Source organism: Streptomyces sp. NPDC043176 (assembly GCF_056436715.1).
This window is the reverse complement of record NZ_JBWKCA010000005.1, coordinates 281,402-337,916: the sequence shown is the minus strand read 5'-3', so window position 1 is coordinate 337,916 and position 56,515 is coordinate 281,402. Positions and strand designations below refer to the sequence as shown.

General features: G+C 67.6%; 56 protein-coding genes and 2 pseudogenes (2 of these 58 cut by a window edge). 45 read left to right on the top strand and 13 right to left on the bottom strand.

The window, feature by feature from the left end; translation table 11 throughout:
• The 3 genes from AC067A_RS10845 to AC067A_RS10835 all read left to right on the top strand — a co-directional run.
• Positions 1-396, top strand: the 3' portion of a protein-coding gene (locus AC067A_RS10845; RefSeq protein ID WP_478617508.1) for a ParB/RepB/Spo0J family partition protein. It extends 264 nt beyond the left edge of the window; the window shows 396 of its 660 coding nt (coding positions 265-660); its start codon lies off the left edge, out of view; its stop codon occupies positions 394-396.
• On the top strand, positions 393-1,838 hold the full coding sequence (locus AC067A_RS10840) for a methyltransferase domain-containing protein (protein ID WP_478617506.1): 1,446 nt from the start codon (positions 393-395) through the stop codon (positions 1,836-1,838). The genes AC067A_RS10845 and AC067A_RS10840 overlap by 4 nt, the downstream gene beginning before the upstream one ends.
• A 93-nt stretch (positions 1,839-1,931) precedes the next feature.
• Positions 1,932-2,369, top strand: a complete 438-nt coding sequence (locus AC067A_RS10835; RefSeq protein WP_478617504.1) for a hypothetical protein — start codon at positions 1,932-1,934, stop codon at positions 2,367-2,369.
• 309 nt (positions 2,370-2,678) lie between these two features.
• On the opposite strand, the gene AC067A_RS10830 is transcribed toward AC067A_RS10835, so the two are convergent.
• Positions 2,679-4,136 (bottom strand): hypothetical protein, encoded by a 1,458-nt coding sequence (locus tag AC067A_RS10830; RefSeq protein ID WP_478617502.1) that lies wholly within the window; start codon positions 4,134-4,136, stop codon positions 2,679-2,681.
• Positions 4,137-4,332: 196 nt separating this feature from the next.
• On the opposite strand from AC067A_RS10830, the gene AC067A_RS10825 reads away from it, so the two are divergent.
• Positions 4,333-4,677: a hypothetical protein gene (locus AC067A_RS10825; protein WP_478617500.1), complete on the top strand. Its 345-nt coding sequence runs from the start codon at positions 4,333-4,335 to the stop codon at positions 4,675-4,677.
• Positions 4,678-4,739: 62 nt separating this feature from the next.
• Here the strand turns inward: AC067A_RS10825 and AC067A_RS10820 are convergent, their stop codons facing one another.
• The gene (locus AC067A_RS10820; RefSeq protein WP_478617497.1) at positions 4,740-4,904 is read right to left on the bottom strand and encodes a hypothetical protein; all 165 of its coding nucleotides are present in this window, start codon (positions 4,902-4,904) and stop codon (positions 4,740-4,742) included.
• A gap of 832 nt (positions 4,905-5,736) precedes the next feature.
• On the opposite strand from AC067A_RS10820, the gene AC067A_RS10815 reads away from it, so the two are divergent.
• Positions 5,737-6,273, top strand: coding sequence for a hypothetical protein (locus AC067A_RS10815; protein ID WP_478617495.1), 537 nt, complete (start codon positions 5,737-5,739; stop codon positions 6,271-6,273).
• A complete protein-coding gene (locus AC067A_RS10810; RefSeq protein ID WP_478617493.1) occupies positions 6,270-7,808 on the top strand; it encodes a terminase large subunit domain-containing protein in 1,539 nt (512 codons plus the stop codon). Before AC067A_RS10815 ends, AC067A_RS10810 begins: the two co-directional genes overlap by 4 nt.
• Before the next feature lie 315 nt (positions 7,809-8,123).
• Here AC067A_RS10810 and AC067A_RS10805 read toward each other — a convergent pair whose 3' ends face one another.
• Complete coding sequence (locus AC067A_RS10805) at positions 8,124-8,807, bottom strand: HNH endonuclease family protein (protein WP_478617490.1); 684 nt, start codon at positions 8,805-8,807, stop codon at positions 8,124-8,126.
• Positions 8,808-9,211: 404 nt separating this feature from the next.
• On the opposite strand from AC067A_RS10805, the gene AC067A_RS10800 reads away from it, so the two are divergent.
• The 5 genes and pseudogenes from AC067A_RS10800 to AC067A_RS10780 all read left to right on the top strand — a co-directional run bounded on the left by AC067A_RS10800 (position 9,212) and on the right by AC067A_RS10780 (position 14,656).
• Positions 9,212-10,099, top strand: coding sequence for an SUKH-4 family immunity protein (locus tag AC067A_RS10800; RefSeq protein WP_478617488.1), 888 nt, complete (start codon positions 9,212-9,214; stop codon positions 10,097-10,099).
• 215 nt (positions 10,100-10,314) lie between these two features.
• A complete protein-coding gene (locus tag AC067A_RS10795; RefSeq protein WP_478617485.1) occupies positions 10,315-11,748 on the top strand; it encodes a WD40 repeat domain-containing protein in 1,434 nt (477 codons plus the stop codon).
• A gap of 139 nt (positions 11,749-11,887) precedes the next feature.
• Positions 11,888-13,429, top strand: a complete 1,542-nt coding sequence (locus AC067A_RS10790; protein ID WP_478617482.1) for a WXG100-like domain-containing protein — start codon at positions 11,888-11,890, stop codon at positions 13,427-13,429.
• A 13-nt stretch (positions 13,430-13,442) separates the two neighbouring features.
• The gene (locus AC067A_RS10785) at positions 13,443-14,012 is read left to right on the top strand and encodes an SUKH-4 family immunity protein (protein ID WP_478617479.1); all 570 of its coding nucleotides are present in this window, start codon (positions 13,443-13,445) and stop codon (positions 14,010-14,012) included.
• A 91-nt stretch (positions 14,013-14,103) separates the two neighbouring features.
• Positions 14,104-14,656 (top strand): annotated as a pseudogene (locus tag AC067A_RS10780) (SUKH-4 family immunity protein).
• Positions 14,657-15,139: 483 nt separating this feature from the next.
• On the opposite strand, the gene AC067A_RS10775 reads toward AC067A_RS10780, so the two are convergent.
• Positions 15,140-15,541 carry a DUF4279 domain-containing protein gene (locus tag AC067A_RS10775; RefSeq protein ID WP_478617476.1) on the bottom strand — a complete coding sequence of 134 codons (402 nt, stop codon included), beginning with the start codon at positions 15,539-15,541 and terminating at the stop codon, positions 15,140-15,142.
• 181 nt (positions 15,542-15,722) lie between these two features.
• Here AC067A_RS10775 and AC067A_RS10770 point away from each other — a divergent pair, with 181 nt between their 5' ends.
• Together AC067A_RS10770 and AC067A_RS10765 are read left to right on the top strand one after the other, a co-directional pair.
• Complete coding sequence (locus AC067A_RS10770) at positions 15,723-16,058, top strand: helix-turn-helix domain-containing protein (RefSeq protein ID WP_478617473.1); 336 nt, start codon at positions 15,723-15,725, stop codon at positions 16,056-16,058.
• Between the two features lie 114 nt (positions 16,059-16,172).
• Positions 16,173-17,033, top strand: a complete 861-nt coding sequence (locus AC067A_RS10765; protein WP_478617470.1) for an IS630 family transposase — start codon at positions 16,173-16,175, stop codon at positions 17,031-17,033.
• Between the two features lie 210 nt (positions 17,034-17,243).
• Here the strand turns inward: AC067A_RS10765 and AC067A_RS10760 are convergent, their stop codons facing one another.
• Entirely contained in the window at positions 17,244-21,143 is a 3,900-nt protein-coding gene (locus AC067A_RS10760) for a polymorphic toxin-type HINT domain-containing protein (RefSeq protein ID WP_478617467.1), read from the bottom strand.
• A 561-nt stretch (positions 21,144-21,704) separates the two neighbouring features.
• Between AC067A_RS10760 and AC067A_RS10755 the strand changes: the two genes are divergently transcribed.
• Positions 21,705-23,630, top strand: a complete 1,926-nt coding sequence (locus AC067A_RS10755) for an FG-GAP-like repeat-containing protein (protein ID WP_478617464.1) — start codon at positions 21,705-21,707, stop codon at positions 23,628-23,630.
• 137 nt (positions 23,631-23,767) lie between these two features.
• Here AC067A_RS10755 and AC067A_RS10750 read toward each other — a convergent pair.
• The 4 genes and pseudogenes from AC067A_RS10750 to AC067A_RS10735 all read right to left on the bottom strand — a co-directional run bounded on the left by AC067A_RS10750 (position 23,768) and on the right by AC067A_RS10735 (position 29,035).
• Positions 23,768-25,051, bottom strand: a pseudogene (locus AC067A_RS10750) (IS3 family transposase).
• Between the two features lie 87 nt (positions 25,052-25,138).
• Positions 25,139-27,907 carry a CRISPR-associated helicase Cas3' gene (gene cas3 / locus AC067A_RS10745; protein ID WP_478617461.1) on the bottom strand — a complete coding sequence of 923 codons (2,769 nt, stop codon included), beginning with the start codon at positions 27,905-27,907 and terminating at the stop codon, positions 25,139-25,141.
• Positions 27,908-28,021: 114 nt separating this feature from the next.
• Entirely contained in the window at positions 28,022-28,180 is a 159-nt protein-coding gene (locus tag AC067A_RS10740) for a hypothetical protein (protein ID WP_478617458.1), read from the bottom strand.
• A gap of 582 nt (positions 28,181-28,762) precedes the next feature.
• Entirely contained in the window at positions 28,763-29,035 is a 273-nt protein-coding gene (locus tag AC067A_RS10735) for a hypothetical protein (protein WP_478617455.1), read from the bottom strand.
• Positions 29,036-29,388: 353 nt separating this feature from the next.
• Between AC067A_RS10735 and AC067A_RS10730 the strand changes: the two genes are divergently transcribed.
• From AC067A_RS10730 to AC067A_RS10720, 3 genes are all read left to right on the top strand, one after another.
• Complete coding sequence (locus AC067A_RS10730) at positions 29,389-29,586, top strand: hypothetical protein (protein ID WP_478617454.1); 198 nt, start codon at positions 29,389-29,391, stop codon at positions 29,584-29,586.
• A 620-nt stretch (positions 29,587-30,206) separates the two neighbouring features.
• Entirely contained in the window at positions 30,207-30,683 is a 477-nt protein-coding gene (locus tag AC067A_RS10725; RefSeq protein ID WP_478617452.1) for a hypothetical protein, read from the top strand.
• A gap of 41 nt (positions 30,684-30,724) precedes the next feature.
• Positions 30,725-32,563 (top strand): hypothetical protein, encoded by a 1,839-nt coding sequence (locus tag AC067A_RS10720; protein ID WP_478617449.1) that lies wholly within the window; start codon positions 30,725-30,727, stop codon positions 32,561-32,563.
• A 15-nt stretch (positions 32,564-32,578) separates the two neighbouring features.
• Here the strand turns inward: AC067A_RS10720 and AC067A_RS10715 are convergent, their stop codons facing one another.
• Positions 32,579-32,758, bottom strand: coding sequence for a hypothetical protein (locus AC067A_RS10715; RefSeq protein WP_478617447.1), 180 nt, complete (start codon positions 32,756-32,758; stop codon positions 32,579-32,581).
• 353 nt (positions 32,759-33,111) lie between these two features.
• On the opposite strand from AC067A_RS10715, the gene AC067A_RS10710 reads away from it, so the two are divergent.
• The 8 genes from AC067A_RS10710 (at position 33,112) to cutA (ending at position 38,323) form a co-directional block, all read left to right on the top strand.
• Positions 33,112-33,792 (top strand): hypothetical protein, encoded by a 681-nt coding sequence (locus tag AC067A_RS10710; protein ID WP_478617444.1) that lies wholly within the window; start codon positions 33,112-33,114, stop codon positions 33,790-33,792.
• A gap of 126 nt (positions 33,793-33,918) precedes the next feature.
• Complete coding sequence (locus tag AC067A_RS10705; RefSeq protein ID WP_478617441.1) at positions 33,919-34,329, top strand: head decoration protein; 411 nt, start codon at positions 33,919-33,921, stop codon at positions 34,327-34,329.
• Between the two features lie 14 nt (positions 34,330-34,343).
• Positions 34,344-35,399, top strand: coding sequence for a major capsid protein (locus AC067A_RS10700; RefSeq protein ID WP_478617439.1), 1,056 nt, complete (start codon positions 34,344-34,346; stop codon positions 35,397-35,399).
• On the top strand, positions 35,399-35,704 hold the full coding sequence (locus AC067A_RS10695) for a hypothetical protein (RefSeq protein WP_478617436.1): 306 nt from the start codon (positions 35,399-35,401) through the stop codon (positions 35,702-35,704). The genes AC067A_RS10700 and AC067A_RS10695 overlap by 1 nt, the downstream gene beginning before the upstream one ends.
• A gap of 72 nt (positions 35,705-35,776) precedes the next feature.
• Positions 35,777-36,103, top strand: a complete 327-nt coding sequence (locus AC067A_RS10690; protein WP_478617434.1) for a hypothetical protein — start codon at positions 35,777-35,779, stop codon at positions 36,101-36,103.
• Between the two features lie 4 nt (positions 36,104-36,107).
• Entirely contained in the window at positions 36,108-36,926 is an 819-nt protein-coding gene (locus AC067A_RS10685) for a phage minor capsid protein (protein ID WP_478617431.1), read from the top strand.
• Positions 36,927-37,048: 122 nt separating this feature from the next.
• Positions 37,049-37,780 (top strand): hypothetical protein, encoded by a 732-nt coding sequence (locus AC067A_RS10680; RefSeq protein WP_478617428.1) that lies wholly within the window; start codon positions 37,049-37,051, stop codon positions 37,778-37,780.
• Between the two features lie 216 nt (positions 37,781-37,996).
• Positions 37,997-38,323, top strand: coding sequence for a divalent-cation tolerance protein CutA (gene cutA, locus AC067A_RS10675; protein ID WP_478617426.1), 327 nt, complete (start codon positions 37,997-37,999; stop codon positions 38,321-38,323).
• Between the two features lie 50 nt (positions 38,324-38,373).
• Here the strand turns inward: cutA and AC067A_RS10670 are convergent, their stop codons facing one another.
• Positions 38,374-39,654 (bottom strand): helix-turn-helix transcriptional regulator, encoded by a 1,281-nt coding sequence (locus AC067A_RS10670; RefSeq protein WP_478617424.1) that lies wholly within the window; start codon positions 39,652-39,654, stop codon positions 38,374-38,376.
• 273 nt (positions 39,655-39,927) lie between these two features.
• Here AC067A_RS10670 and AC067A_RS10665 point away from each other — a divergent pair, with 273 nt between their 5' ends.
• The 11 genes from AC067A_RS10665 (at position 39,928) to AC067A_RS10615 (ending at position 48,734) form a co-directional block, all read left to right on the top strand.
• Complete coding sequence (locus AC067A_RS10665; protein WP_478617421.1) at positions 39,928-40,122, top strand: hypothetical protein; 195 nt, start codon at positions 39,928-39,930, stop codon at positions 40,120-40,122.
• A 2-nt stretch (positions 40,123-40,124) separates the two neighbouring features.
• A complete protein-coding gene (locus AC067A_RS10660; RefSeq protein ID WP_478617823.1) occupies positions 40,125-40,709 on the top strand; it encodes a class I SAM-dependent methyltransferase in 585 nt (194 codons plus the stop codon).
• A 41-nt stretch (positions 40,710-40,750) separates the two neighbouring features.
• The gene (locus tag AC067A_RS10655) at positions 40,751-40,948 is read left to right on the top strand and encodes a DUF5999 family protein (RefSeq protein WP_478617419.1); all 198 of its coding nucleotides are present in this window, start codon (positions 40,751-40,753) and stop codon (positions 40,946-40,948) included.
• A 627-nt stretch (positions 40,949-41,575) separates the two neighbouring features.
• Complete coding sequence (locus AC067A_RS10650) at positions 41,576-42,334, top strand: XRE family transcriptional regulator (protein ID WP_478617417.1); 759 nt, start codon at positions 41,576-41,578, stop codon at positions 42,332-42,334.
• Between the two features lie 20 nt (positions 42,335-42,354).
• Positions 42,355-43,551: a M20 family metallopeptidase gene (locus AC067A_RS10645; RefSeq protein ID WP_478617414.1), complete on the top strand. Its 1,197-nt coding sequence runs from the start codon at positions 42,355-42,357 to the stop codon at positions 43,549-43,551.
• Between the two features lie 116 nt (positions 43,552-43,667).
• Entirely contained in the window at positions 43,668-43,796 is a 129-nt protein-coding gene (locus AC067A_RS10640) for a hypothetical protein (protein ID WP_478617411.1), read from the top strand.
• Between the two features lie 200 nt (positions 43,797-43,996).
• On the top strand, positions 43,997-44,134 hold the full coding sequence (locus tag AC067A_RS10635) for a hypothetical protein (protein ID WP_478617409.1): 138 nt from the start codon (positions 43,997-43,999) through the stop codon (positions 44,132-44,134).
• An 88-nt stretch (positions 44,135-44,222) separates the two neighbouring features.
• The gene (locus AC067A_RS10630; RefSeq protein ID WP_478617407.1) at positions 44,223-45,962 is read left to right on the top strand and encodes an asparagine synthase-related protein; all 1,740 of its coding nucleotides are present in this window, start codon (positions 44,223-44,225) and stop codon (positions 45,960-45,962) included.
• Positions 45,956-46,246, top strand: a complete 291-nt coding sequence (locus tag AC067A_RS10625; RefSeq protein WP_478617404.1) for a PqqD family protein — start codon at positions 45,956-45,958, stop codon at positions 46,244-46,246. The genes AC067A_RS10630 and AC067A_RS10625 overlap by 7 nt, the downstream gene beginning before the upstream one ends.
• 5 nt (positions 46,247-46,251) lie before the next feature.
• On the top strand, positions 46,252-46,659 hold the full coding sequence (locus tag AC067A_RS10620; RefSeq protein ID WP_478617820.1) for a lasso peptide biosynthesis B2 protein: 408 nt from the start codon (positions 46,252-46,254) through the stop codon (positions 46,657-46,659).
• A 182-nt stretch (positions 46,660-46,841) separates the two neighbouring features.
• The gene (locus tag AC067A_RS10615; protein ID WP_478617401.1) at positions 46,842-48,734 is read left to right on the top strand and encodes an ATP-binding cassette domain-containing protein; all 1,893 of its coding nucleotides are present in this window, start codon (positions 46,842-46,844) and stop codon (positions 48,732-48,734) included.
• A 126-nt stretch (positions 48,735-48,860) separates the two neighbouring features.
• Here AC067A_RS10615 and AC067A_RS10610 read toward each other — a convergent pair whose 3' ends face one another.
• Positions 48,861-49,043: a hypothetical protein gene (locus AC067A_RS10610; RefSeq protein WP_478617399.1), complete on the bottom strand. Its 183-nt coding sequence runs from the start codon at positions 49,041-49,043 to the stop codon at positions 48,861-48,863.
• The gene (locus AC067A_RS10605) at positions 49,040-50,005 is read right to left on the bottom strand and encodes a hypothetical protein (protein WP_478617397.1); all 966 of its coding nucleotides are present in this window, start codon (positions 50,003-50,005) and stop codon (positions 49,040-49,042) included. The genes AC067A_RS10610 and AC067A_RS10605 overlap by 4 nt, the downstream gene beginning before the upstream one ends.
• A 212-nt stretch (positions 50,006-50,217) precedes the next feature.
• Between AC067A_RS10605 and AC067A_RS10600 the strand changes: the two genes are divergently transcribed.
• The 9 genes from AC067A_RS10600 to AC067A_RS10560 all read left to right on the top strand — a co-directional run.
• Positions 50,218-50,649 carry a DUF6093 family protein gene (locus AC067A_RS10600; protein WP_478617394.1) on the top strand — a complete coding sequence of 144 codons (432 nt, stop codon included), beginning with the start codon at positions 50,218-50,220 and terminating at the stop codon, positions 50,647-50,649.
• 1 nt (position 50,650) lies between these two features.
• Positions 50,651-51,076 (top strand): DUF6093 family protein, encoded by a 426-nt coding sequence (locus tag AC067A_RS10595; protein WP_478617391.1) that lies wholly within the window; start codon positions 50,651-50,653, stop codon positions 51,074-51,076.
• Between the two features lie 39 nt (positions 51,077-51,115).
• The gene (locus AC067A_RS10590) at positions 51,116-51,526 is read left to right on the top strand and encodes a hypothetical protein (protein WP_478617389.1); all 411 of its coding nucleotides are present in this window, start codon (positions 51,116-51,118) and stop codon (positions 51,524-51,526) included.
• The gene (locus tag AC067A_RS10585) at positions 51,510-51,923 is read left to right on the top strand and encodes a hypothetical protein (protein WP_478617386.1); all 414 of its coding nucleotides are present in this window, start codon (positions 51,510-51,512) and stop codon (positions 51,921-51,923) included. The genes AC067A_RS10590 and AC067A_RS10585 overlap by 17 nt, the downstream gene beginning before the upstream one ends.
• Positions 51,923-52,354 carry a hypothetical protein gene (locus AC067A_RS10580; RefSeq protein WP_423625391.1) on the top strand — a complete coding sequence of 144 codons (432 nt, stop codon included), beginning with the start codon at positions 51,923-51,925 and terminating at the stop codon, positions 52,352-52,354. The genes AC067A_RS10585 and AC067A_RS10580 overlap by 1 nt, the downstream gene beginning before the upstream one ends.
• A gap of 128 nt (positions 52,355-52,482) precedes the next feature.
• Positions 52,483-52,977: a phage tail tube protein gene (locus AC067A_RS10575; protein ID WP_478617384.1), complete on the top strand. Its 495-nt coding sequence runs from the start codon at positions 52,483-52,485 to the stop codon at positions 52,975-52,977.
• 13 nt (positions 52,978-52,990) lie between these two features.
• Positions 52,991-53,602 carry a hypothetical protein gene (locus tag AC067A_RS10570; RefSeq protein ID WP_478617381.1) on the top strand — a complete coding sequence of 204 codons (612 nt, stop codon included), beginning with the start codon at positions 52,991-52,993 and terminating at the stop codon, positions 53,600-53,602.
• A gap of 26 nt (positions 53,603-53,628) precedes the next feature.
• Positions 53,629-53,931 (top strand): hypothetical protein, encoded by a 303-nt coding sequence (locus AC067A_RS10565; protein ID WP_478617379.1) that lies wholly within the window; start codon positions 53,629-53,631, stop codon positions 53,929-53,931.
• Between the two features lie 3 nt (positions 53,932-53,934).
• Positions 53,935-56,515, top strand: the 5' portion of a protein-coding gene (locus AC067A_RS10560; protein ID WP_478617376.1) for a phage tail tape measure protein. The gene runs 1,709 nt beyond the window's last position; only the first 2,581 of its 4,290 coding nucleotides appear in the window; its start codon is at positions 53,935-53,937; its stop codon lies off the right edge, out of view.

Genomic DNA, 56,515 nt, shown 5'->3' with positions numbered 1-56,515 from the left:
GACGACGAGGCCGCCGCGCGCATCGTCGTGGTCGACAACCGGACCAACGACCTCGCCGGCTACGACACCGCCCTGCTCGCCGAAGTCCTCTCCGAGATCCCCGACCTCGGGGGAACCGGCTACGACCGCGAGAGCGTCGACCGCCTCCTCGACGACACCTCCCTGCCCGAGACTCTGGAGCTCACCTCCGACGGCGCGGGCACTGGCGCGGTTGCCACCGTCGACTACCTCCAGTGGGGCTACCTCCAGTGGGAGTCCAAGCGCGTCCGGATCACCTCCGAAGAGGTCGAAGCCCTGAACGCCATCTACACGAAGTTCGTGGACGACACCAACAGCGACATGGGCTTCGGGTGGCACGTCCTCCAGCAGGCCCACCAGGAGGACGAGACCGCATGAGTAAGGCGCCCACCACCACGTTCCACGAGGCGTACCCGCTCGACCAGCTCCGCCCCGCCGACTACAACCCGCGCCGCCTCAGCGAGAGCGCCTTCATCCGGCTCCAGGCATCCCTGCGCCGGCACGGCGTCGTCAAGCCGGTCATCCTCAACGCCGACGGCACCCTGGTCGCCGGTCACCAGAGAACCAAGGGACTCAAGGCGATCGGCCTCACCCACACGCCCGCGGTCATGCTCGGCACCAAGGTCCGCCTTCAGGACGAGATCCAGTTCAACCTCCTCCACAACCGCGTCGAGACCGAAGCCAGCGTCGTCTACGCCGACCCCGGCGAGCTCGGCACCTGGTCGTGGATCCCGTGGCAATCCATCCGCGTTGCCGAACGCAAGAACCTCTCCTTCGTCAACGCCATCGGACACATGACCGCCGGCCACGGCCCCTGGGGCAGCGTCGTCATCGACGACCAGGGCCGCATCGTCCTCAACGCGGAGTACGCCGTCGTCGCCGCTATCAACCGCTTCGACCTCCTCGCCTGGACCGTCCCCTCGTCCGAGGCCGCGCAGCTCCACGCCGACCTAACCGGCGAGTACGGCGTCTACGACTGGACCGCCATTGAGGGCAAGGCACCTGTGTGGAACCAGCACATCGTCCAGCCCAAGCGGCTCCGGCAGTTCTCTTCCAAGGCCAAGGCCGGGAAGCTCGCCTATGGCTCGGAGACCTGGGACCAGCTCGTCACCCCCTGGCTCAAGCCCAGCCACCGCGTAGTCGACTTCGGCGCTGGGTACGGCGACTACGCCAAGCACCTGCGGGCCAAGGGCTTCAACATCCACGACTACGAGCCCTACCGCTGCAAGGACGGCTCGTACGCCGTCGACATCCGGGCCGTCGTTGGCATGCTCCGCGACATCGGCCAGGACATACAGGCCAACGGCCTGTACGACGTCGTCGTCCTCGACTCCGTCATCAACGCGACCACCAGCCTTGACTACCAGCACTGGGTGCTGGCCACCGTCAACGCCCTGTGCGCGGCCGACGGTGTCGTCTGCCTCGGCACCCGCAGCCTTGGCCGGGAACTCCGCGACGAGCAGGCCAAGCGAGTCACCTCGCAGACGGCCACCACGAAGATGAGCTTCCTTGACGAGAACAACGTCGAGATGAACTTCGTCAAGGGTAAGTGGCAGAAGCTCCGCTTCCACACCCCCGAAAGCCTCGAACCCCTGCTCCGGCGCTACTTCGAGGACGTCAAGGTCACCGACCTCAGCGGGTCCAACCTCAAGGCCACCTGCCGTCGCCCTATCCCCCTCCCGAAAGAGGAGTACGAAAGGGCCTTTGAGGAGGAATTCAACATGCCTTACCCGAATGGCTTCCGGCATGATAGGCATCTGGAATTGGTGGGAAATTTGATAAAATTGGTTATAGAGAGGAATAATTCTCTCGGGAATTGAGAATCCAGTGGGGAATTCATGTCGGAACGGATAAGGGTGGGAATCGAGTCGCGCTCTCTGTACCACATCATGTGGCTCGCCGGAGTGCGACACGTGGCCCTCGACCAGCACTGCCTGCGGGCCTTTGGGCAGCCGGACCGCCCGCGGGTCGACCCGAAGCGCCGGCATCAGCTCGTCGAGCTGCCGGCGGCTAACCAGCCGCTCGCCTGGTACCTGTGCGCGCTGCCCAACTCCTGGAGGTGGAGCGACAACGCCCATCTCGCCTTCGAGGCCGCGCCGGGGGAGGACTGGGAAGGGTCTGCCCTCGTCCCCGGCCTCCACGTCCGGCTGGAGAACGCTCGCCCCATCACCGGATGGGGCGAGCGTGACATCCCCGTTACCGAGCCCCGGCGCAACTCCGCTCGCTTCCGGACCTGCCGTAACTACCAGTTCGCCTGGTGGCTGAGGCAGAACCGCGCCGCGCCAGAAGTGCAAGCTGCATCCATGGCGAAACGGCGGGGTGAGGGGCAGCAGCAAATCCCGCTAATGTGAGCGACAGGGCTTGCAACTCGTTCTGTTGCAGGCCCTACGTCGGTGGGCAGCGTCACATGGTGACTTCCGGCCCCACGGTCGCAGAGTCTGCGGGGTTGGCCGTTGAGGCTGGCGCCTCGCTCCACAACGGGCTCTCGTGGCCAGTGCTTAGAAGCTTTATTGCCAGCGCCCTGCCCTGGTCGCTGAGGCCATCATCCGGCCAAGCCTGTCGTCCGTCCAAGGTTTGCACCCACATGAACCTGTCTTCGCCTTGGCCGTCGATACGTTGAGGCACGATAGGCCTCCTCTCTACTGACCACACTCCCACGTTCACTCGTCCTGCGAAAGACCAGGAGGTGCTTGTCCCGCCGCCCGAGCCGCGACTACCTTCCGTTTAGCCCTGGAGACACCCCGTAGTAGTGGCGGAATCGAGACGATGGCCAGAATGCTGCACTGGGCCCAAAGTAGCCCGACGAACCACGATTCCATTCCGCTTATAGTCTCTGCGCAGAAGAGTACTAGCACCGATGCGAGGCACACAATCGGAATGCACCACGATATCGCGCGCAGTCCACTGAGCATTTTGTCTTCCAGGGCGTGCGGTTTGGATGATGACTTCGCGAGGACCGTTATCGCCGCTGCCCCCACCGCGAGGAATATCGTGGTCAGAACTACGATCAGGTTCAGAGGCTGAGCGAGTGGTCCTGGGGTTGGTGGAGATTTGGCTGCTATGAGGTCTCCGACTTGACGCTGTGCGATCAAAATCAGGGAAAGCACTGCCAAGCCGATTGCAAGGGTTGCGGACACCCATCCAGTAAGCTTTGACCTGAGTCGTAGTTCAAGGTGATAGTCGCGTCCCAGAGGGAAGTTGTGGGCGGCCATGTGGAATCCGTGGCCGCCCAAGTAGCCGATGTGCGGCTTGGTTGGCGCAGGCCGTAGCCCCGGGGAGGAGGGGTCGATTAGCACGCCCGTCGGTGACCAAAATTCGAAGTGGTAACTGCTGGGGTCTCCTGCTGGGACGGGGACCTCAAATCGCCATGGCTCCCATCCGATTAGCCGCATCCCACCTCGCCAGGGCTTGCCCCGTGCCGTCTCCCATTTATGGCCGACGTCGCAATCCAGTTTGATGATGGCTTCAGTGCCAGGCGGTCCAGGGGTAAGGACGCACAGTAGGTGACTTTCAGCTAGAACTTTCACGCAGAGCCTAAATACCTCGGTGGCTGCGGAGTTCGGGTCACCGAACAGCTGCATCAGCTGATTTTGGTTGAGGCCCCAGCCAGTTTCACGCATTTCTTCATAAATGGAGCTTCCGTCGCGCGGTAGTGAAGTAGTAATGCGCCGGAAAGCCGACGTCAATCCATCTGGTAGGCCGTTGCCAAGCCAAGGCGTCTTCGGTATGGGGCTGTCCAGGAGTTTCTCGGTGAGGAGGGTTAGAAAATTGAACTCGAGAACACCGCATTCCTTGCTCGTTAGGCGCGGCACCGGTCGACCTTCCGAGTCGTATAGGTGGAACCGGTAAGAAAGCCCAGCCTTATCCAGTACCATCAGGGGTATCAAGCAACGCTGTTCCCCGTTTACCTCGGTGAGTGCCGGCGCATACTCGGGAACCGTTAGGTGGAACCCTATATTCTGCCGTATGGTGTCGGTGTCGACGAATTCAAAGGTGTCGACTCTCCTGTGGATCCACGCGGGTCGCGTAAGCCAGAGGAGCCCCACTCGGCGCCCGACGTCTGGGTTGTAGAAATCGGACCTACTGGACATCGTCATTCCCATAGGGATGCTGTTCATGGGATTCCTCTAAATCCCCCAAATGTTGCAATGTGTGAATCATGAAACGCCACTAGGTGACGATGCATGAAAAACGGCCCACTTCCAGACTGGCCACGCCAGATCGCGAGCGCAACCCGAATGCTTGACTCATCTCACGGATGACATCATGAAGCCCAGGGCGCGGGGGCGCACCCGAGCTATGGAGGACCCCGACGTGGGACGCCCCCACAAGGTTCAGCGTGCGGCGATCGCGCGCCGCCGCTTGGACGCCGTCGACCTCCGCCTCGCCGGCGTGGACTGGCTGACGATCGCCCGCAAGCTCGCCGCCGACCCCGCCGTCAACAGCGACGGCATCGCCTACCCGCAGGGGTACGGCATCAAGCGGTACACGAAGAACCGAAACCCGCCGAGCGATGAGGCCCTGATTCAGGCGGGCCGCCGGGACGTTCGTCAGGACGTCGCTGGTCGTGCCAAGCTGGACGACGACGTCGATGAGCTCCGCGCGAACCACGGCGCCGATGCGCCGCCGGGTCCCGCCCAGAAGACCCGGCGAGGGTGAGCAAATGGCACTGATGCGACACGAGAGCCCGCGCCTCAGAATCCTGAGGCGCGGGCGCGCCGTCAGTCGTGGTTGCGGAACCGACGAATAGCCTCACGAATCCGCTCGGCGACCTCGACCAAGGTCACGACCAGCTGCTCAAACTCGGTGGCAAGCTTGGTGACGGCCCAGAACGTGAGGCTGAGGGCCCCCGCGAGTGCGAGTGCCCAGATGATGTACGCGTCCACTGACGCACCTTTCGAGACGGGATGCTGCCCCGCCTCGAACCTCAGGCAGGGCAGGGAGTTGGAGTGGGCGAAGGCACGAAGCCCACTCCAGGTGCGCGTGGCACGGTTGATGCGGCAAGGCGTGCCACGCCGCACGGGGCGTTAGCCCGGTGAACCGGCTCGCGTCCGGCCGGGATCGGCTGGACGCCGAGAAGAGAGGCGAGGTACAGCAGAGCCAGTGCAGCGACCGCACGCCAGGCCGCTTCAAGGGAGGCCAACTGCTCCGAGCAGTAGTCCCTGTCGTCGTACCGCGCGAACTCGTACCCACCTGAGATCAAACCGGACCTGATAGATGGCGTAGCTTCACGACCGGAGTGATCGAGCGGCGGCACTTTGGGCTCGGCGGACAACCACGCTGGCTCACCCATAGACCAGCGGAGTCGCACAGGAGCGACGACGATCTCCTGGAAAGCCCGATGGACTTTTCGGGCATCCCAATGGTCAGCGAACCGCGCGGCCACCATGGCCACTTCGAGAGCCTGGAGGACTGCGGTCTTCCCGGAGGAGTTCGTTGCGACTTGGAGAGCCTGGAGGAGCGCGGTCTTCCCGGAGGAGTTCGTTCCGACCAGGACTCCCTGCGGTTCAATCGGCTTGCGGTCGAGGATCCGCGCATTGATGAACTCGGGCACCACCCCCATGGGGGTGTACCTGTACGGCGCTTGGGGACCGTCCGCTGAGTCAATGCGCACGAGGAAAGGCTAGCGGTAGCCCCGAGGCGTCGTGGCCGGTTCGGCAGGATGAGGGATCATGAGTTTGGGCGCGGGGGCGCACCCGAGCTGTGAAGGACCCCGACGTGGGACGCCCCGACAAGGCCGCGCGTGCGGCCATCGCGCGCCGCCGCTCGGACGCCATCGACCTCCGCCTCGCCGGCGTGGACTGGCTGACGATCGCCCGCAAGCTCGCCGCCGACCCCGCCGTCAACAGCGACGGCATCGCCTACCCGCAGGGGTACGGCATCGACCGGTACCGAAAGAAGCAGGACCCGCCGAGCGACGAGGCCCTGATCCACGCCGCGTGCCGCGACGTCCGCCAGGCCCTCGCCGACCGGCGCGCCGAGCTCGCCGACGACGTCGACGAACTTCGGGCCCTGGAAGCCGACCGGCTCGACCGGCTGTTCTTCGTCGCCTACAAGAAGGCCGTCCGCGACCAGGACCTCGCGGCCGTCGACCGCACCCTGCGGATCATGGAGCGCCGTGCCCGGCTTCTCGGGCTCGACATGCCCGTCCGCACCGAGCTGTCCGGCCCGGACGGCGGACCGGTCCAGGTCGAGACCGCGACCGTGGACGAGCTGGAGAAGCTGATCGCGCTGACCGACCCGGACACCGAATGAGGGCCCGGGACACCGCGAGCGTCGTCGCCCGCTACAAGACGCTGCCACCGGCGCAGCGCCGCTCCATAGCCCGGTCCGCCTCCCCGGAGCTCCGGGCCGAGCTCGTTCGCGCCGAACGGCAGCTCGCGATGGACCGCTCCCCGGGGGCGCTCGCCGCCGTGCTCACCGGCGGCCGCGAGACGCAGGCCCCTCATCTCGACCTGATCGACCAGGCGTTCATCGACATGGCCGAGGGCCGGTGCGATCGCGTCATGCTCACCATGCCCCCGCGGCATGGCAAGAGCCGACGCGCCTCGCGCTGGGCGCCGCTGTGGTATCTGCGGCGCAACCCCGGCCACCGCCTGATGATCGCGAGCTACTCCGCCGACCTCGCCGACGACCACGGCCGGTGGATCCGAGACGCCATCCTCACCTGGGGCGACGACCTCGGCCTCCAGCTCAAGCCCGGCAGCCAGGCCGCCAACCGCTTCGACATCGTCGGCGGCGAAGGCGGACTCCTCGCGGCGGGCCTCGTCGGCGGCCTGACCGGACGCGGCGCGCACATCGCCATCGTCGACGACCCGGTCAAGGACATGGCGGACGCCGACTCCCCGACCATGCGAAGGCGGGCCTGGGACTGGTGGACCTCCGTCATCCAGACCCGACTCGAACCCACCGGCGCCATCTGCCTGATCCAGACCCGCTGGCATGAAGACGACCTCGCCGGACGCATCCTCGCCACCGAACGCGACGCCTGGCGGGTCATCGACCTCCCCGCCATCGCCGACAGCCCGAACGACCCCCTAGGCCGCGCACCCGGGGAGGCCCTGTGGCCCGAACGCTTCGACACCGCCCACCACGCCAAGACTCGCAAGCGCGTCGGCGAACGCGTGTGGGGCGCCTTATATATGCAGAAGCCCCGCCCGCCCGAGGGTGGCGTGTGGCAGCGCGACTGGATCGACAACGCCCGCATCAACGCCGTCCAGTTCTCCGGCCTCGACATGGCGCGCATCATCGTCGCCGTCGACCCCGCCGGCGGAGAAAGCACCGTCGGCGACGAGACCGGCATCGTCGGCGTCGCCCGCGACTTCGACCGGCAGCTCTACGTCCTCGCCGACCGGTCCGGATCGATGGGCGCCAACGACTGGGGCCTGACCGCCTGCCGCCTGGCCCTGGAGCTCAAGGCCGACGCCATCGTGGTGGAGAAGAACTACGGCGGAGACATGGCGAAACAGGTGGTCACCCAGGCATGGGAGCAGCTGCGCAGGGACAGCGTCACCAAGGGCCTGCTCATGCCGATGATCCTGGAGGTCACGGCGAAGGTCGGCAAACGACTGCGCGCCGCACCGGTGGCCCAGCTATACGAGCAGCAGCTTGTACACCACGTCGGCGAGTACACCGATTTGGAGGACCAGATGGTCACCTGGGTCGAAGGCATGGACAGCCCTGACCGCATGGACGCTGCCGTGCACGGCCTCACCGAACTCGCCGACCCCGACCAGCTTGACACCCTCCCGCCAGGCTCCGACGACGACCGCTTCGACGGACGAAGATGATGGTGGCGAACAGCTCTAGGTCCGTCATGTCCTCCTCGGTGATCGGGATGTCATCTTCCACGCGACGGCCCTCGGCAGCATTCTTATCGTCATCTATGCCGAGGCGGGTTGAGTGCGCCTTGTCACCCGCACCAGGGCCGGGTCACTCGTCCGCGTGGTGAAATGCCTCCGCCGGGGGACGAGACACCAACGATGCCCCGCCCGGCCGCTACGGTGAACCGTGGGAGGTCGGGCCGACTGGTCGTTGATCCGCCTCCCACGTGCCGCCCGTACCGGTGACCCCGGTCACGGGCGGCACAATGCGTTCCCGGAGTCCTACGGAGCCGGGGTGTAGTGGACGACGGTCGTCTCGCACGGGCCGCCGGCGTAGACATTGATGGCGTCGATCTCGCTCCGGTCGGCGGCAAGGCCCCAGCGGAGTTTGGTCGCGGTCCACTCGGCGAGGTAGCGGCAGGTGGCGTTCGGGGCCGGCGGCATCCAGGTGGCCGGGTCCTGGTCGGCCTTCTGGCGGTTGGTGCGCGCGGTCACGGCGACGAGGCTGGTGGCCGCGTCCTGGTCGTTGGCGTAGGCCTCGCGCCGCTTGGCGTCCCAGGCGGAGGCGCCTGAGTCCCAGGCCTCGGCGAGGGGGACCATGTGGTCGATGTCGAGCTTCGCCGGGTCGGTGACTTCCTGCTCGTCGTAGTACGACAGCCACTCGCCCTCGCCGATCTTGCAGCCGGCCGCGACCGACGGCGCCTCGGTCGCCTCGGCCAGGAGGACCTCGGCGCGGGTGTTGCAGCCGTCGGCGGGGTCGAGTCCGGTGTTCCAGTGGCGGAATTTGGTCCGGCTGTAGCCGGCCCGGCTCTCCTCGGCGACCGGGATCTGGCCGATCGCATAGGAGAGCGGGAAGGTCTGCGCGGAAGCCGAGGCGGCCGGGGCGGCATGGGCCGAGGCCGGGACGGCGAGCGGGGTCAGGGCAAGGGAGAGCGCGGCGAAGCCGCGGACAATGTTCTTGATCACGAACGCAGACATACAGGCCCCGGCCTGGCGTCGGGTGGGTGTGTCGCGTGCAGATCAGCCGGGTGGGCGAAGCGGTTCACCGCAGAAACGTGCCAGCGTCCGCGGTCAGGAGCACTCGGATCTCGGCTTATCGTCGAGCTGCCTGAGAAGCGAGCGCCCCTGTGTGCGGGCGTCTCCCGGGAGCGACATCACCGGGGCCTGGATGAAGGGCTCGCCTTCTATCGCCCGACCGTTGCCAAAGGCCGGGGTGCCGGTGACTGAAACCGGGTCGCACGCGGAAACGACCGGATGGGGAGCCGAGCCAACGACCGCCCGTGGAGCTCGGTAAGGGCTGCGAGTGGTCCGTCGACCGGGGCTATGGTCGTGTGTGACGATTCTTTGCCTGTTTATACTGCGAGGTTCCCATGTCGCCTTCCGTTCCGGAGCGCCACGACGAGTTGGCCCAGCACTTCGGCCGTGAGGGTCTTCGTCGTTTCGAGCGGGCGAGCGTGCTCGGAGCGCGACTGCCTGACACGGCTCAGGCCTTCCTGCAGGAAACCGGCGTGCCTCGGGGTGTGGCCCGCTACTTCAGGGCTTCGGGCGACCAGGACCCGGTGACACTTGGAGTTGTGGCTGTGCGCTCCTCGTTGCCGAGGCCGCATGAGGCGATGGAGGACTGGCCGCGTATCGGCGGTGACGGTCTGGCGCACTTGTGTGTGCGTCCTGACGGTGCTGTTCAGGCGGTGTTCCTGCAGGATGTCGCGGAAGACATGTTCGTCAACACGGATGTGCCTAGGCTGAGTGCGGCTCTGCTGGCACTGGATCGTGCGCTGCCGTTGATGGCGGTGGCTTCAGGGCTGGCAGAAGCTGCGGGGGCCCTGCGTGATCTGAATGCGGAGCTGCGTCGGATCGATCCTGTCGCGTTCGAGGAGCGGGAGTCGTGGTGGCCGCGGGTTTTGGACGATCTGCGGCACACACTGAACTTTCCGTTCTCCGCTGCGTTCGAGTACGTCGATGCCGCGGGTGCGAAGCAGGTGGTCACGGATGTCACCGGGCCCGGCCGGGCACACCCGGAGGAGATCATCTGGCGTGACTTGTCCGCTCAGGGTGTGAAGCCGGAGCAGGTGGTTCGCATTCATTGCGAGCTGGAGCCGTGTCTCATGCCCGGTCACTACTGTGCTGTCTGGATGCAGGAGACGTTTCCTCGGGCGCGGTTCACTCACAGCTTCGACTACGGAAGTTCCGCTGAATCCCGCGAAGAGGGCATCAAGGAACTGATCGTCCACGCTGCCGGACAGGCGGGGCGCGGTTGATGCGCTGGGACCGGCCTGCCGCGGGGAGGGAGCCGGCGGCAGCGGCGCTGTTGGGCTGGCTGGCCGACCCGCATGCTCCTCGTCTGTGTCTGGTGTCCGGATCACAAGGGTGTGGGAAGTCGGGGCTGCTGGCCTGGCTCGTGCATCACGGCACGCAGAGCGGTACGGCGCCGGAGCGCGCCGTACATGCTGTCGTTCCCTCGGAGGGAAGGAGCGTGCGGGGCACCGTGTGGTCGCTTGCCGACCAGCTCGGCGTGGTGGCCCGGTCACCGGCTGAGCTGGTGGCGGCCCTGGCCCGTGACCCGCGGCGCACGGTGATCGTGCTGCCTGATCTTCACGAAGCGGAGGTGGCCGAGCTGGTCCTGGACCTGGCCCGTGTGGAGCATGCTCGGCTGATCGTGGAGTCCCGGACGACCAGCGGCGCATATCAGCGTATAGCCGGGAGTAGCTGCGCGGAGCTGGATCTGGATCTGGAGCAGTGGCGGGACCAGGAGCGTTTCCAGCAGTGGCGGGCGTCGCTGTCCGAGGAAACGGAGGTCATCGCGTCCTCGGTTCAGGGGGAAGACGTGGAGCTGTCCGACCCGGTGGCTGTCTGCCAGGCCGATCCGTGGATGGTCACCGCCGCCTACGAGAAGGACCAGGCCGGTGAGCACGGCGGGCTGCGGGCAGCATGGCTGCGGGCGGGGCAGGCCTTGTGTAGGGAACCGTCTCCGGCGTCCCGAGCTTTGATCCTGCTCAGTGTTCTGGGGGATCGTGCGGATCCCCGGTATGCCCCCGCCTTGCAAGGGCTGGCTGATGGTGCTGCTTGGGATCTCGAGTGGAGTCGCGCCCGAGGGGATATGGCACCGCCCTGGCCAGGGCCTGTCACCGCGCTGGCGACGGGCAGGGGCCCCCTGGCCGGCTGCCTCCTGGTGGCCGGAGTCGACGGCACGGTGCGGACGGTGCAGAGCGCGGATGCGGCGGCGCACGGTCGTGTGACCCTGACAGAGGGTCGGCCTGGGGCACTGGCGGCCTTGGCGGACGGCACGGTGGTGCACCTCGATGAGCACGGTCGTCTCCAGCTGGAGTCGGCCTGGGCTGTGAGACCGGAGCGTTCAGGGATTGCAGGGCTCCTCGATGACAGTCCCGCCAGTGCCCAGCGCCTGGCAGACATGCTGCGGGGGCACAGAGGCACGAGCCTTGCCTATGCCGAGAGCGTCGGCCTGGGCACGGTAATTCTGGGGGACGGCACTGGTGCGGTGCGGGCCTTCGGTGACATCACCGATTCGGTGTTCTTGCATGAGGGGGCGGTGACCGCTCTGGCGGCTGTCACCCTCCCCGTGCAAGACGAGGTGACAACTGTGCCGCTCGTCTACAGCGGCGGGCAGGACGGCACTGTCCGGGCGTGGTCTCCTGGCAGCAGGCCCATGGCGGGGACGCTCATGCGGCGGTCGTGTCCGGTGGTGGCCATGGATGCCGCATGGACCACGAGCGGGCCGGCGGCTGTGGTGGCGTGGGCCGACGGGCTGGTGGAGTGGATCGACTGGGAAACCGGTGCGCAGCAAACGTTCAGGCCGGGTCCGCCGGTTCGCGCGGTGGCCTTCGAGGCAAGTGGCCGGGTCTTCGTCGGCATGGACGAGGCTCTGACCTGCCTCGCCCCGAGGCAATAAGCGTTGCGGCGGTCATTCCGCGTCATGCCGAAGCGGAGCTGACCGGTTTTGCCATGTCCTCACACCAGCAAAGTTGACGGAGGTTCAGTCGACGTGGAGGGTGGGGAGGTTGGCATGGGGACGGGGGTAACCGATGGGTATGACGCTGCCTGACGACCTGGTCGATGTTCTCGACCTGGTGGGCGTCGACTGGCCGCAGATCGATGAGGACGAAGTCAAGGCATCGGCCAAGGACTTCCAGAAACTGGCCGAGGGCATCCGCGACGCTGTCAAGGAGGGCAACGACGCCTGCTCTCACATCGTTGCAGGCAAGAGCAAGGGCGACACGGTCAAGGCCATCGACCGTCGCTGGGGCAAGCTCACTACGAGGGACCTGTCGACCTTCGCCAAGGGCTGCGACGACCTGGGCGGCGCGCTCGACGACTGCGCTGACCTCATCGTCACCTGCAAGGTCGCCATCATCGCCAAACTGTCCGCGACGGCAGCTACCGCCGCGGCGGGCGTCGTCGGCATGTTCTTCACCGCCGGACTCAGCGGACTGCTGTCCGCGGCAGCTATCGCCGCCGCCCGACTGATCATCCAGGAAGCCATCGACTACGCCATCGAGCAGATCACCTCGATCGTCACCGACAAGATCGAGGGCAAGATCCTCGCCGAGATCGAGAAGCTGTTCTCCGACCAGCTCGGCGGCGGTGGCACCTACGACGTGATGGCATCGGGCAGCGCGGACATGGCTCAGGACCTCGTCATCGAGTTCGCCGAGTTCGAGCTGGCGGCGGGCGGCTATCAGAAGACGGCCACCAACTTCGACAAGAAGAAGGGCGAGTTCAAGACCGGCGGCGCCGGCCGCAAGTCCTCGGTGAAGAAGGACAGCAGGTTCCACAAGCTCGCCACCGTCATGGACAAGGCCGAGGACGCGGTCGACAAGAAGGCCGACGAGATGGTCAAGACTCTCGAGGACCACGGCGGCAAGATCGACAAGAGCAAGGGCAGCCACAAGGACCACGACGACGACGTCAAGGACAAGTTCAAGAAGTGCGACGGCGATGACGACGACGTCCCGATGTACTTGCTGAACGCCGACGGGTCAGTGAAGGTCCTGCACTACGACGGCACCACCAGCAGCGTCTCCAAGGCCGACAGTTCCGGCATCTGGGACATCATGGAGAAGGACGGCACCGTCTGGCGGCCTGCTCCCCGCGAGAAGCACGATTTCAACCTGCCCGCCGGCCGTAAGGGCCCCAGGGTCACCTCGACGAAGATCGACCCGGGAAGCACGGACCTGTCCCGCGCCACAGAGATCGCACGCTATGCCAAGCAGGACTACACCGGCTCCAACTTCGCCGCCGGCCGGTACATCGACCCCGAGACCGGCAAAGAGATGATCCTCGTCGGTGACAGCGAAGGCCCCCACTCCGAACGCACCCTCGGCTACCCACTGCTCAAGCACGGCAAAGAGGCCAACCTCGCCGCCGTCTACACCGAACGCGAGCCATGCCAGCTCTCTCCCAAGTGCGACCAATGGCTAGACCTCCACTTCAAATCGAAGAACCCTGACCTGGAAGTTAGCCACGCCAACACTTATGACCAGTCGGAGAAGAACCTCTACAAGCGCGACAAGGAGCATCGCGACTACATGGCAGAATTGGAGAAACGCCACAAAGCCCAAGGTCACCCATAAGAAAGGCTGAACCGTGCTGATCGACATCCGGGCCGACCAGGTTCTGAGCACGTTCGGGCTCACCGGCGTCACCTATTTCCCCCGCCCCACCAGGAGCCACATGCACTCAGGTACGGCCAGGTTCCTGGCCACCGTGGGTCTGCCGTCGAGCAAGCTGTTCTCCACCAAACTCGACCTCGACTCCCCCGACCAGCTCGGGTACCGACCCTCCCTACAGGCCACCTTCGACACAGATGGCGCCGTCCTCCCCGCGGGGGCCGAGCAGTGGGAGGTCCTCGGGGAGTTCCAGTACGCCACCGTCACTCTCGACCCCCAGACCGGCCAGATCTACTCGTTCGCCGAAGGCGAGGAGTTCTACGTCCCCATGCACCAGGACGTCTCCTCGCTCGTCCACACCCTCACTGTGGTTGAGGCTGGTCTCGCCGAGTTCAAGAGGCTCGCCCGTGACGACGACCAGGGACGCGCGGAAGCCGTAGAGACTCTCCGCGAGAGCATCACCCGGGTCGACGAGACACCGTTTGCCAGCGAGGACGGCGAATGGAGCAGGTTCTTTGAAGAGGTTGCCCTCGGCATGTGGGGCTGACGCGCTCACTGCGGCAGACCGCCGTCTTCCGGTGTGAGCGGTTCCAAAAGCTGCACGGGGCACAAGTGATCGGATCAAGGGCGGCAGGGCAATGCACTTCACTGTGACTCCCCAGGGTGTGACCAGCCTCTACGGGCTGGACGGCGTCACCTACCTCCCGTGCAGCGGGATCGCCGGCTTCGACGCGCGCACCGCCAGCTTCCTGAGCACCGTCGGACTCCCGACCTCCGAGCTGTTCACCTCGCGCACGAACATCGAGGACCCCTACGGCCCGGACGTGGACGCCATCACGCTCGGCAGCCGGTTCGACCACTACGGCCTCCAGTGCCCCCTCGAAAGCCGCTCCTGGTGGAGCCTGGGATACCTGTTCACCTCACTGCTCGCACTCGACCCGAAGTCCGGCAAGATTTATGCCTTCCCCAAGGTGCGGTTGACTACATCGAGCTCCACCGCGACATTAGTCACTTGTCTTCGCTCTCATCGAACTCAGGAAGGTCGAGGACGACCACGAGAACGATGCCGACCCCGAGGAACTCGCCGCCCGGTTCCGCGAAGTCGTCGAAGCTTTCGACCCCACACCGTTTGAGGACGAGGAGTCTCATTGGAACCTGTCCCTTGAGGAACTGGAGCAAGGCATTTGGTAAAGATCGGATAGCTGAGAGGTGATTGCCTCAATAGTGGTGAGCCTTTTCTGACCTCACGCCTCGGCGTGAGGTCAGAAAAGGCTCACTGGGTGGGGGCACCGGTCGTACTGCGTCCCGCTGAAGTTTTCCACTTGCTCGGGGGCTACGGTGGGAACTGCTCACATCTCACCGCGGCCAGCCAGCTCTTGCTTTGGCCGCCGAAGAAGACGTAAATGCGGACCTGATACCCCGCGAAAAGGAGATCCTGCGGCCCGTTGCCTGCCACGTATAGCCAGGCGACGAAGGACGAATGCGGGGCCGAACAGAATGTTCCTGTCCGGCCCCGCTGGTATGCGATAATTCTTCGCATTCGACGGTCGTACGGTATGGCGTAGTGCCGAGATGGTCTAGGGTTAACCCCCGAGGGAGCTCTGAAAGCGGCCATCACGCTAAGCAGTTATGTTCTCGCCCTTAAGGGCTTTCCCATAGCTGTAACCCCGGCCATTATTCGGCGTACTGATCCACATCCAACAGTGCGCCGATTCTGGCCAAGAGCCGGAGCTCCTGGGGTCCGATACCGAAACCGGATTCGTGCGGATCTTCCTTGGATACCCATTGGACAAGTGCAAGGCGGATAAAGCTTCCCTGCTGCGAGAGTTCAGTCAATCCACTCTCCAGGCGAAGGATCCTGGGCCAGAGCCGCTCCAGAGCGAGCCCGATGTACTCATCCCGGGCGACGTCCTCTCGAATTTCCCGGGTGCTGACTTTGAGGGAGCGCCCGGGGTTCAATCCGATGTCGCCCTTTCGACGGAAACGATCCGGGCCCATTCCGACAATCTCTGAGATTTCGTCCACAGAGAGGTCATCAGATTCAACCGAGAGGATTGCCGACCGCTTTCGGCCCATTCTCAACAACTCCAATACACGCCACTCTTGTGCAGCAGGGTAGGAATGTAGGTTTTTTGATCCTGTGGCATGAGGAAGAGGTACCCAGTTCTCTTGTCCACGTAGATGTCGTAGTGCGAGATCACCCTGTCGCGGGCCTTATTGATCCGAAACGGTTTGGGTTCCGGGTCGTTGGGTGGGTATGAGCGATCTGGTGGGTGACGCACGGCATCTGTCGCCGTTGGCGCAGGAGGCCTTGCGGCTGCGGGCGGTGGCCGCGCTGGTAACGGGACGGAACCGTGAGGACGTGGCGGCGGTCTTCAAAGTGTCGCTGAAGGCGGTCGACATCTGGTGGGCGAAGTGGCAGGCCGACGGGCGGGAGGCGCTGGTGATGCGTCCGCGTGGCAAGCCGGTCGGGGTGCACCAGGCGCTCGGGGAGGCCGAGCAGGCAGCGGTGCGGCGGCGGTGCTCGATCACCGGCCCTGTGACGTGGGGCTTTCCGGCCAGTTGTGGACACGGCGGCTGGTGGGCGAGCTGATCGCGAAGCTGTACCGGGTGCGGCTCCGAGGTGGGGGTGGGCAAATACCTGAAGCGGTAGGGACTGTCCTTCCAACGCCCGGACAAACGGGCCGTCGAGCAGGATCCCGAGGCTGTGGCGCGCTGGCATCAGAAGACGTGGCCAGAGATCCGCGCGAAGATGAAGGCCGACGGCGGGGAGATCCTCTTCGCCGACCAGGTCGGCATCCGCTCCGACCAAGCCACCGGCCGTACCTGGGGCGAGAAGGGGAAGACACCCGTGGTGTGGCGGAGCGGGAACCGGTTCTCGGTGAACGCGATGTCGGCGATCAGCACCAAGGGCCGGATGCACTTCATGGTCTTCACCGAGAGCTTCACCGCCGAGGTGATGTGCCGATTCCTTCAGCGGATCGCCGGCCACTTCGGCCACAAGGTCCATCTCGTGGTCGACGGCCACTCCGCCCACCGCTCCAAGAAGGTCCGCGACTGGCTCGCCGCCCATCCCGATGACGTCGAGCTGCGCTTCCTGCCGCCGTATTCGCCCGAGCTGAACCCCGACGAGCTGCTGGTCAACGCGGATCTCAAGCACAGCCTGCCCAAGCAGCACCGAACTCGCGACCAGGCCGAACTCGCCGCCGAAACCCGCCGCTTCTTCCGCAGACGACAGCGACAGCCCGCATGTCCGCTACATCCTCGACGAGAACCCCATGTGTTTCTGATCAATAGATCAGTTCAGCGTCTCCCGCCGCGCGTCGTCCAGTTCGGCTGCCCGCATAGCCATCTCATGAAGGTGCGTGAAGTAGCGGTTCGCAGCCTCGTCGTCGTTTATCAGTGGAAGAATATCACCAAGCCTCGCGATGCGAGTACGCAAAATTTCACGACGCTCTCCATCAAGTGGGCCTTTAAGGGCTGCCGAGACACAGCCGGCGAGGGCGGAGTCCATGGACACCATGCACTCACCTGCGGGCTCTATATTATAGAAATCACCCGGAAATGAAAGGCGACTGAAATCTCCCCACAACTTCCACAGCTCTTCCAGGGATGCTTCACTCATGCTTGACCATCACTCCCACACTCAAACAAAAACACTTCCGTTAGTTCATGGCCCCACCGGGGTCCGACTGATTTTCCATCAGACCCCAGCGCAGCAATCACTCGAACGAAAGTATCACGGCGGCTAACTGAACTCCAGCTTAACGCCAGGGAATCAGCTATACCAGAAGGAGACCAACTTCCTATCTGGCCCTAGAATCCCACCCGGACCGCCGTTTGGGTCCGTATACTTAACCCCCCATTTCCCGCCTCCGAAATCCATTCGCGTCGCATTGTAACGCTTTCCGGGAATTGCCGCTTGCCATTCACGAGCATCCCTCATATACTCCTCAGGGGATTTACCGTGCGGCATTCCGTGCTTCCCGTAATGATACTTGAACGTATCAGCAGGCGTATCGAATGTTCCCGGATTCCAGAATTCATCAATTTCCTGCGAACATACATCATTGTGCACCAGAACCGGAACGCGACCCGCCAAGACGAAATATGTATGCAGGTCCGCAACCGTCAAGTTATACGCTGGTTGCAGCTGCTTCCAATGCGCGATCTTGGAGATCTCCACCGATCTGCCATCTACTCCTTGCAGAATGTCTCCGGCAGTCAGCTCTCCCGCGTCGGTCCAGTTCTGACCCGCCTTGTTCCAGAAAGGATGATGGTCGGTAACGGCCAGAACATCTCCCTTCACTGCGCTCCGAAGGGTGATCCCCGTGAAATCACGGTCGTCCGGCGTGTAGATCGTGGCTACGACGCGGCGTGATCCAGAATCCCCCGAGAGTGGGTCAGCGGAGTGCACCAGGTCACCGACACGCACCTGCTCGATGGGCCGCGAAGACCCATCTGCCATGAGCACCCGGGTTCCGGCAGGAAAGCTGTGCTTCGGGCTGCAGGGACTGCGCTTAAAGAGGTTACCGATCGTCTCGAAGATTTCGCCGACCGCCCCGCCGTACTTCCCCGACCACCGCGCGCCCTTGAACGGTGCGGCGAGCCAGCCTGCGATCGGAGCCATGGATGCACAGGAGAGAAGTGCGTCCTTCCATGCGTCCTCCGCGCCGAGCCCGTACTTGTTAAGGCCGGTCTCGACTCCGTAGGCGATGCAGTTGGCGGCATCGGCGGGCTCACCGATGCCGGGTACCAGGCCTAGCTCGTCAAGCCTTAGATGGATGAAGTCCTTCACGCTCATACCTGGCGGAATTTCGTTGCCAATGATCGCCTGCAGCAACGCGAGAGCCTCGGATGATCCACCGGCCTCCGCGTCAAACTTGAGCGTGGTCTCATGTTCGGCCAGCTTCTGGTCCAGCAGTGCCTGCTGCTCTGCACTGTAACGCTCGGTCTGGTACCGGATAACCGTCGAACGGTACTTGATGAAGGCGTCGGAGGCACTCTCGCCAGCGTTGAGGGAGGACTGGCGGGCCTGTTCCGCTGCCTGGAAGGCACTCGCTGCATATCCCTGGGCCGCGCTGTAGCTGGCCTCGGCGGATATCGCCGCGTTCCTGGCCTTGCGGGCGCTGCTGGCGGCGGCGGCTTCGGCTTTTTGAGCGGCGGTGGCGGAGGCGGCCGCGGCGCGGGCTGAGTCGCTGGCGCGGTTGGCGGCCGCCAGGGCCCTGGCTGCGTGGGCGGCCGCCTGTTCGGCGGAGTCTTCGGCTTTCTGTGCCTGGCCTGCGGCGAGATCCGCGTGGCCCTGGGCCGTTTCGGCGGCCGCAGCAGCTTCGTAGGCGGACTTGTAGGCCAGGGCGGCGTTGGCGCTGGCCGTGGCAATCAGGCCTTGGATCTGTTCCACGTGGGTGGTGTTGAGCTGGTCTCGCCGGGTGGCCTTGTGCCGGCCGGAGGTGATGAAGGTGATCAGATCGGTGTCGGGGCCGGCGAGTGCGGCTTCGGCCGCTGCTTTGACTTCTGGCGTTCCGCCTTCGGCGAGCCCGGCCGCCTCGACGCGGTAGTCCTCGATGCGTGCCTGATGCTGGCCCTGAGTCAGGAACGTGTCGAGGGCTTTGGGGTCAGGGTCATTGAGTGCGGTCTGGGCGGCTTCCTTGACTCCCACACCGCCGACCTCGGCAAGGCCGGCGACCTGAATCCGGTTGTCGGGGGCTGCGGCCTGGTACTGGCCGACCGTGAGGAAACTGTGGATTTGAGCCGGGGTTCCAGAGAGCGCCGTGGTCGCTGCGCCTCGGACGTCTTCGTAGGGAGACTGAGTGGCGAGGACGTTAATGGCTTCTCGCTCGTCCTCTTCCTCGGCCTGCTTCCAGCTAGTACGCGCGTAGGCGAGGACAGCGTTGTCGTCGCCGGCCAGGGCGGCCTCGGCGGCAGCGCGGCTCCAGGGACCGCGGATCTGCAGCGCGACCATCGCCATCTTGCGACCGTTGTCGGCGATCTGCCCGGGATCAGCGTCCGGCTGGGCGGCCTGGGTCGCGAGGGCCTCGAAGTCGGCCTGAAGCTTGAGGGCTTCCGCCTTGATTTTGCCGATCTCGGCCTTGGTCGCGTCAGCGGCCGCCTTGGCGTCGCGGGCCTCGTTGACCAGCAAGGCCTTACGGGTGGTGATCTCGTCGGCCTCGCCCTTGCGGGTGGTGGCCTGGATCTCTTCGGCCTTGGTGACCGCGGCGGTTGCCGCCTGGGCGGCCTTCAGCGCCTCAGCTGCGTTGATCTTCGCCTGGTCGGCTGCGGCCTGGGTATCGCCCGCGTGTTGGTTCGCGTTGCGTGCCGCCTCGGCGGCCTTGCGTGCATGGGCGGCCGAGGAGCGGGCGGCATCGCGGGCCTGGATCGCAGCCTCGATGGCGTCGTCCGCATGGGCCTGCGCCGCGAGGGAAGCCCGTCGTGCTTCCGCGGCGTGCCGCTGCGCAGCGGCAGCTGCCGCCTTGGCCTGGTCTGCGTGGGCGCCGGCCTGGGCCGCGTAGCCTGCGGCCTCGTTGGCGCTTGCCGCAGCCGCGTTCATGTCGTCGATGGACGCGAGAGACGCCGTCAGCGCGTCCCTCGCCGCCTTCGCCGTCTTCAGCATCGCGTCAAGGGTGTTGGCGATCTTCTCCGCGTCCGTGGCGGCGTTCAGCGCGTCAGTGGCTGCCTGCTCGTTGACCTTGCCGGATGCTGCGGCCGACCATGCGTTGCTGGCTGCCTGGGAGGCGCGCTGGGCGGCGGCGGAGGCATTGGCAGCGGCGGTGATCGCGGTCTGTGAGGCGGCGTTGGCGGCGCGAGCCGCGGAGATGGCTGCCTTCGCTGCCTCGGCGGCGCGCCGGGAGGACTCCGCAGCGCGGCGGGCGGCGTCCTCGGCCTTGTCCGCGTCATTCTTCGCCGCGAGGGTCTCGGCGGCCGCTGTCGCGGCCTCCTTCTTCGCCAGGCCAGCGGCAGTCTCGGCCTTCTTTGCCTGCGCCTCGGCGCTCACCTTGGCTTTGTCAGCGGCTGCGGCAGCGTCCGTGGTCTGCTTGGCCAGGTCGCTGATGCTGGCGTGTTCCTGGTCCTGGGCGCGGGTGATGTGCTGACCGTATGCGAGGAAGTCCCGTACCTCGTCGATGCCCGCGTTGAGTGCGGCGGCGGCGGCCCGCTTGGTGGCAGGGCCTCCCTCCGCTTCGATCTGCGCGACGCGGACCCGAGCGTCGTCGTCGCGGCGCTTGAACTGGCCTTCGTTCAGGAAGGCGCGGACGTCGTCGATGGTTCCGTTCATCGCGGCGTCGCCGGCCTCGCGGACACCCACTCCACCGGCTTCGGTGGCACGTGCCGCAGCCACGCGCTCGTCATCCTCAAGTGGCCGCTTCCAGCCGTCCTTCATGAAGGCGGCTAGCTCTAGCGGGGTTCCCTTGAGGGCGTTGGCCGCGGCCTCGCTCACCCCAGGGCCGGCCTCGGTGACAAGTGTGAGGGCTGCTTCCCTCAGATCTAGGTCCTCCGCTACCTTCTGGCCCTCGTCCAGGAACTGCCTGACTTGTTCATCAGTGCCCGTGAGAGCAGTCTCGGCTGAAGCCCTGACCGCCGGGCCCCCGGACTTCCACGACTGCAGCACCTGAGCACGGTCGGATACCGGCGGCACCATTGGGTCTTCGGCGCCGGCCGGTGTCGCCGAGATGAGGGTGGCCACAAGGGCCAGGGGCAGCAGCCCGCGAGCCGACCTTCCGGCCACCCACCGTCCGCTCCCCTGAAGCCGATGGCCTATGTGTTGACGCACTGTTCTAGTTCCTTCGATGGTCTGCAAACGCCGAGAAGCACGTGCGGGCTCCAGGCAGTGGTAGCTAGTTTGATTTGCGGCAGCGCATGCCAAACGGTCCTGCCGCCCTCTGTCGTTCGGCACCCCAGGCCGAAGGCGGCAGGACCGAACCAGGGTTCTCCAACCCATCGCGGTCCTATTGCGATCCGGACAGCAGACCTGTCTGCGACATAGAAGGTTGTACACCTGCAGCCAGTCGTGACCCTATCGTGACCTGCAACTTTTCAGCGTGACCCACTAAGTGGACCCGGATCCTCCGCTGTCGGATCCTGTGGCTATATTGCTCGGTGGCCCCCCAGGCGAACACGACCTGCCGCAGCTCTGTGGCACGTCCCCCTCTTCCGCTGACCCCCCGGCGTTCACAGGGGGGTTTCGTATTGGAAAGTGAAAACAGCTGTGCGCATACGCAGATGGGTTCCCGCCACGGTCGTGGCCATGACCGTGGCCCTAGGGATGCCCGCCCCGCTGGCCACCGCAGTCGATGAGCTGCCGGCCGACAGCGCCCCGTACGCCCTCGAGGACGGGTCCTACCCCTACCGTGCCGACGTCCGCGAGCTGACGGGCGCCGACCTGATATCCGGCGACGGCAACATCACCTTCACCCCGTGCTCTGGCCCTCACCAGATCAAGGTATGGGCGCGAAACCTGAACACCCAGGAATCTCGGATCTGCTTCCAGGCCGCCAGTACCGGGCTCTTGACCGTCAACATCCCGCGCGCGTACCGCATAGAGACCTACGACCGGGACCTCAAGGCAGACGTCTCCATCGACGGCACCACCGAGAATCTGACCGTCCTCCGCAACACCTCGAAGGGCTTCGGAGAGGCCAACCTCGCCGACCCCAAGCAGGCCGTGCTCCTCAGGATGGAAGTCACCGGCTCTGCCACCCCCCCGTCAACTGACGGCCAACCCGCGGACGCCGCGAAGCTCGCTTTCAGCAGCAAGATCATCATTGGAGACGGGACGCGCTCCTGCTCAGGCGCGCTCATTTCTCCTCAGTGGGTCATCACGGCCAAGAGCTGCTTCGCGGACAACCCGGCCGTGGACAACACCGTGGCCGCAGGTGCGCCCAAGACCGAGACGACCGTGGTTGTCGGCCGCACCGACTTGACGAAGAGTGGCGGCAGCACCCAGGAAGCCGTCGAACTCGTTCCTCACCCCAACCGTGATCTGGTCCTGGTCAAACTCGCCGGGGGAATCCTCCGCTCGATCGCAACCCCTGTACGGCTCGCCACCGCGCCCGCTGTCGCGGGTGACGAGGTGACGAAGGTCGGCTTCGGGCGGACCGAGTCGGACTGGGCTCCCACCCAGCTCCACACGGGCACCTTCACTGTGGCCTCCGCCACTGCCACCTCGCTGGACCTGAACGGCTCCGACACGGCTGTCGTCTGCAAGGGCGATGCCGGTGGCGCCGCTCTCCGGACGGTCGGCGAGACGACCGAACTCGTCTCCATCGGTTCTCGTTCATGGCAGGGCGGATGCCTCGGCACCGACGTTGCCGAATCCCGCACCACCGCTGTCGACACCCGGACCGATGACATCGCGACCTGGGTCGCGGAGACGACGGTCCGTGTCCAGGACGACTTCACTGGCGACGACATCGGCGACCTCGCCGGTGTCTGGGGCGACGGCTCCGCTCACATCTACGCTGGTGACAAGACCAACGGTCTGTCCGGCACGCAGTACACCCAGCCGGGCACCACCACCTGGAAGACGACCAAGCACCTGGCCAAGGGCGACTTCACCAACGACGGTAACGCCGACATCATGGCCGTCTGGACCGACGGCACCATGCACGTCTACCCCGGCGCCGGAAACGGCAGCACCCTGGCCCACAAGACCGTGACCATGGGCGGGGCCACGTGGGGCACGATCAAGCAGCTGACCGCCGGCGACTTCACCGGTGACGGCATCGCCGACATCATGGCCGTCTGGACCGACGGAACCGCCCACCTCTACCCCGGCCTCGGCGACGGTCAGCTCGGCTCCGGCATCACCGTCACCGTCGGCGGCGCCACCTGGGGCACCACCCTGCAGATGGTCTCCGGCGACTTCGACCACGACGGCCTCGCCGACATCCTGACCGTCTGGAACGACGGCACCCTCAACTTCTACAAGGGTCTCGGCAACGGCCAGCTCGCCGGATTCAAGCGCGTCACCACCGGCGCCGACACCTGGGACACCGTCAAGCTCATGGCCGGCACCGACGTAGACGGCGACCGCATCGCCGACGTCCTGGCCATCTGGAGCAACGGCACCATGCACAAGTACAAGGGCCTTGGCGATGGCCAGATCGCCTCCGCCAGCGCAGCACTGCTTGGCGGAACCAACACCTGGGGAACCTTCCTCCAGCTCACCTAAGTCAACCGCCAGCAAGAGCTGAACGACACCCATTGGTACAGCCGCATCCTACAAACGGACTGGGCTCGCTACCGACTGTCGGCCTGGACTGCAAAGTCTGGGCCGACAGTCGGTAGCGCCCCGGCGTATCCGGGGAATCAGTTTGTTGGATGAGCGGCCCGGATGGGGTCGCAGTGGTGACCGTAGTGGGCCTGTTCGGCTTCGGTGGGGGTGAGGTCGTCGCAGGCGCCTTGCAGATGGTGGTTGTTGTAACAGTCGATCCAGGTCAGGGTGGCGATCTCGAGGTTGGTCAAGGACTGCCACGGCCTGTTGGGCTTGTTGACCTCGGTCTTGAACAGGTCGATCGTGCTCTCGGCGAGGGCGTTATCCAGCGCGTCGCCGACCGTGCCGACGGACGAGGCGATGCTGGCCTCTTGCCGGTGGTCTGTGTAGCGAATGGCCAAGTATTGCGACCCGGCGTCCGAATGATGAACGAAGCCGGTGAAGTCTGTGGCGCCGGCGCGGAGCCAGGCCGCGACGGCTATCTCCAGGGCGTCCAAAACCAGGGTGTGCGCATGTGGCTGGCCGCGGACCAGCCGATGATCCGGCGGGCGTACACGTCGATGACGAACGCCACGTACGCCGTCCCGCAGACGGTGGCCACATAGGTGAAGTCGCTGACCCACAGCCGGTTCTGTGCGGGCCAGTCGAAGCGGCGGTCCACCAGGTCGACCGGCCAGGTGGCGGCCGGGTTGAGCACGGTGGCGGGGTGCTTTCGACCCCGGACCACGTCGCGCAGGCCGAGTTCGCGCATCAGCCGCTCGACGGTGCAGCGTGCCACCGGCATATCCTCCCGGCTGAGCTGCAGCCACACCTTCCTCGCCCTGTAGAGCACGGAAGTTCTTTTCGAACACGCGGGTGGTCTCCCGTTTCAGCACCCCGTCCCGCGAGGACGCCCAGCCGGAGCCGCGCTGCTGTTGGGCCGTGGTGCCGTAGTAGGTGAACGCCGCGATTGGTACCCCATGCTGGGTGAGCGTGCGGCAGATCGGCTCGATTCCTCACCGCGCTCCCACCTCGCCGGTGGTGTCTCTGTGGGCGCTGATGAAGCTCACGAGGACCTGCGTGGCCGGTCGAGCTCGGCCGCGAAGAAAATTGAGGCTGCCCGCAGGATCTCGTTTGCCCGCTTCAGCTCCCGCACCTCAACCCGCAACCGGCGCATCTCCGCCGACTCCGCGGTGCTGGTCCCCGGCCTGGCGGGCGCCTGCGTCGACCTCGGTCTGACGGACCCATTTGCGCAGCGTCTCCGCGCTGCCGATGCCGAGCTTGCCAGCGACCGAGCAGATCGCTGCCCACTCGGTCGGATGCTCGGGCCTCACCTCGGCCACCAGCCGTACCGCACGCTCGCGTAACTCGGCCGAGTAGTTCCTCGAAGGACGTGACATGGACTCCACTTCCTTACGAAGTGGAGTCTCCAGACGTACCGGGACGGTTCACCACCAGGCAAGATCACCCGACGTAACGAAGCACTACTAGGCCCTGGTGAGCCCGGTGGTGGGATCGAGATAGGCGATTCTCCGACCGTTCGTGTACGTGCCGGTAGTCGCGGCATGGGGCAGGAGCGCGGTGTCTCGGAGGGCTGGGGTCTTCTTCCAACCTGCCGGGGTCTCAGCGGTGGGGTCGATGACCGGTGCGCCGTTCGTGGTGATCCACTGCTGCCGGATGGGGATGGTGCGTCGCATGAGTCGACGGATCGTGTCCCGATCGCCCGGCTTCACGCGCCGAGGAAGCCGAGTGCGGCTTGTGCGCTGGGACGGATGGAGCCAGAGGCTGCCGTCCGGGCCGGTCCATACGGGTAGTACGCGGATGCTGGGGTCGCCAAGGCGGGTGGTCAGAAACTCGCTGCTAAGCGTGGAGTTCGTTAGCGGGTGCAGGTCTGTTCCGGTCCGGTGCTGACGTATGGCGGCAAGGTCGGCCATGGCCTGCTTGGCGTTGTCGTCAGCCAAGCGCCGTAGGTCGTCGTCGGCGGTGTAGGTGTCGCTGTAGACGGCGTCGACGTGATGCTGGAGATCTTCGGGCACAGCAACCGGCCCGGTCAGGGTGCCCAGGTGTTCGTGGGTACGGCGCAGCAGGCTGGCGTCGTACACCTCTCCCCAGTACGCGGGCATCGTCGGTTTGCCCTGTTGAGTGACCGGGGTCAGGACGTGAAGGGTCGGCTGCTGCGCGTACGGGGGACGGGTGCGGCCCTGGTGGCGGTGGCCGCGGCCCGCGCGCTGCGCGAGCAGCGCGAAGGGGGCGAGATCGCTGATGACGAGGTCGAAGTCGACGTCTAGGGACTGCTCGGCGACCTGGGTGGTGATGACGATCAGCGGCCGGTCGGGGCGCTTGCCGGTCGGCGCGATCCAGGTGCCGTCAGGGCGGCGGTGAGCGGGGCGGATGGGGCCGGTCCAGCGTTCGAGGCGGCGGGTGACGCCGTGTCGCTGATGGACTGGCATGCGGGCGTGGAGGATCCGCACGAGCGTGCTGCTGTTCTTGTATGCGTCCTGGAGGGCGCTCTCGGTGGCCTGGGCTTCGGCGACGGTGTTGCACACGATGAGAGCTGCCCCAGGGGTCTCGGGGCTGGAGTGCAGGGGCTGGAGGATGTCGAGGATCCGGCGGGAACGCTGGCCGGCCCCGGTGGCCTGCCGGGTGGGCGTGTAGGGGTGGGTGCGGATGTCCAGCCGGGTGGCGCGCGGGGACGAGTAGGGGCCGCGGCTCGTCGTTTTCCCGGTCGCATGGTCGGTGAACGTCCATCCCGGGTAGGTGGGCGTGACCTCCTGAAGCGGCGGATGGCCGGCGCCGTGCCGGTAGGCGTTCAAGAGGCTTGTCGCGATCCGGCTCGTCAGCGTCGCGGACAGCACCACCACGGGCACGCCGAGCCGTCCCAGCCACTCCAGCAGGATCGCGGTCAGTTGGTGCCCGTGCGCGTCGTAGGCGTGCGCCTCGTCGAGGATGACCGTCTTGCCCGACAGGCCCAGCCACCGCATCGCCATGTACTTGTGCGGCAGCACGGCCCGCACGGCCTGGTCCCACGTGCCGATGGCGATCCCGGTCAGCAGCCCGCGGTGCGCACCGCGCAGCCACTCCGATACCAGTGCCGGGCTGTCCAGGCTGGGGGTCAGGTCCTCCGGGGTGTAGTCGGCGTCGAGCCAGGCCAAGGAGTGCAGGCGGGCGACGGGTACCTTTCCCCGGCAGTTGTGTCCTGCGTGCCGCACCAGTCGGCGGTGCATGGCGTCGGTGGTCGCCATCGTCGGCAGCAGCATCGCCAGTCCGCTCGTCCCCGATGCCTGCCCGAGGACACGCTCGGCGAACAGAGCGATCTCCGTCTTCCCGTCCCCGGGCGCTGCGGTCGCCAGCAGCATGCCCGGCCCGTTGACCAGACCGGGAAACTCCTTCTCGATACTGGCCTGCAACGGATACGGGTCGGACAGGCCCGGGAACATTCCGGCGAACGAACGGGTCGCACGCCACGTCGGCGCGAGCAGCTGCGCGCGGGCCGGCACCCGCACGGCAGCACGTCGGGCCATCAGCAGATGCTCCGCCCAGTCCCCGGCCACCCACCGGCTCTTACGATGCTGACGCTGCCGCGCTTTCAGCCACCACACCTGCGACACCAGCCAGTCCGCGAGCGACACCAGCCCCGTCGTCACCGCCGCCACCGGCGCCTGCGCCCGCCGCGTCGGCCACACCGGAACTCCGAACAGCTCACCCGCCAGCCGCACCAGCGCCTCACGCTGCTCGTCCCACCCCTCACCACCAAGACCCGGGGCCGCGACGATCGGACACGTCAGCGACCCGTCACGGTGACTGAGCGGCCCTCCGTACTGGCCGTGGTGACCACCGAGGATCTGCCCCAACTGCTCCGCGACGAGCCGCGCCGGCCGACCGTCCAGCGGCAGGCCGTGAATCCGATGGAGAAGTTCGGGCAGCGCCAGGTGCACGCCGTGGTCGTGATACGGCGTCCGCTCCACCGTCACCGGGTACCCGGCCGTCCCGGACACCTCATCCGCTTTCGGCTCCTGCTGCTGGAACACTGGGCTGATCTTCGCCAGATCATGGAGAAAGCCCAGCCACACGTGCAGCAGACGTGCCTGTTCCTCCGTCAGTCCCCACCCCTCGGCCAACATTCGTCGTTGCCGGGCACTCAGGTATCGCTCCCACAGCACCTCCATCACCGCAGCGGTGTCGATGCCGTGACAGCCCACCGGATACGGCTTGTTCAGTCCCCGCTCCTTCCCCCACAACCGGGGATCCAGATGCATCAACGAGCAACTCCTCACAGTCATCAAACATGGGCTCCGCGTGCACGGGGCTGAATCACTGAGGGCGATCAGTGTGGGGGATCACCTCTGTGCGGCTTCACTCACCGACCGGTGTCACACGTACTGGATTGGCGGGCAGCAGATCACCACCCGCACGTCCTCGCACTGGATCGTCGACGGGTCGGCGCTGCGGTGGCAACACCGGCTGACCGATCGCCCGTAGATGCCCCAACTCGACGACAGGTCGCCGGCGTTGGTCGAGGGTTTCGTCATGCTGCCAGTTTGTATTCAAGCTGTCGCGCTGTGCTACCTTGAAGCGTCTGCGTGACTCCTATGGAGGCTCGTGCGAACGCGACCAGCAGCCGGACGCGAACGCTGCAAGCGCAGACCCCCTCGAAGTTCGCGGGGTGATCCACCAGAAGGCTCCGGTAGTGCCTGAGCCAAATGCGCCACACCGGGTTCCTGTTGACGGCTGCTCGACAGAACTCGACCGAGGGGTTCCAAGTCCGCCAACGCGGGACACCTCACACCGCCTGTTGTCACTTGGGTGGTCGGTCGAGTCTGTCGCGATTCACCGACCACCCTCTGAAGAGGGGTTTGAGTAGGTGAACGTCAGTCGTCCGGTCGCCATCGTCATGTGCTTCATGGCCGCCGTCATCGCGGGTTTCGTCTCCGGAGTCGTCGCGGCCTTCCTGGGGGTAGGTGTGCCGACCAGTGTCGCGTGGGGAGGCGGGGGCTTTTTCAGTTTCGCCACCCTCGGCCTCATGGCGCTCACGTTTCTATCTGTTGACCAGGAGGCGAGCGGCCCCCTGGTCGGCGAGAGCCAGAGGGCCGGGAGTGCGCGTTCGCGGCCGGTCAGGCAGCGGGGGTGAGCGCGACGAGGAGGGGCCCCGCGGCCTTGCTCCACTCACGCCCGGCGTCGATCGCCTCCCGGCCCTCCGTGGAGATGCTCTCGCGGATGGGGGAGAGGAAGGTGTCGCGGAAGCGGGCTTGTGCGTCGAGGTTCATCCCGCTCCCTGCGACGGCCGCGCCGACCCTCTCCTTCAGGACCGCGACTGCTTCCCCGCAGCTCGCTCCGGTCCACTCGTCCGCGTGCTCGGCGACCAGCGCCCAGGTCATCTTGAACATAATCACAAGTTATCGGATTTTGCGTAAATGGCCCTAAATGATGCTATGTTGGACGCGGAAATTTGAGCTCCGCCGCTTCGCGGTGGGGCTTGAAGGCGCCTGGCTCACCAGTCCAACTAGGCGTCGGAGAAGACAAACCTTCGCTCTCACCCGGTGAAAGCCGGGACAAAGCGGGCCCAGTGGCCCGTGAACCGAGACCATTGCGCAGGACTGGCGCGATGGGCTCGACCGACTCCTCTGGAGGCTTGCGTCTAGTGACGCAAGGCGCAGGGAGTTTGTCACTTGTTCAGACAGGTGGCTGGTCGAGACCGTCGCATGCGTGCTCGCTGGCCACCTTCGACAGAGGGGATGCCATGCGCATCAACCAGCGGAAGATGATGGCCTGGGCGTTTTGCTTTCTGGCCGCCCTTGTCGCTACGGCTCTGGTCGGCGGCTTCGCGTTCTTCGTTCTCCACCTCTCCGCGACCGCCAGCGCCTCGGCGGGCGCCGGCGCCTTCGTAGTGGTCGTGGGCTGGGGGGGCGGCCGTGATCGGTCCGTTCCACTTCGGTAACGACGACTATGTGCCGCCGGGGGCGCCCACGGCTGGGCCGCAGCAGGGGGCGCCCGTGCCGTGATTACCGGACCGGACGGGCGCCCGTCGAGCACTCCTCCTCGGTCGAGTCCTCGACGTCGTACGTTCAAACTCGTCGAACTGGGCCCGGCTGTTCCGCTCGTAGGGCGCCTGCGGGCGGGTTGGCGGTTCGGTTCCCTCTACCCGCGCGGGACTGAACCGGGCAGCAGAAGATCGCGGTCCTTGTTGGCCGCGTCCGCTCCGCCCGCGCGGGGCTGAACCGCCGGAACGCTCCGACTGCCATCCTCCGTAGACGTCCGCCTTCGTCCGCAACCACGTCGTGGCGGACAAGGGCTACTCGGCCCACAGCTTCCGGGCCTACCCGCGCTGGCGAGGCAACAAGGCCACGACCCCCAAACGCGTCGACCTGCTGGCCGGTCGTAGACGACGTTGTGAACGTCCCTGGATCTCCGACAAGGCCGCCTACCGGGGGTGCAACATGGTCGAACGCTGCTTTCACCGGCTCAAGCAATGGCGCGGCATTGCCACCCGCTACAACAAGCATCCCGACCGCTACCTCGCCGTCGTCACCCCGCCGGAACTCTCATCTGACTCGACACATGATCGACCGGAAGAACTGGCCCAGGATGAAACGGCCCCAGGAGGAAACAGCCCATCGTTCAGTGAAGGGCCTCGGTAGCCTCGCGATCATGAGACCTTGGGGGATTTGGTCGGTCATCGTGTGCAGCTTCCTGTTGGCCGCTGCCTGCCTCACCGGCTGCTCTGCCAAGGGCGCCACGCCGACCGCTGAGGACCAGCGCGCCGCTCACCTGGACCGTGTACGCGACGCCTACCGCCTCGGACGCAGCGCGGGTCTGGAACTGCAGCAGCAGAAGATCGCCGACGGCACCCCGCCTTCCTATTCCAGCCCGAGCGAGGAGGAGTGCGCGGCACGGTGGACCCAGCTTGGCGAGCGCGAGCAGACCCCAGGTGACAGGGCAGGGTTCCTCGCCGCCTGCTCCTCCTTCCCGCCGCTGGGACTTCCCGGGTACGACGAGGCCGTGACCGAAGCGCGCGGGGGCAAGACGACGCCGTAACCTGATCAGGCGGCGCGGGGCCGACTGCTTGGAGGGGCACTGTGGGCCTGCGCGAGCTGATCACCGACGCCTGGAGCTGGCTGGACTACAAGCCGGCCATGGCTGACCCGCGCCGCCCGGGCCGGAACGCCTGGGCGGACCTGACGTCGTCGTGGATTCCCGACGAGGACTTGCGCCGCCTGGCTGCGTACCGGCTGCTGGCCGCGTACGACTCCAACCAAGCCGGGCAGCTCGCCCAGCTGAGCGGAGACGACGACCGCGGGGGAGAGCGGCGGGAGCTGGGAGACGCCTCGAAGATCGTCGACACCGCCCTCGGCTACCTTCTAGGCTCCGAGCAGACCATCAGCGTCGCTGGCGCCGAGCACGCCGGCGACGAGCCGTCTCCGGAAGCCGCCGCGGCCCGCGCCGTCCAGGAGCAGCTCCGGGCGTGGGCGGAGAAGGAGCTGCTGCCGCTCCGAGTCCAGCAGGCCGAGCGGAACGCGATCCTCCTCGGGGACGGCGTCTACACGCTGGCGTGGGATCCGGGGAAGGGACGCGTCCTGCTGCGCACCTGGGATCCGGGCCTGTACTTCCCGGAGTGGCCGGAGGACGGCGAGGACGGCGCCGACTTCCCGATGCGGGTCCACCTGGCGTGGGAGCTGCCCGAGGACAAGCGGCGCGGCCTGAAAACCAGGGTGCGGCGGATCACCTACGAGCTCGCCCCCGTCGGCCCGGCCAGCCGTCGGGTCGCGGCCAAGGGTGGCGGCGCGGTCCGCGAGTTCCTGTATGACGAGGACGGGGCGCCGGTCCTCGTCGTCGGCGACCAGCTCGACGCGGGCAGCAGCTCCATCACCCGCACCTACCCGTGGGCGCCGGACCGGCCCAGCCCGTGGACCTGCTATCTCACGGACGCCGAATGGGACCTGGACGACCTCACGCACGCCGACCTGCTGTACGACCTGCCGCTACATAAGGCCACCTTCCGCGTCCGCTCCGACGGCGAAGTCCTCGACCGGCTCGACCTGCGCTGCGACTTCATCCCGCTGATCCACATCACCAACTCGATCCCCAACAGCGGCGAGCACTGGGGCAAGCCGACCATCGCCACCGTCCTCCAGGGCCTCGACGAGCTGTCCGCCACCGACACCGACAGCTCCGGCGCCTCCGCGACGACCGGCTCCCCGATCATCGGCCTGTCCGGCGCCCGCCTGCCCATCGACCGCGCGACCGGCCAGCCGCTGCCGGTGAAGGTGCGGGCCGGAACGGTATGGCAGCTCAACGACAACGGCAGCATGGACGTCCTCGACACCTCCGCCCAGCTCGCCGAACTCCGGGCCCGAGTCGACCACCTCATCGACCGCGTCGCCGCGAACTCCCGCCTCACCGCCGCCGGCCTCGGCACCCTCGACCCAACTGCCCTGCCCTCCGGCTACGCCCTCCAGCTCGCCCTGGGCCCGCTGGACTCGCTGGTCGCCTCCATGCGCCTGGCGCGCAGCCACAAGTACGCGGTCCTCCTGCGGATGGTCCAGCGGCTCCACCAGGCCGGCCACGCCGACCGATGGCCCGCAGGGGAGTCCGTGCCCGCCCGCCTGATGTGGGGCCCGCACACGCCCACCGATCGTGCCGCCGTTCTGGACGAGGTGGCCAAGGGCGTTGGCGCCGGAGTCCTTTCGGTGGAGACCGGCGTGAAGATGCTCATCGACGCCGGGTATCCGATCGGCAACGCACAGGACGAGATCGCGCGGATCCAGTCCCGGGCCTTCGAAGCTGCCGTCCGCTTGGCCGACGCCACCGGCGACAACGCGGCCGTACGGGGCTACCTCGGCCTGTCTGCCGCTGGTCCGGAGATCCCGAGCATTCGTCTCGATGGACGCGAGGTCGGGGGTGGCCAGGAGAGGTAGCCCGCCGGCGTCAGGTCAGGTCTGCTGCTGGTCGCTGCTCTCCGTACTACGTGTGCCGTGCCGGAGAGCGGCGCGGGCCTCGCGCCAGGCTGCGAACAAATCAGGGAGCTGACGGAGAAGGGCAGCCGTGAGGGTGATCAACAGGCCCAAGATGCCGAAGATCGCCAGGGCAGCAGTGATTGCGACGTGTTCCATGCCGATGAGCATGGGTCTGGCCTCTGACCAGGGCAAACGCCGAAAAAGGAGCGCAGGAAATCGCAGGTGTTCTATTTTTGGGCAGGGTGAAGGACTCTTACTCGCGACTCTCGGCGGACCTCTGGATAATTCCTGACGCCGTGAGCTGCGCTGATTGAATTCATCAGCTGCCACGGGAGAATTGAAGCAATTTCCGAAGGTGATTTCCTGGGAGGGGGTGAAGTTGGTCGGCAAGTCGGCTCATTTCGTGCACTGTTGGCCGGAACGGCTTCCTTGACATCGGGCAGGGTGGTCAGGGAGGGCTAGACTGATCATCGGCGCGGGGGCGCTGGAGACCTGTGGATGGTTCACGCATGACGCGCCCTTCGCTCCCCAACCCGCTTGCCCCGGTCGGGCACCGCCGTGACGGGCGGCCCATCTACCCGATCCTGGGGGCCTCGCCCGAGCACGATCCGAACAAGCCCGATGACGACCCGGGAACCGGTGGCGTCACGCAGGAGGACCTGTCCCGGCTGCTCGCCAGGGAGAAAACCCAGGGCGGCCGGGCTGCGGTGAAGAAGCTCCTGGAGAACCTGGGCTTCAACGACGCCGATGCCCTGACCGAGTTCGTCACCACGAAGCGCGACGCCGAACGGGCCGCGCTCTCCGAGGTCGAGCGCCGCGAGCAGGCCGCTGAGGAGAAGCTGCGCGAGGCCGAGGCCCGCGAGGCGCAGGCCCTTGCCCGCGAGCGCGCTGCACTCCGGCGTGCCGCCCTCGCCGGCCTCGGGGCCACTGGCGACGACCTGGACGACGCCGTCCTGCTGATCGACCGCGCCCTGGACGGGCAGGACGACGCCGACGAGGCGACCGTCGCCGCGGCTGCCGAACAGCTCAAGGAGAGACGACCGGAGCTGTTCGGTACCGGACGGGAGACCGCCCCGCCCGCGCCGGGCGGCTCGCCCGCCGGCGGCCCACCGCCGCGCGGCGCGACGCCGCCGAAGCCGGGGGCGGCCGGGCTCGACATGGCCCGCCTGCGCGGCTACATCACCACCTGACCGATCCATTCCCACCGGCGGGACAAGGCCGGACCAGGGGACCACGCCCCTCCCAGTCCGTGGACGGCGCCACCAGCAGGTGAGCGCGCGGAGACCCGCCATCGCGTCCCTGGGAGGGGCACCGTCATGCTTCAGCCGATCACGACGCAGCGCAGCGTCACGGCGAACATCGAGTGGCTCGGCGGCCGACACGGCACCGACGACACCGACACGATCACGCTCGACATCACCCGCTTCACGTCCGGCACGCACTACGTGCCGTCGACCGACACCAGCCAGCCGTACAGCCTGTTCAAGTCCGGCGTCCCGGTCGGCAAGATCACCGCCTCCGGCCTCTACGGCCCCTTCGACAAGGCGGCCACCGACGGCCGACAGGTTCTCGCCGGCTTCGTGGTCGCCGAGACCCTGTTCGCGCCCACCGCCACCAAGGTCCCGGCCGCGCTGCTGTGGCACGGCACCGTGCGCACCGCGAAGGTCCCTGGCGGGCTGAACCCGGCCGACGTCACCGCCACCACCGCCCTGATCCGGTACGTGTAAGGAGCCGCTGACCCATGACCCTCCAGGACCTGATCAAGGACGTCACCACCCGCGACCTGACTGTCTTCGCCCGCGCCGTGCCGACGCCGGACGAGTGGACGCTCACCACGGGCGACAACCCTGTGTTCCCCGCCCTCAAGCTCCAGAGCACCATGTGGGAGATCCGGGACTCCGGCCGCTACGTGAACGCGGCGAAGTTCAGGGCGTACGACGCGTCCGCGCCGCTGGCGACCCGCGAGGCGTGGGAGACCACCCGCAAGGGCGGCCTGCCGGTCATCTCGCAGAAGCTCACCGTCAGCGAGCAGGAGATCATCCTCGACGAGATGCAGCGGGGCGCGGACGCCGAGCGACTGGTGACCAACCTCTACAACGACACCGAGCGGCACGCCGAGGCGACCAAGGGGCGCATTGAGCTGGCGGCCGCCGACGTCCTCCTCGACGGCAAGCTGACCGTCAACGAGAACAACTTCATCACCGAGGTCGACTTCGGTGTGCCGGCCGAGAACCTGCCCACGGCCGCCAAGGTCTGGTCGGACCCGACGTCGGACCCGATCCGCGACGAGCTGGCCTGGCTCCAGTACCTGGAGGACATCGGCTCGCCGTTCCCCGAGTTCGCGCTCACCTCCCGCCGGGTGGTGAACACGTGGGCGAGCAACAACGCCTACCGCGCCGCCTTCTACAACGCGGTCAACCCCTCGACGACGCCGACCAGCTCGCTCACGCCCAGCCAGGTCAACTCCGTGCGCATCGAGTACGGCCTGCCGCCCTTCCGGATCTACAAGGGGCAGGTCCGGGTCGACGGCGCCTGGATCAAGCCGATCCCCGACGACCGCTACATCTACGTCCCGCCGCAGCGGCAGAAGTGGGCGAACGTGCAGTGGGGTCTGAACGCGGACTCCATCGTCCTGTCGTCCGGGAAGAACCCCGAGATCGAGAAGGAGGAGGCGCCGGACATCATCATCACCCGGGATGTGGACTCCGACCCGATCCGCATCTGGACCAAGGTCAACGCCTCCGCGATGCCCGTCATGCACGACCCGCGGGCCCACCTCGTGGCGAAGGTGCTGTGATGGGGCGCCGCCTGCTCGCCGCCGTGCACCTGACGCACCCGGAGACGCATGAGCCGGTCGTCCTCCTGCCCGGAGACGAGCCCGAGGAAGTGGTCGCCGCGCTGATCACCCACCCCGACGCGTGGGAGGACGGCCCCGAACCGGACGTCGAGGAGCCGTCCGCCGAGCCGGAGGCCCCGGACAACCCGGCGAGCGGGGATCCTACGCCGGAGCCGGAGCCGGAGCCGGAGCCGGAGCCGGAGCCGGAGCCGGAGCAGAAGCCCGCGGCCAGCCGACGACGGAAGGCCGCCGAGCCCGGCGCCTGAGACCCAGGCCATTCCCCGTCCGCCCGCGCCCTTCCCGGGCACGGGCGGACACCCGTATCCAGCGGAGCACCCATGGACCCGATCCTTCTGGCTTGGCTGCGTGCGCAGCTCGGCGCCACCACCGACGAACAGGACCTCGCCGCCCGGTACGCGCGCCTCGGCCGGGCCCGTGCGGTAGTCGCCGAAGTCCTCGCCGAACGCCGCGCCGCCCTGCTGGCCGAGCCCCTGCGCATGACCGTGGACGGCGTGGTCACCATCGACCAGAGCAACAACCTCGCGGGCCTGGAACGGCAGCTCACCGGCCTCGCCGAGCTCATCGCCCCCGACGACCCGGCCGCCGGCGAAGCGAGCGTCGACCTCGTCACCGCCCCCCTGATGCCCCACCGCCGAGGACGGTAGGCCGATGCCGTACCAGTGGCCACCGCTGACGCCCGGCGACCCGGACGAGATCGCGCGCCGGGTCGCCGCCGTCCTGGACGACGCCTGGCAGCGCCTCGCCGACAAGCAGAACGCCGTCCTCACCCAGCTCGCCGACAACCCGCGCGCCGGCCGCAGTACGGCCACCCTGGAGGAGTTCAAGAAGGCGATCGAGGACTTTCGGCGCCGCGTGGACGAGGAGGCCCGGCAGTTCGCCCGGCGACAACTCCCGCACCTCTACGAAGAAGGCGCGCGGGCCGCAGCAGACGCCCTGGGCACCACCTTCACCTGGACCCTTTTCCACCGCGACGCCCTCCAGGCACTCGCCTCCGACTCCTACGCCGACTTCCTGCGCCGCTCCCAGGAGGCCGAGCGGATGGCCGCCCGGTTCTACCGCGCGGTGCGCGAGGCCGCCCGCCGCGAGGTGCCGCTGCTCGCGGCGGGGAACATGACGGCGAAGCAGGCCGCGCGCAACCTCGCCCGCCGTCTCGCCGCCCAGCATCAGCTCAACCACGTCGTCTACCGCAACGGCGCCCGAGTGCCGGTACGGGCCTGGGCGGAAGCCGCCACCCTCACGAAGTCCGCCGTCGCCTACAACGCCGGAACCCTAAACCGGTCCCGCGAGGCCGGCGTCATCATGGTCGAGGTCTTCGACGGCCTGGACCGCGGTTGGACCTCCCACGAAGACTCGGACAAGGCCACCCGGACGCTGCGCACCGTGGAGGAGGCGGCAGAGTGGCCGATCAGCCACCCTCGCTGTCGTCGGGGCTTCGGAGCAAGGCCGGATGCGCCGCTTGAGCAATGAAGGTGGCTTGGGGAGGGGGTGAACGGGGGGGCTCCGAACCTCCACGCCCGGCCGTATCCAGGGCTACGGTGCTTCTAGCAACCTGGGCCATTATTTGGGGCCCTGAAGAGTCTGGGGGGACTTTGAAGAGACGGATCGCTGTCACGACGGCCGTGGCGGCGCTGGCGCTGACCGCGTGTTCTAACGCGTCGCCGGAGGAGAAGCCCGGGCCCATCGCGGCCCCGCCGTCGGTGATCACGGCGACCCCGGAGATCGAGTACACGCCCGTACCCATCTCGGTGTCGATCCAGTGCACCGGCGCTGATCCCGAGTTCAGCGCCCCTGCCCAGGCGTGGTTCGGCATGTACGACTTCTGCGAAGGCACCGTGTCCGGGGACAAGCTCAGCCCGACGGAGCAGAAGGCCCTCACCACCGCATACGGCGAAAGCGACACCAGCCCGCTCGGCACCCTGTACTCGATGTGCGCGGAGAACGCGAGCGACAGCTTCGCCTACCTCGAGGACGCCGGATCGCCTGAGCAGATCACCGAAGTACGAGGTGCTCTCCTCCTGTGTCCCGACCATCCGCAGAAGGGCCGCATCACGAAGCTGCTGGCCGGCGCCGAGAAGGACAACCGCCTCTCGGCCGAGGGCAAGATCTTCGGATCCGGCGTTCTCCACGTCGGCAAGGACGTGCAGCCCGGCACCTACGTCACCACCGACGTCGAGAACTGCTACTGGGAACGCACCGACCGAAACGGCAACCCGATCGACAACTACTTCACGGCCGGCGCCGCCCGCGTCCAGGTGACGATCCGCGCCAGCGACTACTCCTTCAACAGCGAGGGCTGCGGGGAGTGGAAGCCCGCCGAGTGACGGCCTGGACCGCGACTGGACCTCCCACCGGGACCGGACCGGGCCACCCGGACGCTACACGCAGTGGAGTGGCCCATCAATCACCGGCAGCGCACAGGTTATTCGGGCCGCGCCCTGATGCCATCGGTGTCTGACGGAGTCCCGACCGGAAGCCGACCCGGCGCACGATCGCGTGGATAGGGTCGAGGCATACCGTCCAAGGAGGAGCAGAGCCGCATGGCGACCGAGATCGTGATCGCGCAGACGACCATCGACGACGAGGAGAAGGCGAAGGCCCTGGCGCTGGGTGCCGTTGAGGCCCGCGTGGCTGCCTGTGCGCACATCGACCCCGCCTTCACTGCGGTCTACCGCTGGAAGGGCAGTATCGAGACTGCTCAGGAGTGGCGCATCTCGTACAAGACGACGACGGAGCGGCTTCCGGAGCTGGCCGCCTGGGTCGCCGAGAAGCACTCGTACGAGGTACCGGAGTGGATCACGCTCCCCGTGAGCGGCGGGTCGGAGGCGTACCTGGCCTGGGTGGTCGAAGAGACCACGCAGGCCTGAACGGTGACGGCCGAGCCCTGGGCCTGTCGGTGGGATGGAGGCCCAAGGGCTCAGGAAGCGAGCTGCCGCAGGTGGTGGGCCAGGTCTCGGTGATCGCTGGGGAGTGACCCGGCGATGGCGTGTGCCCGGTCCCTGCCCATCGTGGTGGGCTTGGTCTGGGCGGCATTCGTGAACTTCCGGGCAACGTGTGCTCCCTGCTCCACATCACCTCCGCGCAGGAGGGCGATGGCGAGGTCACCGAGGACGACCACGCCGCTATCGGGCAGACCATCCCCCAGCCGGGCGAGGGCGTCGTCCGCCGTGGTGATCAGCTCCGCCAGTCGCAGTTGGCCGTATACCGAGAGAGCCAGCGAATCCATTCGGTAGGGAGTCACGAAGCGGACCCACGCCTGCTCGCTGGTGTGGTCCGCGAAGTCGTAGGCGAACTGCGCCCGTTCCAGGGCCTGGAGGGCCTGAGTGCCGTCGCCCAGTTGTGCCGCTTCTTCGGCGTATCTCCCGTGCACCCACGCGGCGGCGGCGGCGTTGCCGCGGCCACGTACGTCTTGAGCTGCCTGGCGCAGGTACGTCAGCTTGCTCGCGGGAGCGTGATCGCCGTAGCTGGCGTACGTGAGCGCCAGGGCGCGCAGCGGCGGGTGCCCGGCTGCCGCCGCGCACTTCTCGGTGACCTTGTAGTAGGCGTCTGCCTTCGTGTGCTCGCCCAGGTCCCACGCCACCCAGCCGGCGAGCGCCGCTGTCTCTCCGGCGGCAATGGTGAGGGCGCGCTCGTTCTGGCCGGCTTGGGGGAGGACTGCGGTGATCGCGTCGAGGTGTGCCTCGACCTTGTGCTGGAGGTGGCGCGGGCTCAGGTTGAGCTCTTGGAGATGTAGATCGGCGGCGCGGTCGATGAGAGCGGCTACGGACGCTTCGTCGACTCTGCTTCCTCGTTGGAGAACTGCGGCAAGCCGCTGCCAGGGCTCGGCAGCCGCGCTTGCGCCGATGAGCGCGCCCTCCAGCACTGTGCGGCGCTTCATATCGTCCGGGTCCTCTTCGTCATGGCGGCGTGCTTTCCTCCGCCGAGCACGGGCTGCCATGGCCTCCCGCTGTAGCTCATCGAAGGGGACACCGCAGGCCACTGCAATGTGTTCGAGCGTGTGGTTTGTAGGGATGTTTTCGGACTTCTCGTAGCGACTGATCTCGCGCCGCGTGACCGTGATCCGGCCGGAGGCAGCGTTGATCACGTCGGCCTGCTGTTCCTGGGTCCGACCAGCCTCCTTCCGGAGCTTCCGGAGCAATAAGGCGAACGGATCGACTGGCATGAGTGTGACCTCTGTCCGGGGGCGGAAGCCAATCATGTCCCCATCTCCTCCTTGAATTTCCCCCCTTGACAGATTTTCCCCCCGTCAGATTCCCCTGGTCGAGGTCCTGTTCAGGCGATGCGATGGATCCATGACCACGATCCGCACGGCGGTGAGAGGCACTGCTTCCACGGTCGCCCGCCCCCTCCGATGGCTTGAGGTCCGAGGGGTCGGCTGGCGGCAGATCGCCGCTCAGATCCTGCTCGTTCTCATCGTTGGCACCCTCGTCCCCCTACTGCTGCTCAGCACCACTCCTTAGGAGGAAACGCCATGGGTCCGCTCAGCACCCGTGTTCCCGGCCAGGCTCTGGCGGCGATCGTTCCCCCGCCTCCGAGACCGCTGCCGGTGAGTCTCTTCGCCACCGGAACCGGTGGCGTTCAGGACCGCTGCTCCGACCCCGCCCGCGTCGCCGCGCGCAGGCCGCGTGCGGCCGGCATCGTCGAGACGTCGGAGGGCGCGTCGTGACCATGCCGCTCAAGTACCGAAGCTCGGCGTTCTGGGACGCCGTGTACTCGGCCCCTGATGCGTCCTTCCAGCCGATCGATGCCGAGGAGAGGTACCGCTTCCAGGACCGTACCGACGCATCTCCGGGGCAGGTCGCCGTGGACGTGGGTACGGGTCTGGGTGAGTGGGCCTGCCAGATGTCCCGACTCGGGCTGGCCGTCACCGCGTACGACTACAGCTCCATCGCGATCGAACGCGCCCGCCAGCTCCACGAGGGGCACGGCAATGTCTCCTATGAGGTGCACGACTTCGACGCCGACCCCATCCCCGGTCGCCTGCGGCACGGCTCGGTCGACGTCATCACGTGCAGGCACGTCATCAACTTCTTGGAGCGTCGTTTTCTCGACGACACACGTCGGTGGCTGCGCCCTGACGGGATCCTGCACGTCACCACGGCCGTCACCGAACGGGTCGAGGGCGCCCAGAGCATAGGGATGCGCGAGGAAGAGGTCAGCGAACTTGCCCGCGGGTGGCGTGAGTGGGAGCGGTACGACCTTGGCGCTCACGAGGAGATCACCGTCATGGTCCTCCGCGGCCCCTACATCTGACCGTTCACCTACCCATCGAACCGACTACTGAGGAGGTCCTGGTGTGCACGCATCAAACGCCGTGTCCGCCCGCTGACTCCGCCGACAGGGAAGCCGCCCTCCGGATTGCCCACCGCCCGGAGCAGGGCTGGAGTCTTCTCTGCAACGGCATCGTGCACTTCGAGGACACCGGCGAACTGCTGCCCGACGGCACGATCATCGAGCCGCGACACCGCCCTCAGAGAGCCGCTCATGTCTGAGACCCCGACCGTCGAGGTCCAGGACCAAGACGAGCTGCCACCGAAGGCCGACTCGCGACACGTCAGGCGCCGTGCGGTGGTGCTGGCCCTGCTGCGCCACCACCTGGGGAAGTACCCCGTGGGCGGAAGGGTCCCGCCTGTGGCCACCTTGGCTGCCGAGCTGGAGTTGCCGTCGAGGGACGTGGCCGCTGCGATGACGACCCTTGATGAACTGGGGGAGGTCGTCTACGGCTGGGCGGGTGGACGAGGAGGCGTACACCGTCGCCTGGGGCCACAGGAGGAGCATCCCCGTGACGTCCTCTTCGACCGGGCAGTTCGAGCCGGCATCAGGAACGGCAGGTACAAGGCGGGGACACCGCTTCCTACCTCGATACTCGCCCATCAGCATGGTCTGACCGTGCAGGTGGTGCCCCGAGCCCTCCGCGCGGTTATCCGAGACAGGCTCGTGGCTTCCTGGGCCGGTCCACATGGACCTGGCTACTACGTCCTGCCTGTGGGGGACGCACCCTCGTAGGTCCGAGGGCGGGAACGTGCCGATGAGCTGCGGCCCGCCCTGGCACCACCTGAACGACCGGTACAGCGATCTGGAATGCGGAAGCTCGGCGAAGTCAGGAGGAGGCGGTCACGATGAGCACGCCGGCAGGGTCGGCGCTCAAACGGGCGCGACTGGAGAAGAACCTCACGCTGGAGGAAGCGGTCGCAGGGCTGAACGCGATCACGGGTGGGACGAGCGACACCAGCCAGCTCAGCGCGTGGGAGTCGGGGCGGCGGCGTACGGGGCTGAGGAACCGACGCGGCCTGGTCGAGCTGTACGGCAAGCCGACCGAGGAGCTGTTCGCCCACCAGGACGGGCAGACCGGTGTCGCGCGGGCCCTGCACCAGGCGCAGGGGACCCTCGTGACCCGGTGGGCCGAGCTGGTGGAGGCGATGACCTCGGTGGTGACCGAGGCGCGCGAACACCTGGTGGTGACGGGCAGCCGAAGCCGTGAGAAGGGGTACCTGGGGGCGATCGAGACGGCCCTCGCGCAGAACCCAGACCTGGTGCACACCCGCGTGCTCTACGGCCCGCCGCGTCACCCGGAGCTGGCCGATCACCTGGTGCGGCTGATGGAACTTAGGGATCCGCGCGAGCGCCGCAACGGCCTGCGGACCTTGAACATCGGGTATGCCGACGGCGAGGAGTCGCTGGAGCGATTCTTCGTGGCCTCAGAGCGCCGGGCCGTGGTCCCGCTGCCGTCCCTCCACAGCGCGGACGGCTTCGACTGCGGCATCGTTCTCGACGGCGAGGCGGCAGCCGGCCTGGTCCATCACGGACGTGAGGCGTGCGCGGCGGCGCGACTGCTGGGCACGATACGGGACGTGCGGGAACTACCCGTGCGCAGATAGGGAAGTTGGGGTGTAAGGGCATGATCGATGGCCCTTGGGAGGCTGGGCAGGACGAGACGATCCGGTCGGTGGTGCAGCTTGCGCAAGAGCTGGTCCGTCGGCCGAGCCGTGGCGGGATCGACGACTACGGTCCGGTCCTGAGCGTCCTGGAGGAGTGGCTGACCGCCCGCGCGGTGCCACACCGCCGCCTGCACGACGGGGCGGGCGCCCTGGTCGGGCTGCTGGCCGAGGTCGTCGGCGACCGGCCGGGGCCATGGTGGACGCTGGACGCGTGCGCGGACACGGCCCCGTACGGCGACACCACCCGCTGGTCCTTCCCCCCGACCTCCGGCCAGGTCCAGGACGGCTGGCTCTTGGGCCGCGGTGCGGCCGACTCCAAACTCGCTGCCTCGATGTACTGCCACATCGCTGCCGACCTCGCCGCCAGCCCGCGCGCCTTCGCCGGCGGTCTCGCTGTGCTCCTGGACGTCGACGAGCACACCGGAGGCTTCGGCGGCGCCCGCGCCTACCTCGCTGACCCCCACGCCGCCCGCCCAGCCGGAGTGATCATCGGCTACCCCGGCATGGACGAGGTCGTTGTCGGCGGCCGCGGTCTGTGGCGTGCCACGATCGCCGTGCACGCGCCGTCCGGGCACTCCGGCTCCAGTCGCGTCGTCACCGGGGCCATCACCCGGGCCGCGCACCTGGTGGGTCTGCTCGACGCCGCCGAGCTGCCGGGCCTCGACGTTTCCTCCGGGTTCCCGCTCGGGCCGAAGCTCACCGTCACCGCCTTCCATGGCGGCGAGGGCTTCTCCGTGACCCCCGACCGGGTCGACATCAACGTCGACGTCCGCACCACCCCTTCCTTCGACGCGCACGACGCCGAGACCCTGGTGCGCAAGGCGGTCGCCGAGCTCGACGCCGAGCTGCCCGCCCCCGTGCCGACCGACGTCACCGAGGTCGCGGCCTGGCCCGCCTTCCGGCTGGAGGAAGACGAACAGCCAGCCGCCGCGCTGCTGTTCGCAGCCCGAACGGCGGGGCTCGACGTCCGGGCGAAAACTGCGGGCCCGTCGAACATCGGCAACCTCCTCGCCGGCCACGGCATCCCCGCCACAGCCGGGTTCGGCGTCCCCTACCAGGGCCTGCACGGCATCGACGAGCGCGCCTCCCTGGCTGAGCTCCCGGACGTCTACGCCATCCACCAGCGGACCGTGGCGGATCTGCTGGGTGTGCGCTGACCCCCCACGTTTTCCCCAGTAAGTCACCTGCCCTTGCTCTACAGAGGGCACCCCGTACCCGGTGTCATGGATGTGCACCACCCGAGGAGACATCACCGACAGCAAGGAGGCCGGCCATGGCCGAGCAGCCCACCGTTCCCGCCGTTGACTTCGCGGCCGAGGTCAACACCCACTCCGTCGCCGAGCTCACCCTCGGCAACTACATGGGACGCTCGGACGACAAGGAGGACTTCTTCGAGGGCTGACCGGCCCGATGCCACACCGATCCGGGGGTCGTCGCACTGCGGCGGCCCCCGGCCCCATGTCCGGGTGTCGGCGGGCCGCGGCGACTCCCCAATTTTCTCCTAAGAAGTCTCTAACTCCCGCTCTAAGAAGATGAGTTCCAGTCCGGTGTCATAGATGTGCACCACCCAAGAAGGCACCACCGACACCAAGGAGGCCGGCCATGGCCGAGCAGACCGAGACGACCACCGTTCCCGCCGTCGACTTCGCGGCCGAGGTCAACACCCACCCCGTCGCCGAGCTCACCCTCGGCCGTCAGGTCTTCAACGACAGCGACAAGGACAACTACTTCGAGGGCTGATCCGCCCCGGCGTCACGCGAATCCGGGGGTCGTCGCACTGCGGCGGCCCCCGGGCTCGTTTCCGGAATCGAGCAGGAGGCAGAGAGGTATGGCAGAGCAGTGGCTTGCCGCCGGGCCGACGGCGGAGGACAGGGGAGACGGCATCGCCGGCTTCGACGGCGTCCGCGCGGCAGCCGGAAGCCTGGTACGCAGCGCGACCGAGGGAAGCGCCATCGTCGCGGTCGTCGGGGACTGCCCGGTGAGCGAGAGGGAGCTGCACGACGCGCTCGCGGCCGTGAGAGCGGGGCGATGGGAGGACCTGGCGGGCTGGCCGGGCTCGTACTGGGTGATCGCCGAGAACGAGCGTGAGCGGTTCGTCTGCGGGGACCTGGCCGGGCTGCGGCCGGTCTACTACACGGCCGACGGGACGTGGGCGACCCACCTTCGCCGCCTCGGCAGGCCGCTCGTGGCCGACCTGGCGCTGGCGGCCGCGCGGATCGTCGCGGGAAGCGACCATTGGCCCGGCCGCAGCCCCTACGAGGGGATCAGCCTGGTGCCGGGCGGCTACGGCCTGCTTCTCCGCGCCGGGCAGGCGCCGCAGCTCGTCGACATCACCGCGATCACTCCGGTTGAGGACCTGCAGTCCGGCGCGGCCCAGTTCGGCTCTGCCCTCACCCAGGCCGTCCAGTACCGGGTGAACGCCGCCAGTGCGACGGTGGGAGCGGACCTGTCGGGGGGTCTCGACTCCTCCGCCGCCGTGGTTCTCGCCTCCCGGGTTGGCCAAGTGCACGCGGTCACCTACACCGACGGCTACACCAGCCCCGAGGACGCGTCCTTCGCCGCCCGGATCGCCGAGCACACCGACATCGAGCACACCATCGCGCACGGCGCCTACGAGGACCTGCCCTTCTCCTTCCCCGTCGGCCAGCCGACCGGCCTGGAACCGGCGATGGGCGCCGCCCTGTTCGAGATGGACCGCACCTACCTCGCGCCGGTGGCCGGCTTGCCGCTCCACCTGACCGGACACGGCGGCGACGTCGTCCTGGACGCGACCTCAGCGGTCTGGGTCCGGCTTCTCCAGGACGGCAAGCGCCGCGCCGCGCACCGCCAGGTCGTCGCCTACGCCCGGCTGCGGAACATGGCGCCGGGCCCGTTCTGGAAAGGGCTGAGGGACACCGCGGCGCTCGGCCGGGCCGGCGTCTTGGAGAAGGCCGTGAAGCAGCTGGAGAAGAACCAGCCGGAGGCCACAACGGGCATGACGGGATGGTCCTGGTGCCGCATGGGACCGGCCGCATCCTGGCTGGCCGCCGACGGCCGCGCCCAGGTGGCGGCACTGCTCCAGCAGGCCGCCGCCGACACCACCCAGCCGGAGGGGGCCGACGAGTTCGACCAGTGGACCGCCCTGCGGTTCACCGGCGCGGCCGCCCGCGGCTGGGCCCCGTACGCCGACGCCCTCGGTGTCCGTCCCGTCTACCCGTACCTCGACAACACCGTGGTCCGCGCCGCCTTCGCCGTCCCCCCGCTCGCCCGCCGCGGGCACTACACCTTCAAGCCGCTGCTCTCCTCTGCTCTGCCTGACCTGCCCGACTGGCTACTTGGGCGCCGCTCCAAAGGCTCCTTCACCCCCCAGCGGGTCATGGCCTTCCAGCAACACCGCGCCCTGCTGGGCGATCTCCTCACCGTCAGCCCTCTGATCACGACCGGCCTGTTCAACCACGCGACCGTGACAGGCACTCTCGACCACCTGGGGCAGGGCCGCACCCCGATCGGATCGGCGGACATGCACCAGATGCTGACGGTCTCCTGGTGGCTCACCGGTACCTATTCCCCCGCAGGGGCGTCGTGCTGACCCCGGCCGGCCACATCCACTACGCCACCGACGAGCACGGAATCGTGCTTCTCGACGTCCGCACCGCGAAGTGGTCCATGCTCAGCCGGGACGTCTCCCGTATCTGGCAGGCGATCGTCACCAACGGCACCGCCAACGGTCTCGCCGACGAACTCGCGATCCCCACCGGCCGCGACCCCTACGCCGTACGCCAGGGCATCGACAACCTCGTGAACCAGTGGAAGCGGGACGGGCTCCTCGTCGACCCCACCCGCGTACCGCGCCGAAGGTGGCGGAAGCGTTGACCCAGATGGTGCCCGTCCCGCTGGACACTCCCACCCTGCCCGAGCGGGCCATCGCCGCAGTGGGGCTCGCGCTCTCCCTTGCGCTCGGCCGCCTGCCGCTGAGGTACCGCATCGCCGCCGTCCGTGCCCTGCGCCGCCTCCCGGCCGCCCGCCGCGGACGGGTCGCGCGCCTCGACACGGCCGTACGCCACGTCACCCCCACGTGGTGGCCGGGCCGGATCGCGTGCATGGAGATCAGCCTCGCCACCGTCCTCGCAACCGCCCTCACCGGACACCGCGCCTCCTGGGCCCTTGGCGCGCGCCGGCTGCCCGACGCCGCACACGCCTGGGTCGACACCGTCGAAGGGCCCGTCGGCCACGACGTCGGCGACGGAACGGACCGGCCCTACACCCGCGTCCTGTCCGTTCCCTAGGACGCGCGCCAGACCGCCGTGGGTCCGGGAGACATGCCTCCGTCTCCTGGGCCCATGGCTCCTCGATCGGGTGAATTTCGTAACGTGAAGTTGACGGCCCTGATTGTCTGACCGGCACCGATGTGCAAATGCCGCCGACAATCCCGTTGCCCCGTAGTGCCGCGGCGCGCGTTCCTGGGCCCGTGAGTTCTACCGCCATCATCGCGCCGTCGACTTCAACCGTCGGTCAGCCCCCCGTCATGCGCATGGCCTCCGACCGGTACCAGGATGCCAACGCGGCCATGTCGACCTGGGCCATCGCCCGCCGCCTGCCGAAAATCCTCGGTGAAGCCGTCCGGCTGGGCTGGGCCACCGACCACCGAGCCGTCCTGACCCTGGCCGCCTTCCAGGTCGCCGCCGTGCTGCTCACCGCCGCCGCGCTCGCCGCGACCACCCGCGTGCTGGCCGGCCTGTTCACCGGCACCGACATCCTCGCCGGGCTCCAGGACCGCACCGGACCCATGGCCGTCCTGTGCATCGCTCTCTGCGGCCGCTACGTCTTCGACGCCGCCTCCCGGGCCGCCGCCGCCCGCCTGGCCCCGAAGGTCGTCCGGGAAGCCGACCTCCGCGTCATCGCCGCCTCCACCGCGGCCGAACTCGCCGCGTACGAGGACCCCGACTTCGAAAACGCCCGCCAGGCCGCCGCAGACGGGGCCGACAAGACCCGCGACCTGATCCTCGACGCCCAGGTCCTCACCTCCGCCGCCGCCCAGATCGTGGCCGCCGCTGCCGTCGTCGCCGTCCTGCACCCCGCCGTCCTCGGTCTGCTCCTGCTCGCGGCCGCCCCATGCGCCTGGGGCGCTGTCCGGGCCGCGCGGATCGAGCACGACGCGCACCACCGCAACCTCGGCGACTCCCGCCTGCGGAACGTCTTCCGCTCCTACACCACCGAGCACACCACCGCCGACGAGGTCCGCGCCGGCACCATGGCCGACTTCCTCACCAGCCAGTACCGCATCATCTCCAGCCGTCTGGAGACCGAACAGCTCACCGCCACCCGCAAGGCCCTCACCGTTCGCGGTATCGGCGACGCCCTCACGGCCCTCGCCACGGCCACCGCCTGGGCCGCGCTAGTCCTGCTCGTCTCCACCGGCCGCATCGAACTCGCCACCGCCGGCGCCGCAGCCCTCGCCTTGCGCACTGCCTCCGCCGCGCTCACCACCACCGTCCGCGCCGGCGCCGGGCTCTTCCGCACCTCCCTCGCCGTCGGAGACTGGCACCGCTTCCTCGCCGTCGCCGGACCCTGGACCGCCCGCCGCGGCATGGCCCGCATCCCGGAGACCGGCCCCGAGGTCATCAGCGTCAACGACGCCGCCTTCACCTACCCCGGCACCGACCGGCCCGCACTCACCGGCATCAGCCTCGACCTCAAGCGCGGCGAAGTCGTCGCCCTCGTGGGGGAGAACGGCTCCGGCAAGACGACCCTGGCCAAGCTCCTCACCGGCCTGTACCTGCCCACCAGCGGAAACGTCTGCTGGGACGGCATCGACCTCGCGGCCGCCGATCCGGCCACTGTGTACCCGCACATCGGGCTCGTCCCGCAGGACTACACCCGATGGCCCCTCGACGCCCGCGCCAACATCCATCTCGGCCAGCCCCGACCCGAAGGGGACCCCGCCATCCACGCCGCCGCCGAAGCCTCCGGCGCCGACGCCGTCATCACCCAGCTCCCTAAGGGTCTCGATACCTCCCTCGCGCGCTCCTGGTGGGGCGGGCACGACCTCTCCGGCGGTCAATGGCAGCGCCTCGCCATCGCCCGCGCGTTCCACCGCGACGCACCCGTCCTCGTCATGGACGAACCCACCGCCGCTCTCGACGCCCGCGCTGAGCACCGCATCTTTACGCGTCTCAAGGCCCTCGCCGCAGGTCGGGCCACTCTCTTCATCACCCACCGCCTCGCCAACGCACGCCTCGCCGACCGCATCGTCGTCCTCGAAGGTGGCCGCATCATCGAGACCGGCACCTACGACGAGCTCGTCCAGCGCGGTGGCAGCTCCACGTTCTACGAGATGCTCCAGCTGCAGGAGGGCTCGTAGCCTGGTGGTTTCCTGCGACGCTAAGCATCCTCCGCGAGGCTAGCCGCTTCCCCGGTCTCGACGACTGACACGGCGTAGCGGACGGAGGGAGGTGGGAGGCAGGCGTGCAGCCAGCCTCCCAGCGGCTCAGCTGACTGTGACGGCTACGAGCATCCCGGTGACCGTGACCACGAGCGCCATCGCGGTCATGGCTCCGGCGAGCGGTGCAGACCAGGACGGGCGGCACACGAGCAGGGCCAGTACGCCGGCGCCGACGATCAGGGTGACGATAACCAAGAGGAGGATCAGGAGAAGAGAGGTCAGGGTCATGCCTGTCCCCGTCCCGGCGCGGAGGAGCGCGTTTGGTGCAGGGCGCCGAGCCGCTTGAGCTTACGACGAACCCGCTCACCCAGAGTGATCGGATCAAGGCCAGCGACGAGAGGTGTGTCCAGGTCTGCAACGATGGCGGCGGCCTCCGTCCAGCTAGTGACCCGCGCATTGGCCCATGCCATCGTCACGGCGCGTTCGACAGGGGTGAGCTGCGCGAGAACCGCGAGGATGCGCGGGTTGTCTGGCAGGGAGCGGGTCAGTACCTCGTACGGATCCAAACCGCTGGTGACGACGTCGTGTGTGGTCAGTCCATCGCCGAAGGTATGGTCCAGGCTCCACAGCCGGTGCTGGTTGATCTTGTGCTGCCAGAGGGGAGCTAGCTGTCGGTGGATCTCCTTCGCCTCTGCTCGGAGGTGGTCCAGAGCCGAGGGTGCAAGGCTGCCTCCACTAAACAGCGGCGCTGCCCATGATCCCATCAATGCGGTCGTCACCGGCTCCCGCCATCCGCTCCACCAGCCCAACTCCTGGGCTACGAAGGCGTTGGTCTGATCAATCGCGCCAGCTTGCAGGGCCTGGCGAGCCGCAAGTGCTCTGACCGTGCCTGGCAATGCCTGCCCGCCAAGAGTCTGCGCCGAGGTCAGCGCGTTAAGTACCTCGGTCTGCTGCTCCAGTTGAGACCCGACGTGCGAGGTGAGGGTCCCGTCCGCAGTAATCGTCAGGATGGGGCGGTTGCCCGAGGTGGACTCCTGGAAGACCACGCTCTGCACTGTGATACCAGGGCTCAGTTTTCCCTCCAGGACGGTTCCCTCTCCGGTGAGTTCTGGGAGCTGCGGGCCGCTCGGAGACGAAGAGACACGCGCACGAATCTGACCGAGCTTCTCGGAGAAGAAGTTGACCTGCCGTACCAGCTGGCCTTGAGCCACGAGCTCAGAGGCCTGCGATGGCTTCGGATCGGTATGCACGGGCGGCACTCCTTGAGGTGATGACGACAGCTTCACTCCTCAGTCCCGGGAGGGCCGTGTTCCGGCAATAAATCTAAAGTCCATTGGTGTGACTCCCGTCACGTCGGATGGCTTGTTGCCGTACCGCTCAACCAGCAGCTGCAAGCGGCCCATCTGTGATGCTCAGGTGTTGAGCAAGCGGGTCGTCCGCCGCTACGGCTACGCTCGAACGCATGAGCGCCTCTACTGAAGGGCTGACTCTGGGGGCCGTCAGCGCGATCGTCGAGAAGAAGATTCTCACCAGCAAGATCAGGATCTACCGGCCTGGCGAACCGGTCTTTAACCCGGACACCGGCCAGTACGAGCCGGGCCCACCCGTCACCGTCTACGAAGGGCCGGGGGCGGTCTTCCCCGCAGGCGGCCCGTCCGTTGTCCTGCACCTTGCGGGGCAGGCGTACGTGGACGACAGCCCTTCCCGGTACCGGCTGCTGACGCCTCTGTCTGCCCCGGTGGCTTCACGCGAGGACACCGTGACCGTCGTGGAGGCCGACGACGCAGCTGCGATCGGCCGGACATGGCGGGTCCTCGACCTCGGGGACACGTCCACGCTGAGCGTCGTCCGCACCACATGGGTGGACCAGATCACCCAAGCGGCGGGGGAGTGAGATGAGCACAGCGATCGACCCGGCGGAGGTCCGGAGAGAGCTGGAGGCGAAGCTCCTCCTGGACCGGGTACGGGTGGTCCGTCCCACCGGCACCCCTGTCCTCGACCCCGAGACAGGGCTTCTCGGCGAGGTGCCGGCCGATGTCGTCTACGAGGGGCCCGGGGCGCTGCTCTCCGGGCACGGACAGGTGACGGCGGAGGGCATCGTCGGCAGGCAGTGGCTTGACGACACCGTCTCCTGGTACCGCCTGCTGACACCCCTAAGCGCGCCTGTGCCCGCCCGTTACGACAGGGTCGAGGTGATCGTCGCGCACTCCGGCGATGCCGCAACTGGCGGTCGGGTGTGGCAAGTTCTCGATCCGTCGGAAGCGTCCACAGTGGAGCTGGTGCGGGTCACGCGGCTCGACGAGTTCACGCCGCCCTCCTGAGCGAGTCGGGGTGTCCGCGAACCGCCCTAGGCTCGATGCATGGAGATCATGGACACCCCACCCGTAGAAGTACGACAGGTCAAGGTCACGGCGGTCGGCGGCAAAGCTTCGGTGGAGGTTGACGGAGTCGACTGCGCACGCTTCGTCTCCGGCTACACGATCCACCACCGTTCCGGAGAACCAGCCGAGCTGGTCGTCCAGGTCGCGCCGGGGGCGACTGCCCCGAGCTTCGTGGGCGACGCCCGGGTCTTCGTCGGCGTCCCGTACGAGCCGGGGCCGGCTGCCGCCCGCTTCCTGTTGGCCATCGACGCCGGGCTGCTGGAGAAGGCGGCGCTCGCCCGTCCCGAGATCGGCGGCCCGCACGGCTACACCGCCGCCGTCCTCGCGCAGTTGCAGCAGTGGGCGAACGGCGAGTTCGACCAGGAGGAGACCGATGGCCTCCTCTCGTAACGTGCGTGCACGGGCCGACTCGAACGCTCCGCAGGTGGCGGCGCAGCTGAACGCCCGAGCGGCCGCCGCCCTCCCTGCCGTCAGCGCCGTCGTCCAGCATTACGCGATGCTGCTGGAGACCAGGATCAAGGCCCACGCCAGCGGCCGACCAGGACCGAACGCGCCGACCGGCGACTACCGGCGTTCCTGGACGCACGAGTTCACTGCCACCGGCCTGACGGCGGAGGCGGTCGTCGGCACGGCCAAGCCGCAGGCGAGGCGATTGGAGTACGGGTACGTCGGCCCGGACAGTCTCGGCCGGATCTTCAACCAGCCTCCGTACCCCCACATGGGGCCGGCCGTCGAAGAGGTTCGCCCCGCGTTCCTCGCTGCCGTCGGAGCGGCGGTGGGGGACTGATGCCCGTATCCGGACGCGTCGTCAGTCTCGCCGTCCAGGCGATGCTCGCCGGCGCCACAGGCCGGTCCTGCGGGTACGGGGCGGCGCCCACCTCCAGCAACCTGCCCACCGGCGCGGCCACACCGTACTGCGTGCTCTACCCGGTCGGCTCGACCAGCGACGGGCCCCCCTTCGGGGACATGAGCGCAGACGCCCGACTCGTCTACCAGGTGACCTCGGTCGCCACGACGGCCGAGCAGGCGGAGTGGATGGCCGACAAGGTCCGCAGCGCCTTTATGGCCCGTACAGAAAAGGGCCCCACCTACCCGATCAACGCCACCGGGTACGTGGTCATGTCCCGTGAACTGGACAAGGAAGAAGGCGTCGCTGTCGCCAGTGGCGTATACAGTTACATCCAGCGGTTCGCGCTTGAGGTCACCACCCTCGCCTGACCGCCACACCTCACCGCGGAGGCCCATCGCGGACGCCCGACCACCGGTACGGGCCGACTCCCAGCTTGACCTGTTGGGGACGGGCCTACCGCATTCCGGGCCCAGGGTCCCCGGAGAGTGAGAGTCGCGTGGCCACCACGCAGCAGCGGTTCATGCGCCGAGGCACCACCCTCTTCTTCTTCCTGAAGGAGATCGCCTCCGACGACAACGTCCCGACCCGTGCCGAGTTCGCGCCGACCAATGCCACCAACCTGTCGGACACCATCAGCGACGTCGAGGGCTGGTCGCTGGAGAACACGCCCATCGACACCCCGGACATGGGGTCGACGTTCTCCACCACCATCCCCGGCGAGGACAAGGCCGACAACTCCTCGCTGACCTTCTACGAGGACAAGGTCAGCGACAGCATCGAGACCCTGCTCACCAAGGGGGTCACGGGCTACATCGCGATCATGCGCAAGGGCGACGTGCCCGGGTCGAAGAGCCTCGACACCTTCCCCGTCCGGGTCGGCAGCCGCAGCGCGTCCTACTCGACCGCGTCCGAACCCGCCAAGTTCAAGGTCACGTTCGGCATCGCCGAGGAGCCCACGCTCGACGCCGCGGTGCCGGCGAAGACCGTCTGAGAGGGGGCGCCGCATGTCCACCACCACGCATCCCGTACCGCCGGCCGCCGCCGTTGCCCGCGATCCGCACTGGTCCGCCAAGATGGCACGGCTCAAGGCGCGGAAGCTCCCGGAGCGAAGCCTGCGCCTGTGTGACGACGACGAGGCGAAGCAGGCCGTCACCGATGCCGCCCTCGCGCTCGCGAAGGCCCGAACGGCTGCCCGCGCCGAGTCCATCGAGCAGGGAGTCGCCGAAGCCGACCGCGAGGAGTGGGCCGCCGCCTATCCCGATGCGGTTGCCGCGCAGCTCCACCTCGACAAGGCTGAGCGAGCCCTAGAGGCGGCGACGGACGTCCTGACCTTCCGGGCCCTTCCCCGACCCGCGTGGGAGCAGCTTCTTCGTGACCACCCGCCGACCGAGGCCCAGGCCGACCAAGGCATGGAGTACAACGTCGAGACCTACCCCGCCGCCCTCGTCGCCGCGTGCCACATCGAGCGCGACGAGACGGGCGCTGAGGTGCCAGGGATGACCGAGCAGGAGGCACAGGAACTCCTCGACACCTGGCCGGACTCGGAAGCGAAGGCGCTGTTCACCACGGCCCTCCTGGTCAACCAGACGCTGCGGGCGGACCTGGGAAAAGGCTGATCGCCGACCCTGCGTTCCGCGCGGAGATGGAGGTCTGTGCCTCGTACGGCATCCCGCACAGCGTCTTCACCGGCGCCGGGGACGGGCGGTGGTCGGCGCTCGACCGAGCGAAGGCCGTTGCCTACCTCGTCTACTCGCGGACGGTGTGCGACTCGTGCGGGACCAGGCCGGATGAGTGGGACGAGCAGGCGGGCGGCGACCGCTTCGCGTATGTCACCGAGACACACCGGTGCATCGGCTGCGAGCTGATCGCCATGGAGCAGGAACAGGTCCCGGAGGGTCCGGAGGGGCGTGGGGTGAAGGTCGGGCTTCGGCCCAGGAAGAAGTAGCCAGTGGCCGGGGCCTACACCCTCTACGTCCACGTCCAGGCCGGGGTCACCGGCCTGGTCGGCGGCCTGCGCACAGCGGCAGGCCAGGTCACCGCCTTCGGCAGGCAGGTGCGCAGTCTCGACAGCGACCTGAACCAGCTCGCAGGGAGGTCGGAGCAGACCCGCCGGACCATGGCCACGGGCTTCGCCGTGATGGGCGTGGCCCTCGGCGGCGCTTTCGTCATGGGCGTCCGGGGCGCCATCGAGCTGGAGAAGCAGATGGCGAACGTGATGACGATCTCTAAGGAGATCAACAACACCAACATCAGCAACTTCACGGACCAGATCGTCGAGCTGAGCACGCAGCTCCCGCAGTCCGCGTCCCAGCTCGCCGAGGGTCTGTACCAGGTCGTCTCGACGGGCTTCGACGGTGCGGACGCGATGACGATCCTCCGGGTCGCCGCCCGCGGCGCGGCCGCCGGCCTGACCACGACGGAGACCTCCGCGCGCGCCCTGCTCGGCGTCTTGAAGGCGTACGGCATGGACGCCTCGCAGGCCAGTGACGTTATGGACGTCATGTTCCAGACCGTGAACTACGGCGTCGTCTCGTTCGACGAGCTCGCGCAGCAGCTCGGCGACGTCGTGCCGATGGCGGCTGCCGCCGGCGTCGAGTTCGATGACATCAGCTCGGCGCTCGCCGCCGTCACCCTCACGGGCATCCCCGCGGCCGAAGCCGTCACCGCGCTCAACATGCTGATGACGCGCATGATGAAGCCGGGGCGCGAACTGGTCGACATGATCAAGGGGTTTGGGTACGAGTCGGCCGCAGCTGCTCTGGAGCAGGACGGCCTGTATGTCGTCATGGAGAAGGTCCGCACCGCCACCGGAGGCTCTGCCGATCAGCTCGTTCCGCTGCTGAAGGACATCCGCGCGGTCCGCGCCGCGCTCGCTCTGTCGGCTGCGGAGGGCAAGAACTACCAGGACACCTACGCGGGCATCAGCATCGAGGTTGAGCGGGCCGGAGCCACCCAGAAGGCGTACGCGATTCAGCTCGACACCACCGCCGGGCAATGGGCGCAGTTCCAGAACCAGGCCCAGGCCCTGGGCATCTCCATGGCACGGGCCCTGCTGCCTGCTCTGGAGAGCGTGGGCGAGGTCCTGAACATCGTGGCCGGGTCCATCAACGACATGCCCGGACCCGTGAAGTCACTCCTGGGCGGCATCCTTGCCCTATCGGCCGCGGTTCTACTGGCGAAGGCCGCCTTCCTTCGCTTCGGGAACCAGCTCACCGTCTTCCGCACGCAGCTGGCCGCTGCACGGGCCGGAGGCTCGGCCCTGCCCGCGGTACTCACCGGCGCCGGCATGGCTGTGGCCGGACTGACGACCCTCATGGCCATCGGCGTCGGCGTGTACGCCGCGTACTCCGCCAGCAAGCAGAAGGCCAAGGCCGCGACTGAGGAACTGGTCGACGCGCTGCGGCGTGAGCGTGAGGAGGGCGAGCAGGGCGCGGGTCTGCGCGCCCTCACGGAGCAGCTCACCAACAGCGGGGACCTGGACAAGCTCAAGGACGCCGGCCTGAGCGTGGAGGAGGCCATCGACGCCCTTACCTCCGGTGGGGCGAAGCTCCAGAGCCTCAAGGACGAGCTCGACTTCGGCAAGACGATGTCCTGGGAGAGGACGAGCACCGGGTGGATGTACGACATCCGGTTCGACCGGGCCAAGAAGGTCTTGGAGGAACAGCACGAGGTCTGGTCGAACGCGGTCAAGAAGGAGAACGAGCTCGCCGCCTCCATGGCCATCGTGAACAACAAGATCAAGGCCAACCGGAGGGAGATGCTCGGTGCCTGGGAGCTCACCCAGTCTCTTCCCACCGATAAGAACGGGTCCCCGAAGTTCACCGAGCAGATGGAGGCGATGGGCAAGGCCCTCGGTTCGATCGTCGACCCGGCCAAGGCGTGGAAGGCCGCGCAGGACAAGGTCGCCGAGGCGAACAAGAAGGCGGGCCTGTCGGCCGACGCGTCCAAGGCTTCCCTCGCGGACTACGTGGAGGAGCTGAACAAGCAGCTCAAGGCGCAGCGCGAGTTCCAGAAGAACCTGGGCGAGTTGGCTGCGGACGGTCGCCTCGACCTGGCCGATCATTTCGCCGCTCTCGGGCCTGATTCGGCGCCCCTCCTGGGGGAGCTCGTCGGTCAGCTCAAGAAGGGCAAGGGCGAAGTCGCCGACGAGCTGGAGAAGATCATTCAGGAGTCCTCCGCGCGGGCGACGTCGGCGTTCCGCGCGGGCTTGGAGCAGCTGCCCGCAATCTCCGCCATGTACGGCAGGAAGGTCGCCGAAGCGTGGGCTGACGCGTCGGCCACCAACGACCCGGGCAAGTTCGCGAAGGTCATGGAGGCCATGGTTGTCGCCGAGATGGGGAAGGCCGCCAAGAAGCTGCCCAAGGCTGCGGCCGCACAGTTGGAGCAGGGCATGCGCGTCCTGGCGGATGTGTCCGCTAAGCACGGCAAGGAGGCGTCCACCTCTCTGGCGCAGTCCTTCCTCCAGGGTGACGTCGAGAACATCCGGGCGCAGCTCGGCTACCTGTACGGCGCGGACATGCCGATCGACG

Bases quoted from the DNA above. Each gene is read 5' to 3' on its own strand.
- AC067A_RS10840 (WP_478617506.1), top strand. From the start codon at position 393: ATGAGTAAGGCGCCCACCACCACGTTCCACGAGGCGTACCCGCTCGAC.
- AC067A_RS10830 (WP_478617502.1), bottom strand. From the start codon at position 4,136: ATGAACAGCATCCCTATGGGAATGACGATGTCCAGTAGGTCCGATTTC.
- AC067A_RS10810 (WP_478617493.1), top strand. From the start codon at position 6,270: ATGAGGGCCCGGGACACCGCGAGCGTCGTCGCCCGCTACAAGACGCTG.
- AC067A_RS10800 (WP_478617488.1), top strand. From the start codon at position 9,212: ATGTCGCCTTCCGTTCCGGAGCGCCACGACGAGTTGGCCCAGCACTTC.
- AC067A_RS10790 (WP_478617482.1), top strand. From the start codon at position 11,888: ATGACGCTGCCTGACGACCTGGTCGATGTTCTCGACCTGGTGGGCGTC.
- AC067A_RS10775 (WP_478617476.1), bottom strand. From the start codon at position 15,541: ATGGGCCGAAAGCGGTCGGCAATCCTCTCGGTTGAATCTGATGACCTC.
- AC067A_RS10770 (WP_478617473.1), top strand. From the start codon at position 15,723: ATGAGCGATCTGGTGGGTGACGCACGGCATCTGTCGCCGTTGGCGCAG.
- AC067A_RS10755 (WP_478617464.1), top strand. From the start codon at position 21,705: ATGACCGTGGCCCTAGGGATGCCCGCCCCGCTGGCCACCGCAGTCGAT.
- cas3 (WP_478617461.1), bottom strand. From the start codon at position 27,907: ATGCATCTGGATCCCCGGTTGTGGGGGAAGGAGCGGGGACTGAACAAG.
- AC067A_RS10740 (WP_478617458.1), bottom strand. From the start codon at position 28,180: ATGACGAAACCCTCGACCAACGCCGGCGACCTGTCGTCGAGTTGGGGC.
- AC067A_RS10735 (WP_478617455.1), bottom strand. From the start codon at position 29,035: ATGTTCAAGATGACCTGGGCGCTGGTCGCCGAGCACGCGGACGAGTGG.
- AC067A_RS10730 (WP_478617454.1), top strand. From the start codon at position 29,389: ATGCGCATCAACCAGCGGAAGATGATGGCCTGGGCGTTTTGCTTTCTG.
- AC067A_RS10725 (WP_478617452.1), top strand. From the start codon at position 30,207: ATGATCGACCGGAAGAACTGGCCCAGGATGAAACGGCCCCAGGAGGAA.
- AC067A_RS10715 (WP_478617447.1), bottom strand. From the start codon at position 32,758: ATGGAACACGTCGCAATCACTGCTGCCCTGGCGATCTTCGGCATCTTG.
- AC067A_RS10710 (WP_478617444.1), top strand. From the start codon at position 33,112: ATGACGCGCCCTTCGCTCCCCAACCCGCTTGCCCCGGTCGGGCACCGC.
- AC067A_RS10705 (WP_478617441.1), top strand. From the start codon at position 33,919: ATGCTTCAGCCGATCACGACGCAGCGCAGCGTCACGGCGAACATCGAG.
- AC067A_RS10700 (WP_478617439.1), top strand. From the start codon at position 34,344: ATGACCCTCCAGGACCTGATCAAGGACGTCACCACCCGCGACCTGACT.
- AC067A_RS10695 (WP_478617436.1), top strand. From the start codon at position 35,399: ATGGGGCGCCGCCTGCTCGCCGCCGTGCACCTGACGCACCCGGAGACG.
- AC067A_RS10690 (WP_478617434.1), top strand. From the start codon at position 35,777: ATGGACCCGATCCTTCTGGCTTGGCTGCGTGCGCAGCTCGGCGCCACC.
- AC067A_RS10685 (WP_478617431.1), top strand. From the start codon at position 36,108: ATGCCGTACCAGTGGCCACCGCTGACGCCCGGCGACCCGGACGAGATC.
- cutA (WP_478617426.1), top strand. From the start codon at position 37,997: ATGGCGACCGAGATCGTGATCGCGCAGACGACCATCGACGACGAGGAG.
- AC067A_RS10670 (WP_478617424.1), bottom strand. From the start codon at position 39,654: ATGATTGGCTTCCGCCCCCGGACAGAGGTCACACTCATGCCAGTCGAT.
- AC067A_RS10665 (WP_478617421.1), top strand. From the start codon at position 39,928: ATGGGTCCGCTCAGCACCCGTGTTCCCGGCCAGGCTCTGGCGGCGATC.
- AC067A_RS10660 (WP_478617823.1), top strand. From the start codon at position 40,125: ATGCCGCTCAAGTACCGAAGCTCGGCGTTCTGGGACGCCGTGTACTCG.
- AC067A_RS10650 (WP_478617417.1), top strand. From the start codon at position 41,576: ATGAGCACGCCGGCAGGGTCGGCGCTCAAACGGGCGCGACTGGAGAAG.
- AC067A_RS10645 (WP_478617414.1), top strand. From the start codon at position 42,355: ATGATCGATGGCCCTTGGGAGGCTGGGCAGGACGAGACGATCCGGTCG.
- AC067A_RS10640 (WP_478617411.1), top strand. From the start codon at position 43,668: ATGGCCGAGCAGCCCACCGTTCCCGCCGTTGACTTCGCGGCCGAGGTC.
- AC067A_RS10635 (WP_478617409.1), top strand. From the start codon at position 43,997: ATGGCCGAGCAGACCGAGACGACCACCGTTCCCGCCGTCGACTTCGCG.
- AC067A_RS10630 (WP_478617407.1), top strand. From the start codon at position 44,223: ATGGCAGAGCAGTGGCTTGCCGCCGGGCCGACGGCGGAGGACAGGGGA.
- AC067A_RS10620 (WP_478617820.1), top strand. From the start codon at position 46,252: ATGGTGCCCGTCCCGCTGGACACTCCCACCCTGCCCGAGCGGGCCATC.
- AC067A_RS10610 (WP_478617399.1), bottom strand. From the start codon at position 49,043: ATGACCCTGACCTCTCTTCTCCTGATCCTCCTCTTGGTTATCGTCACC.
- AC067A_RS10600 (WP_478617394.1), top strand. From the start codon at position 50,218: ATGAGCGCCTCTACTGAAGGGCTGACTCTGGGGGCCGTCAGCGCGATC.
- AC067A_RS10595 (WP_478617391.1), top strand. From the start codon at position 50,651: ATGAGCACAGCGATCGACCCGGCGGAGGTCCGGAGAGAGCTGGAGGCG.
- AC067A_RS10590 (WP_478617389.1), top strand. From the start codon at position 51,116: ATGGAGATCATGGACACCCCACCCGTAGAAGTACGACAGGTCAAGGTC.
- AC067A_RS10585 (WP_478617386.1), top strand. From the start codon at position 51,510: ATGGCCTCCTCTCGTAACGTGCGTGCACGGGCCGACTCGAACGCTCCG.
- AC067A_RS10580 (WP_423625391.1), top strand. From the start codon at position 51,923: ATGCCCGTATCCGGACGCGTCGTCAGTCTCGCCGTCCAGGCGATGCTC.
- AC067A_RS10570 (WP_478617381.1), top strand. From the start codon at position 52,991: ATGTCCACCACCACGCATCCCGTACCGCCGGCCGCCGCCGTTGCCCGC.
- AC067A_RS10565 (WP_478617379.1), top strand. From the start codon at position 53,629: ATGGAGGTCTGTGCCTCGTACGGCATCCCGCACAGCGTCTTCACCGGC.